The organism is Actinomadura sp. NBRC 104412, assembly GCF_030269515.1.
Taxonomy (GTDB): domain Bacteria; phylum Actinomycetota; class Actinomycetes; order Streptosporangiales; family Streptosporangiaceae; genus Spirillospora.
The window spans coordinates 56,156-113,826 of the sequence record NZ_BSTM01000009.1 but is presented as its reverse complement, the minus strand read 5'-3'; the positions used below and the strand labels follow the sequence as shown (position 1 = coordinate 113,826).

The following is a 57,671-nucleotide window of genomic DNA, read 5'->3' as shown; positions in this document are numbered from 1 at the left end:
ATGCCGGGGTTGCGCTTGTAGGCGGTGGCGTTCATCTCCTGGAGGAAGGAGATGGCCTCCAGGTTCTCCCGCCCGCCGTAGACGTTGGGCGTCCACTCGCCGTCCTCGCGGGAGTAGTCCAGGTAGAGCATCGAGGCCACGGCGTCGACGCGCAGCCCGTCGATGTGGAACTCCTCCAGCCAGTAGAGGGCGTTGGCCACCAGGAAGTTGCGGACCTCCGCGCGGCCGAAGTCGAACACCAGCGTCCCCCAGTCGGGGTGCTCGCCGCGCGCCGGGTCCTCGTGCTCGTACAGCGGGGTGCCGTCGAAACGCGCCAGCGCCCACTCGTCCTTGGGGAAATGCGCGGGCACCCAGTCGACGATGACGCCGATCCCGGCCTGGTGCAGGCTGTCCACGAGGTGCCGGAAGTCGTCAGGGTCGCCGAAGCGGGAGGTGGGCGCGTAGTACGACGTCACCTGATACCCCCACGACGGGCCGTAGGGGTGTTCCGCGACGGGGAGCAGCTCCACGTGGGTGAAGCCCATGTCGCTCACGTACTGGGTGAGTTCCTTGGCCAGGTCCCGGTAGTCCAGGCCCGCGCGCCACGAGCCCAGGTGCACCTCGTACACGCTCATCGGCTCGTTCACCCACGAGCGTTCCTTGCGGCGGGCCATCCACCCGCCGTCGGCCCACTCGTACCGGGACGTGAACACCTTCGAGCCCGTGGCCGGGGGCACCTCGGCGGCCCGCGCCATCGGGTCGGCCTTGAGCCGCCACTGCCCGTCCGCGCCGAGCACCTCGTACTTGTAGACCTCCCCCTCATCGACCCCGGGAATGAACAGCTCCCACACCCCGGTGGAGCCCATCGAGCGCATCGGGTGCGCCCGCCCGTCCCAGTGGTTGAAGTCGCCCACCACGCGCACGCCCCGCGCGTTCGGCGCCCACACCGCGAACCCGGTGCCGGTCACCGCGCCGAACGCGGAGGCATAGGTGCGCACCTGCGCCCCCAGGGCCTTCCACAGCTCCTCGTGACGTCCCTCGCTGATCAGGTGCAGGTCCAGCTCGCCGAGGGTGGGCAGGTGCCGGTACGGGTCGTCCTGGATGAGCTCGTCACCGTCGCCGTAGGTCACCGCGAGGCGGTAGTCGGGCACGGCGAGCGGCGCGGTGTCGGAGGAGTCCCCGGCCAGGGACGCCTCCGGCGGCAGCGTGCCGACGAAGACGCCCTCGTGGTAGTGGCGCAGCTTGTGGCGGCCGCCGTTGGGCAGCACGACCTCGACGCGCTCGGCGAGGGGACGCAACGCGCGGACGGTGACCCCCTCCCGTTCCGGATGGGCGCCGAGGACACCGTGCGGGTCGTGGTGCTCGCCCCCGACCAGCTTCTCGATCTCCTCACGTGTCACCCGTGCCATGAGCCCATGGCCTCCTCGCTCCGGGGGTCGTTGTATGCCCAAGCGTGCGCGTACGCCCCTAGGAATGCCCCGGGATCGGCGACTTTCACCTAGGAAGACCTTCACCCGGGAACGGGCCACGGCGTCCCGACCTCGAAGGCCCGGTCCGCCCCCGTCCACGGACCGGGCCCATCCCCCTGCCGGGGGACGCCCCCCGTCACCCGGGGGGAGCAAGGCCGTCCCCTCTCCTCAGCCGTTCCCGCCGTTCCGCCTGGCCTGGTCGATCAGCAGGTCGCGCAGCCCGGCCGCGTCGTCGGCCGCCACCGTCATCGCGTAGCCCGCCTGGAGCTGCGCGTCGGTGAGGTCGCCGCTGCGGGTGGCGTACCAGCGGCCGGCGTCGCTGCGCCACACCAGCCAGCCGGGGAACTCCGCCTCGATGGCCGCCTTCAGATCCTCGAAGTCGCCCATCCAGGTCGTCCTTTCCCCGAGGAGGTTCTTCTGTATACAAAAGTCTTACTCGGTCTAAGAGGTGTCAAGCTGTCCGTAAGCGGACCGTCCCCCTCGGGTTAGCGGGAGAGCGGGAAGGAGGGAGAGCCGGCCTGGGAGCGGCGGCCCGGGTCCGACGACGCGCCGTGACGGGGGCGCGGCGCGCCGGGTACGAGGGAAGGTGATGCCGGTGCCGGACCGTCCGGCCTACCTGCGTATTGCCGAGCTGCTCCGGGGCCAGATCCGGGACGGCCGCTACCCGCAGGGCGCCCGGCTTCCGACGATGTCGGAACTGTGCGCGGAGCACGGCGTGTCGGAGATCGTGGCGCGGCAGGCGATCGCCCTGCTGCGCGGGGAGGGGCTGGTGGAGACCCGCCGGGGCGGCGGGACGATCGTGAAGGTGACGCCCCCGGTCAGGCGGGTGGCGATGGACCGGTACCGCGCCGTCGTCGCCAAGCCGCTGACCGTGCCCGCCACCACCTTCACCCACGACCAGCGGATCTCCTGGGACGAGTACCGGCTGGACCGCGAGTTCACCCGGACCGGGGCCGGCGCCGAGGTCGCCGCGCTGCTGGAGGTGCCGCCGGGCACCGAGGTGCTGCGCCGCCGCTTCGTGTTCCACGCGCGGGGCGAGCCGCAGCAGATCTCGGTGAACTACCTGCCCTGGGACGTGGTCGGCGGCACCCCGGTCGCCGATCCGGCCAACGAGCCGTGGCCCGGCGGCACCCTGGCCCAGCTCGCGTTCCTCGGCCACCCGCCGACCCGGGTGGAGGAGTCGGTGGGCTCGCGGATGCCGACCCCGGAAGAGGCCGAGACGCTACGGATGACCGGCGGCGTCCCCGTGCTCACCATCACCCGCCGCATGCTGTCGGGGCCGCGCGTCATGGAGGTGTGCCGCGACATCGTGATCCCCGCCGACCGGGTGCTGCTCGACTACGCCATCGACCTGTAGCCGCGGGTTCAGTCCTCCGGCGCGAGATGCGCGAGCGACCTCAGGGGCACGGGCAGCCAGGAGGGGCGGTTCTGCGCTTCGTAGCGGATCTCGTACACCGCCTTGTCCAGCTCCAGCGCGCGGATCAGGACCGTGTTGGCCGCGGGATCGGCGCCGCCCGCCTCCGCGTAGCCGCGGCAGAACGCGTCCCGGTTGCGGTCGGCCCAGGCCCGCGCGCGCAGCTCCAGCGTGTGCGCGGTCTCGGGGGACAGGCTGGCGTCGGCGGCGGGCAGGAAACGCGCCGCGTACTCGAAGGAGCGCAGCATCCCGGCCACGTCCCGCAGCGGATTGGCCATGGCGCGGCGCTCATCGTACGGCCGGGCGGGCTCGCCCTCGAAGTCCAGCAGCACCCAGCCCTTCTCGGTGCGCATGACCTGCCCGAGGTGGTAGTCGCCGTGGACGCGTTGCAGCGGCACCTCCCCGGCGGACTCGGCCAGCTCGTCGAAGGCCCGGCCGATCGGCCCCGCGTACCGTTCGAGCTCGGGCACCGTCCGGCACACCTCCGCGAGCTGCCGGTGCATGGCGGCGGCCATCTCGCGGACGTCCTCGGGAGGCGCCAGCGTGACGCCGAACGCCACCGCCAGGTCGCGGTGCACCGCCGCGGTGGCCGCGCCGAGCCGTTCCGCCTCGGCCGCGAAGTCGCCGCCGGCCGCGCCCGCGTCCAGCTCCGGCTCGGGCTCCTCCGCGGCCTCGGCCTTGGCCGCCTCCTCCTCGAAGCCCGGCCGCCGCGCCCCCGGAGGTCCCGGGACGGGGCCGCGGATGGCGGCCGGTCCCGGGGCGACGCCCGAGTTCGGCCCGCCTCCCGGGTAGCGGCCCTGCCCGTCGGTGTCGGGAGAGGCCAGCCAGTCCCGCACGCTGGTGATCGCGAGCTGCCAGCCGTCGGTGCCGGTGCGCAGGTACTCCGACAGCAGCGCCAGCGTCACCGGCTCGTGACCGGCGCCGTCCTCCACCAGCTCGATCCAGCCGTGCACCGGGGCGACATGCGTGCTGCCCGCCCTGGTCAGCGCCAGGCTGACCTCCAGGTCCGGATTGACCCCCGGTGACAGCCTGCGGAACAGCTTGCAGATATAGGACTCCCCGAAGATCACCGAGGTGTTGGTCTGCTCGACCGACACCGGTATCCCGGTCAGGCCGGAGTCGATCTCGGCGCCGGGCGCCCGGCGGAACCGCAGCGGCCCGATCGTGGCCTCGTCCGCCATGCCCTCCAGCAGCACGCGGGTGAGGCCGGGATCGTGGACCGCCTCGTACAGGTGCGTCGCCTCGGGCGACTCGTAGATCTGGCCCGCCCGGACCCGCTCCGGCAGGTCGCCGGTGCGGATCCCGATCAGTAGCTGGTAGCGGTCGGTGACATCGCCCTGGCGGACGTCCGCCACCACGTGCTCCAGCACCGGCCCGCCCGGCTCGTCGACGGTGGCCAGCTCGGTGGCGGAGGTGACGGTGACCTCGTCGATCGGCCGGTCCTTGCCGGCGAACCAGCGCTGCCGCGGCAGCCAGTCGGCGAGCGGCTCCGTCAGGGGCCGGTCCAGCGTGCCCATGGCGCTATCACCTCAATCACCTCGTCGGCCCCCGGCCTCGTCGCCGGCGGTGTCCGAAGCCCCGTGCGGGCCGGGCGACCCGTCCGATCCGGGCGGCGGCGGAAGCAGGAACCAGTAGAAGCCGTGCCCGGGCAGCGTCAGCAGGTAGGGCAGTTCCCCGATCGGCGGGAACCGCACCCCGCCCATGCACTCGATCGGCGCCGACCCCTGGAACCGGCGCAGATCCAGCTCCACCGGCTGGGGGAAGCGCGACAGGTTGTTCACGCACAGGACGGTGTCCATGCCGCCCCAGTGGTTGGACTCGCCCTCGCCGATCTCCCGGACGAACGCCAGCACGCTGGGATTGGACGCGCTCAACTCCACGTACGAGCCGACGCCGAACACCGGGTGCCGCTGCCGGATCTCGATCATCTTCCGGGTCCAGTGCAGCAGCGAGCCGGGGTTGTTGCGCTGCGCCTCCACGTTGACGGCCTGGTAGCCGTAGATCGGGTCCATGATGACCGGCAGGTAGAGCCGCGCCGGGTCGCACAGCGAGAACCCGGCGTTGCGGTCCGGGGTCCACTGCATCGGGGTGCGCACCGCGTCCCGGTCGCCCAGCCAGATGTTGTCGCCCATGCCGATCTCGTCCCCGTAGTACAGGACGGGCGAGCCCGGCAGCGACAGCAGCAGCGCGGTGAACAGCTCAAGCTGGTTGCGGTCGTTGTCGAGCAGCGGTGCCAGCCGGCGCCTGATCCCGATGTTGGCCTTCATCCGGGGATCCTTGGCGTACTCGGCGTACATGTAGTCGCGTTCCTCGTCGGTGACCATCTCCAGCGTCAGCTCGTCGTGGTTGCGCAGGAAGATGCCCCACTGGCAGTTCTCCGGAATCTTCGGCGTCTGGGCCATGATCTCGGAGATGGGGTAGCGCTGCTCGCGCCGCACCGCCATGAAGATCCGCGGCATCACCGGGAAGTGGAAGGCCATGTGGCACTCGTCGCCGCCCACCCCGGGGTCGCCGAAGTACTGCACCACGTCCGCGGGCCACTGGTTCGCCTCCGCCAGCAGCACCCGGTCGGGGTAGAGACGGTCCACCTCCGCCCGGACCCGCTTCAGGTACGCGTGCGTCTCGGGCAGGTTCTCGCAGTTGGTGCCCTCCCGCTCGTACAGGTACGGGACGGCGTCCAGGCGGAACCCGTCGATGCCCAGGTCCAGCCAGAACCGCAGCACCTCCAGCATCGCGTCCTGAACCGCGGGGTTGTCGTAGTTCAGGTCGGGCTGGTGGGAGAAGAAACGGTGCCAGTAGTACTGGCCGCGCACCGGGTCGTAGGTCCAGTTCGAGGTCTCGGTGTCGACGAAGATGATCCGCGCGCCGGGGTAGCGCTCGTCGTCGTCCGACCACACGTAGAAGTCGCCGAACGGGCCGCCCGGATCGGCGCGGGACGCCTGGAACCAGGGGTGCTGGTCGCTGGTGTGGTTCATCACCAGGTCGGCGATCACCCGGATGCCGCGGGCGTGCGCCTCCTCGATCAGCTCGACGAAGTCGCCGAGCTCCCCGAAGTCCGGCAGGATCCGGGTGTAGTCGGCGATGTCGTAGCCGCCGTCCTTCAGCGGCGACTGGTAGATCGGCAGCAGCCACAGGCAGTCGATGCCCAGCCACTGCAAGTGGTCCAGCTTGGAGATCAGCCCGCGCAGGTCGCCGTAGCCGTCGTTGTTGGAGTCGGCGAAGCCGCGCACCGACACCTCGTAGAACACCGCGGTCTTGAACCAGTGGGGGTCGCGCGGCGTCTCCGGGTCGAACGCGTCCGGCACGGGCTCGAACGGCGTGCCGCCGGCGACGTCCGGCGGTATCTCGGTGATGGGCTCCTCTTCCGGCATGGGCCCCGGGGGCACGGGGTGGTTCGCGTCGTTCAACTCATGCCTCTTCGTGCCTGCGGAGCGTGAGGATGTGGGCCGGCCGCTCGTGCGGGTCGAGGCGCACGTAGTTGGACCGGCCCCAGCGGTAGGTCTCGCCGGACAGCTCGTCCACGACCTCGAAGCCGTGGGCGTCCTCCGGCAGGCCGAGCGCGGGCAGGTCGAGGTGGACGGTCGCCTCGCGCACCTGGTGGGGGTTGAGGTTGACCACGGTCAGCACCACGTCGTCGAGCCCGGTCAGCGGGGCGGGATCGTCGGGGGCGCCGGGCGAGTACGGGCCGTGGGCCTTGGAGAAGGCGATCAGCTCGGGCTGGTCCGGGAAGTGGAACCGCAGGTCGCGCAGCGTCTGGAGGGCGGGGTGCGCGCGGCGCAGCTCGTTCAGCCGGGTGATGAGGGGCGCGATGCTGCGTCCCTCCCGTTCGGCGGTCTCCCAGTCGCGCGGCTTGAACTGGTACTTCTCCGAGTCCCTGTACTCCTCGCTGCCGGGCCGCAGCGGAACGTTCTCGATCAGCTCGTACCCGGAGTACACGCCCCAGGTGGGGGAGAGCGTCGCGGCCAGCACCGCCCGGATCTCGAACGCGGCGCGGCCCCCGTGCACCAGGTACTCGTTGAGGATGTCGGGGGTGTTGACGAAGCAGTTGGGCCGCATGTACTTGGCGGCGTCCCCGGACAGCTCACGGAAGTACTCCTCCAGCTCCTCCCGGGAGTTCCGCCAGGTGAAGTACGTGTAGGACTGGTGGAACCCGATCTTGGCGAGGGTGTGCATCATCGCGGGCCTGGTGAACGCCTCGGCCAGGAACAGCACGTCGGGATCGGTGCCCGCGACCTCCGCCAGCAGCCGCTCCCAGAACCGGACGGGCTTGGTGTGCGGGTTGTCCACCCGGAAGATCCGCACCCCGTGGTCCATCCAGTGCCGGACGATCCGCAGCACCTCCCGGTAGATGCCCTCCGGGTCGTTGTCGAAGTTCAGGGGGTAGATGTCCTGGTACTTCTTCGGCGGGTTCTCGGCGTAGGCGATCGTCCCGTCCGCGCGGGTGGTGAACCACTCGGGATGCGACCGCACCCACGGATGGTCGGGGGAGCACTGGAGGGCGAGGTCGAGCGCGACCTCCAGGCCCAGGTCGGCGGCGTAGGACACGAAGGCGTCGAAGTCGTCCAGCGTTCCCAGCTCGGGATGGACGGCGTCGTGCCCGCCCTCCTCGGAGCCGATCGCCCACGGCGACCCCGGGTCGTACGGGCCGGCGTCCAGCGTGTTGTTGGGACCCTTGCGGAACGTGCGGCCGATGGGGTGGATCGGCGGCAGGTACACCACGTCGAAGCCCATGTCGGCGATCGCGGGGAGCCGTTTCATCGCGGTGCGGAACGTTCCGGACATCGGGCCGCGGCGCCCCATCGGGTCGAACGACGCGCCCTCCGAACGAGGGAAGAACTCGTACCACGACCCGTACAGCGCCCGTTCCCTGTGGACGACCAGCGGCAGCCATTCGGTCGTGGTGAGCAGGTCGCGCAGGGGGTAGCGCCGCTCCAGGTCGAGCACGTCGGGATGGCGGGCGGCCTCCATGCGGTCGGCCACGGCGGCCGTGTCGTCGGCCAGCGTCTCCGCGAGCCGCGCGAACGTGTGCCGGTGGACGGCGGGCAGGCCCTCGGCGGCGCGGGCGAACAGCAGCGACCCCTCGGTCAGCATCAGCTCCACGTCCTGGCCGCGCGGCACCTTGATCTCCGCGTCGTGCCGCCAGTGCGCGATCGGGTCGCCCCACGCCTCGACCCGGAAGTGCCACAGGCCGGGTTCGGTCGCCGCGACCGGCGCGGCCCACCGGTCCAGGCCGGGCGCGACCTCCCGCATCCGCACGGGCCGGCCGACCGACCCGTCCGGGGCGCGCAGCACGACCTCGGCGCCGAACATCTCGTGGCCCTCGCGGAAAACGGTCGCGCTGACGTCGAACGTCTCCCCGACGACCGCTTTGGCGGGCCACTCGCCGCAGCCCACCCGGGGCTCGACATCGAGAATGGGAATGCGGCCGAGCCTCACGTCGTCGTGCGCCGGTCCCGGCGCGGCGGGCGGAGCGCCGGGCGCGCGCCGGTCCCCAGGTCGCTGCCGGTCAGGGGCCTGCCCAGAGCTTCCTTTCGCGGTTCGGCTGGCGGACGTTCCGGACCTGACCTGCATGCGCCATCCCCTACCCGGTTGTCGGTTCCAAAACGTCATGCCCGGGATCGCGCGGCTACCGTCATGGAGGTCGAGAGAACTTTGCGCCACCGGCGAGGTACTTGCCGCTCACCCCTGGTTCCGTGGGTTTCCGGGGGGGTCCGGGGAGCTGCTGACCGGCTCTGGTCAGCGGCCGGCGAACCCCGCGAGGACGCGGTTCGTCGTTCCTGGCGTGCCCGGTTACGTGCCCGTTGAGGCGATATGGGGGCGCGGCCTGTGGGTGCTGAGCGGCCTGGCCGTCGCGCTCGTGGCGTGGCGTCCGCTGGTGCGCCGCGCCGGCTGGGCGCCATGGCCGACGCTCGCGCTCACGGTGTGGGTGACGCTCGTCGTGTCGGTGACGTCGCCGAGGTCCGCCGACCCGGGGGCGGCCGCCCGGCTCGGCGCCTGCGTGAGCGACCCCGTCGCCGACATCGCCTGGTCGATAGGGATCTTCGGCACCCGCGGCCTGGAGGACGTGATGAACGTCGGGCTGTGGGTGCCGTGCGGGCTGTTCGGCGTGCTGGCGACCCGCCGCGCCGTCGCCGCGCCCGCGCTGATCGCCGCCGGGTTCGTGGCGGTCGAGCTGCTGCAGTCGCTCGACGCCGGACGCTGGTGCGACCCGGGCGACTGGGCGTACAACTCTTTCGGCGTGGCCGCGGGGGCGCTGGTCGCGGTGGTGCTGCGGCGGTGGCGCGCATCGGGTGATATCGGCGGAGACGGGGACGGTGCCCCGGCGGTCGGGTGATCCCTACCGTCGCGCCGCTCGCGATCAGCGGCCCGTATTGTCTAGCGTGACGGTACGTGAAGGCCATACGACGATTCACCGTCCGCACCGTTCTGCCGGAGCCGCTCCGCGGGCTCGAGGAACTGATCCACAACCTGCGCTGGTCCTGGCACAACGAGACCCTCGACCTGTTCCGCTCGGTCGACCCCGCGCTGTGGGAGGCCGTCGGTCGCGACCCGGTGCGGCTGCTGGGCGAGATCCCGCCCGAACGGCTCGCGTCGTTGTCCGAGGACCGGCGGTTCCTGCGGCGCCTGCAGAACGCCACCGAGGAGCTGAACGACTACCTGACCGCGCCGCGCTGGTACCAGGGACTGGCGGAGCGGGACGCGGACGTCGCGCCGCCTTCGTCCATCGCCTACTTCTCGCCCGAGTACGGGATCGCCGCCGCGCTGCCGCAGTACTCAGGCGGCCTCGGCATCCTGGCCGGAGACCACCTCAAGACCGCCAGCGACATGGGCGTGCCGATCATCGCCGTGGGGCTGCTGTACCGGCACGGCTACTTCTCCCAGTCGCTGTCGCCGGACGGCTGGCAGCTCGAGCACTACCCGGCGATCGACCCCAACGGGCTGCCGCTGCGGCTGCTGCGCCACGCCGACGGGCATCCCGTCCACATCACCATCGGGATGCCGCCGGACGCGGGACGGGGCGGCGACCTGCGCGCCCAGGTGTGGCTCGCCCAGGTCGGCCGTGTCCCGCAACTGCTGCTCGACTCCGACGTGGAGGAGAACGACCAGGCCACCCGCGACATCACCGACCGGCTGTACGGGGGCGGCGGCGACCACCGGCTGCTCCAGGAGATGCTGCTGGGCATCGGCGGCGTCCGCGCCATCCGCGCGTACTGTGAGATCACCGGCCATCCGGCGCCCGAGGTGTTCCACACCAACGAGGGCCACGCCGGGTTCCTCGGCCTGGAACGCATCCGCGAGCTGGTGTCGGGGAACGGGCTGACCTTCGACGAGGCGCTGGAGGCCGTGCGGGCGGGCACGGTCTTCACCACCCACACGCCCGTCCCCGCCGGCATCGACCGGTTCCCGCGCGAGCTGATCCAGCGGTACTTCGGCGGATCGGACGTGCCGGTCGAACGGATCCTGGAGCTGGGCGCCGAGACCTACCCGGGCGGCGACCGGACCATGTTCAACATGGCCGTCATGGGGATGCGGCTCGCGCAGCGGGTGAACGGCGTCAGCGAGCTGCACGGGCGGGTCAGCCGGGAGATGTTCGGCGGGCTCTGGGGCGGCTTCGACACCTGGGAGGTGCCGATCGGCTCCATCACCAACGGCGTGCACGCGGGCACCTGGGTGGCGCGCGAGATGTTCGACCTGGCCGCCCGCGAGGTGCCGTCCGTCGTCGAGACCGGCCGCGGCTGGGACGCGGTGCGCGCCGTGCCGCCGGGCGACGTGTGGCGGGTCCGCCGCGTGCTGCGGGAACGGCTCGTCCACGACACGCGGCGGCGGCTGCGCGAGTCGTGGCGGGCGCGCGGCGCGAGCGAGGCGGAGATGGCCTGGATCGGCGACGTCCTCGACCCGGACGTGCTGACGATCGGGTTCGCCCGGCGCGTCCCGTCCTACAAGCGGCTCACGCTGATGCTGCGCGACCCCGACCGGCTGCGGGCGCTGCTGCTCGACCCCGAGCGTCCCGTGCAGATCGTGATCGCGGGCAAGGCGCACCCGGCGGACGAGGGCGGCAAGCGGCTCATCCAGGAGATCGTCCGGTTCTCCGACGGCGAGGACGTGCGGCACCGCATCGTGTTCCTGCCCGACTACGACATCGACCTCGCCCGCGTCCTGGTGCAGGGCTGCGACGTCTGGCTGAACAACCCGCTGCGGCCACTGGAGGCGTCCGGCACGTCCGGCATGAAGGCCGCGCTGAACGGCGCGCTCAACCTGTCCATCCGGGACGGCTGGTGGGACGAGTGGTACGACGGGCAGAACGGCTGGGCGATCCCGTCCGCCGACGGCCTGGCCGCCCCGGACCGCAGGGACGCGCTGGAGGCCGCCGCGCTGTACGACCTGATCCAGGACCATGTCGCCGTCACCTTCTACGACCGCGACTCGGCGGGGCTGCCGCGCCGCTGGCTGGAGATGGTCGAGCACACCATCGCCACCCTCGGCCCCAAGGTGCTGGCCACCCGGATGCTGCGCGACTACGTGGAGAAGTACTACCTGCCGGCCGCGGCGTCCGCCCGGGCCATGTCCGCCGACGGGTACGAGGGCGCCCGCGCCCTGGCCGCCTGGAAGCAGAAGGTGGCCAAGGCGTGGCCCGCGGTGGCGGTCGAGCACGTGGAGACCGCCGGCGACGAGAGCCCGCACGTCGGCGCCCGGCTGTCGGTGCGGGTGGTCGTCGAGCTGGGCGACCTCGACCCGTCGGACGTCACGGTGGAGGTGGTGTACGGACGGGTGGACGAGTCCGACTCCCTGATCGAACCGTCCTACGTGGAGCTCACCGGCGGCGAGCCGGTCGACGGGGGCGGGCGCCGCTACGTGGGGGAGGTCCCGCTGAACCGCAGCGGCGCCTTCGGCTACAGCGTCCGCGTCCTGCCCCGCCACCCGATGCTGCCGGGCCGCGCCGAAATGGGCCTGGTGGTCGTGCCCCCGGCCCCGGTGGGCATGACGAACGGCGATTTGCGCTGAGCACTACACCCGGGCCTGCCGCTCCTCGTCCCTGTCCTCGCCCTCGTCGTTGTCCTCGTCGTCGGCGGGCGGCGGGTCGGGCAGCCCCCAGGCGGCGGCCAGCAGCGGCAGCGCCCACACCGTCACCAGGAGCGCGAAGAACAGCAGCGCCACGGCGGCGCTTCCCAGATCCGTGACGTCCTCGCGCGAGCCCTCCGGCAGTGCCAGCGTGACGATGAAGTAGGTGACGGACAGCAGCAGCAGCGTCAGCTTGTGGGCCACGGCGTGGGCGCGCAGCCGCTCCTTGGCCTGCCGTTCGTCCAGCAGGTGCTCCGGCAGGCCGACCGTGCCGCGGGTGCTCAGCGCCAGCGCGTACCAGACCCAGGCCCCGGCCGTGCCCAGGATCGCGAGGATCACGAAACAGGTGACCATCGCGGCGGTGCTGGGCGCCAGGACCCAGGACACCGCCGTGTTCACCCACAGCAGCCCCACCAGCCCGGCGCCCGCGACCACCAGCCGGCGCCGCCCGGCGCGGCCGGCGTAGCGGGCGGGTGGCTCCTGTGCGTACGCCTTCAGCAGCCTTTCCTCGCGCTTGTTGCGAGGTTCCATTCCGTGCTCCTCTCCGTGCTCCGCCGCCATGTCACGCCCGTTCCGCGGGCGCGCCGAGGCGAGGGAAGGGCGTCAGCGAGAAGACGACCTCGACCGGCACCTCGAAGTAGGCGGCGATCCGCAGCGCCAGGTGCAGGCTCGGGCTGTACTCGCCGCGCTCCAGGTAGCCGATCGTCTGGTAGTGGACGCCGAGCGCGGTGGCCAGCTCGCGCCGCGACACACCCCGCTCGGCCCGCAGCACGGCGATCCGGTTGTGGACGAGTTCCTTGTCCGTGGACACCGCCGTCGCCCCTCTCTGGAGTACAACTGCGGTAGACGATAGCAGAAGTACTACATCACATCGCAACACCATGATGAGCGATCGCAGGATCATGACAGGGCGGCGGGCGACCGCGCGCCGATCAGCCCTCGGGATCGGGACGGTGCTCGGCGGCGAGGGCCTCGTAGGCGGGGGCGAGGACGTCCGTGAGCGCCCTGCGGCGCACCTTGATCGGGGGAGGCGCGGCCACGCGCAGGACGAAGCCGGGCGGCACGGGCGGGGCGGGACGCCTGCTCCGCAGGCCCGCCAGGCCGGACGGAGGCGTCCAGAAACCGGCGGCCGTCAGCGGCTCGGGCTCCATCTCCAGCGGGTCGGGCGCCGCGCCGGGCTTGCGCCGCAACGCGGCCAGCAGCCGTTCCTTGGTGCGGCCGTTCCACGCCAGGATCAGGAACGGGTCGTCGTCGAACGCCTCCGCCAACAGGTACAGGACGGCCGCGGCGTGCTTGCACGGGTCGCCCCAGTCGGGGCAACTGCACATCATGTGGAGGTCTTCCGCGGCGCCGGGGAACAGCGTCAGGCCGAGCTCGGCGAACACCCACTCGATCTCCGGGGGCATCTCGCCCGCCAGCAGCCGGGCACGGAACACCGCCCGCGAGGCCAGCTCCTCCTCGGCCCTGCGCCACCCCGACTCGGGGATCGCCTCGATGTTCAGCGTCACCTCGTAGGGCTCCTCGGCCGAGCCCTGCACGCGGGCGGACACCTCGTACCGCTCGACGCGCAGGTCGATCACCTGGCCCTTGCGGGCGTAGGCGCGTCCCCGCGCCATCCGTCCCGCGTCCGCGAACGACTCGACCAGGTCGATGAACCGGCGCGACCACCATGTCGCGCCGATCGAGCCGCGCCGCGTCCGCGCCTTGATGCCGTCCGCCTCGATCGGCGGCCTCCACAGGGAGCCGTCCATCAGCGTGCCTCCCGGCGGGGCGGCCCTCCGGATCCGCCCGGGGTCATCGGCTCACCGCCTCCGGCGACAGCCGCAGCACGTCGCGCAGCTCCGCGACCGACAGCTCGGTGAGCCACTCCTCGCCGGTGCCGACGATCGACTCCGCGAGGGCCTTCTTGCGCTCGATCATCTCGTCCACCCGTTCCTCCATGGTGCCGACGCAGATGAACTTGCGGACCTGGACGTTGCGGGTCTGCCCGATGCGGAACGCGCGGTCGGTCGCCTGGTCCTCGACCGCGGGGTTCCACCAGCGGTCGACGTGCACCACGTGGTTGGCGGCCGTGAGCGTCAGCCCGGTGCCCGCCGCCTTCAGCGACAGCAGGAAGATCGACGGCTCGGCGTCCTCCTGGAAGCGCCGCACCAGCTCGTCCCGTTCGGCCCTTGACGTGCCGCCGTGCAACCACAGCACCGGGCGTTCGAGCCGGGCCTCCAGGTAGGGCCGCAGCATCGTCCCGAACTCCGCGTACTGCGTGAACACCAGGGCCTTCTCGCCCTGTTCCAGGATCTCCGCGCAGATCTCCTCCAGCCGCTCCAGCTTGCCGGAGCGGCCGCGCAGCCGGGACCCGTCCTTCAGCAGGTGGGCGGGGTGGTTGCAGACCTGCTTGAGCTTGGCCATCGTCGCCAGCACCAGCCCGCGCCGCTGCCCCTCGTCGCTCTCGGCTATCCGGGCGAGCATGTCGTCCAGCGTCGCCTGGTAGAGCGACGCCTGCTCGGTGGTGAGGTTGCAGTAGACCTTGATCTCCTGCTTCTCCGGCAGATCCGAGATGATCGACCTGTCGGTCTTGAGGCGGCGCAGGACGAACGGCCCGGTCGCCCGGCGCAGCGCCATCGCCGCCCGCTCGTCGCCCTCCCGCTCGATCGGCACGGCGTACCGCTCACGGAACGCCCGCCGCGGCCCCAGCAGGCCGGGATTGGCGAACTCCATGATCGACCACAGCTCGGTGAGATGGTTCTCCACCGGCGTCCCGGTCAGCGCGATCCGCGTCCGCGCCGGGATGCTCCGCACGGCGCGGGCCTGCCGCGTCCCGCTGTTCTTGAGCGCCTGCGCCTCGTCGCACACCACCCGGCGCCAGTCGACGCGGGCCAGGGACTCGGCGTCGCGCGCCGCCGTCCCGTACGTGGTGAGGACCAGGTCGGCCCGTTCGGCGGCCTCCACCAGCCGGTCGTCGCGGTGCCGGCCCGTGCCGTGGTGGACGTACACGCGCAGCTTGGGCGTGAACCGCGCCGCCTCCCGCTGCCAGTTCCCGACGAGCGACATCGGGACGATCGCCAGCGTCGGGCCGGGCTCGCCGCCGTCCCGCCGCTCATGGACGAGCAGCGAAAGGACCGAGAGCGTCTTGCCCAGCCCCATGTCGTCGGCCAGCAGCGCGCCGAGGCCGAGCCCGTCCATGAACGCCAGCCAGGCCAGGCCGCGCTCCTGGTACGGGCGCAGCCGCGCCTCCACCCCCGCGGGGGTCGGGATCGGGACGAGGCGGCGGTCGGACTCGCCGCTGAGCAGGTCGCCGAAGGTGCCGTCGGCGTCCACCTCGGTGAGGGGCAGGTCCTCGTCGCCCGCGTGGATCACCGCGCGCATCGCCTCGGCGGCGGTCATGGCGCCGTGGCGTGGGCGGCGCAGGAAGTCGAGCGCGGCCTGAAGCTGCCGCTCGTCCAGCTCGACCCACCGGCCGCGCAGGCGCACGAGCGGGGTCTTGAGACGGGCCAGCTCCTCCAGCTCGGCCTCGTCGACGGTGTCGTCGCCGATCGCCAGGTCCCAGCGGAAGTCGACCATGCCCTTCAGGTCGAAGCCCGACGAGGCGGCGGCGCCGGAGCCCTCGCCGTCCTGGGAGCGGGTGGTGAGCCTCATGCCGAGCCTGGCCTTGCCCGCCCACTGGGGGAGCAGGACGCCGAACCCGGCGGCCGACAGCAGCGGCGCCGCCTGCCGCAGGAACCGGAACGCGCCCGCGGTGTCGAGACGCAGCCCGGACGGGGTCGGCGTGTCCAGCGCGGGCCCGAGGTCGGGGAAGAGGCGCAGCGCGCGCCCCAGCCCGGCGAGCAGGGTCTCCTCGGCGTCGGCGACCGAGGCGGCCTCCCCGGCCCACATCATCTCGGCCGGCACGTACAGGCTCGGGTCCTCGGTGCCCTGGAGGGCGAACTCCACCCGCCAGGTCTCGGCGTCCTCCTCCGGCTCCGGCTCGGCCAGCCGGAAGCAGACGCGCAGCGGGCCGCCGGGGCGGCGCGCGGCGGCGGCCCAGGCGTCCAGCTCGGCGATCAGGTCGTCGGGATCGTCGCCCGGCTCGCGCGCCACCGCAGGGGACGGGCCGGTGAGGGCCTCCACCCAGCGCTCGGCGAGCGGCAGCAGGTCGGGGACCCGGCCGCGCCTGGGCGGCAGCAGCGGGTGCGGGACGGTGCCGCGCACGGCCGTGTCGACCAGCCCGCACAGGGCCTCGCGCAGCACGTCGGCGGCGGGCCGTCCCCCATCGGCGGCGCGGCACGCGGACGGCATGGCCCGCACCAGTTCCCGCAGCCGGGCCGCGTCGTCGAGGACGGGGCGCCAGCGGGCGACCAGATCGCCGTCCTCGCGCAGCAGGGCGGGCAGCACCCGCCCGCGCTCCGCGAGGTGGACGGCCTCGTCCGCCAGCAGGCACAGGAACCGCAGGTCCGCCCCGGGCACCACGTCGCCCGCGTCCTCGGCCGCCTGGAGCAGCGCCATCGCCGGGAACGCCTCCAGGACCAGCGCGGGCACGCGCCACTCGCGCAGCTCCGGCTCGCCCATGCCGGGCCGTGACCCGAGCTCGGCGGACGGGCACGGCCGCCCGCCCGCGGTCGGGAGCGTCATCGCCAGCTCGACCCGTGCCGCGCCTCTCACCAGGGGCTCGTACGACGTGCCGGAGAAGTCCCGCGTCGCGAACGGATGAGCCGGGAGCGGCCCGGATCCGTCACCGGGATGGTAGGGGCCGGTGCGTTCGGCCCACACGCACAACGCCCCGTAATGCCAGGTGGCGTGCGCGACGAGCATGAAAGGAGTCTTCCGGACGGACTGTTGGGACGGCCGCTCCAGAAGCTACCAGTGGGGTCTGACAGCCTCCGGCGGAACGGGGGAGGCTAGGCTCTGGTGGTCGCCTGTAGCGGTGGTCGCCTGCAGGGGTACGGAGCGGACTTGTGGAGGGCGCCGTGGAGTTCGTACGGGTCGAGGTGGCGGACGGGATCGGGACGATCCGGCTTGACCGGCCGAAGATGAACGCCCTCAACGCGCAGATGCAGCGCGAGCTGATCGAGGCGTCCCGCGAGGTCACCCAGGACGACCAGGTCAGCGCGGTCATCCTCTACGGCGGCGAGAAGGTGTTCGCGGCGGGCGCGGACATCAAGGAGATGGCCGAGATGTCGTACGCGGAGATGGCCGGCATGCACTCCCGCCTGCTGCAGGACTTCGCCAAGGCGCTGGCCGGGATCCCCAAGCCGGTGATCGCCGCGGTCAACGGGTACGCGCTGGGCGGCGGCCTGGAGGTCGCGCTGTGCGCCGACTTCCGGGTGGCGGGCGAGGGCGCCAAGGTGGGCCAGCCGGAGATCCAGCTCGGCATCATCCCGGGCGCGGGCGGCACCCAGCGGCTGTCCCGCCTGATCGGCCCGGCCCGCGCGAAGGACCTGGTCTTCTCGGGACGGCATGTGCCCGCGTCCGAGGCCCTGGAGATCGGTCTGGTCGACAAGGTGGTGCCGGACGCCGAGGTCTACGCCGCCGCGAGGGAGTGGGCGGCCCGCTTCGTCGGCGGCCCCGCGATCGCGCTGCGCGCCGCCAAGCAGGCCATCGACGCGGGCTGGGAGGTCGACCTGGGCACCGCCCTGGAGATCGAGCGCACCCAGTTCGCCGCCCTGTTCTCCACCGAGGACCAGAAGAACGGCATGCGCAGCTTCATCGAGCACGGCCCGGGCAAGGCCGAGTTCACCGGCCGCTGACCCCTGTCCTCAGGACGCCTCGGCCTGTTCCCGCGCCTCCCGAGCCTCCTGCGCCCGCAGGACGTCGTCGGCGTACAGTTCGGCCCAGCGGCCGAGCGCGAAGATCGGCTCCAGGAGGCCGCGTCCGGGAGCGGTCAGCTCGTACTCCACGCGGGGCGGCGCCTCGGCATAGCGGCGCCGGACGACCAGGCCGTTGTGCTCCAGACGGCGCAGCGTGTCGGTGAGCACCTTGTGGCTGATCCCACCGATGCGCTCGCGCAGCTCCCCTGGGCGCAGCGGCCTCTCGCGCAGCGCGTACAGGACGACGCTCGTCCAGGTGCCGCCCAGCAGGTCGAAGCCGAGCCGCGCCTGGCAGTCGGCGATGTACGAAGGCTCGACGCTCATCATCCCGTCCATCCTGGCCCGCCCGTTACGCACCGGGAGGTGCGTAACGGAACGCCTAGCGTCCCCTCGAAACGTAACCGACGGGAACGGCGGGCCGAAGATGCGGATCGGAGTTCTGGGAGCCGGGAACATGGCGGACGCCCTCGCGACCCAGTGGGCGCGCAAGGGTCATGAGGTGACGATCGGGGCGCGTACGCCGGAGAAGGCGGCCGTCCTCGCGGGGCGGATCGGGCACGGCGCGCGGTCGGGCGGGCTGCGGGAGGCCGCCGAGTCCGGCGAGGTGGTCCTGCTGGCCGTCTGGTACGAGGGCATCGAGGAGGCGCTGGGCCGGGCGGGCGCGGCGGACGGCGCCCTCGAAGGCCGTGTGCTCATCGACTGCGTCAACGCGACCTCGCCCCCGGCGTTCACGCTCAAGACGGGCGGCGGTCCGTCGGTGGCCCAGCGGGTCGCCGCGCTGGCGCCGGGGGCGCGGGTGGTGAAGGCGTTCAACCTCTGCCACGAGAGCGTGTGGCGGCTGACGCCTCCGGCGTTCGGCGGGCGGCCTCTGGGCGTCCCCCTATGCGCGGACGACGCCGACGCTCTGGCGACGGTCGAGCGCCTGGTGACGGAGATGGGGTGCGAGCCCTTGCACGGGGGCGGGCTGGAACGGGCCGGTCTGCTCGAGGCGACGGCGGCCTTCGCGCTCGGCGTCTACTTCGGCGGTGCGCGGCCTGGCGACCCCAGGGCGATGTTCCCGCCGTTCGAGATCGCCACCGGCGGGATTGGACCGGTCGCAACCGAATCAGTGTGATTCGTGTGGCGTTACCCCTGTGAGTGGTTGAAATCGCTAACATCTCGCGCCATGCGACAGGCGTACCGCACCGCGCTGGTCACCGGCGCCTCCAGCGGCATCGGGGAGAGCTTCGCGCGGGCGCTGGCCGGCCGCGGCGCCGACCTGGTGATCGTGGCCCGGCGGGCCGAGCGGCTGGACGAGCTGGCCAGGGAGCTGGTGGAGCGGTACGGAGTCGCGGTGGAGGTGGTCGCGGCCGACCTCACCGACCCCGTCGAACGCGGCGAGGTGGAGCGGCGGCTTCGCGAGGACCCGGTGGAGCTGCTGGTCAACAACGCCGGGTACGGGGCGTTCGGCGCGTTCGCCGACGCGGCGCTGGACGACCAGCTCCGCCAGGTCGAGCTGAACGTGGTCGCGCTGGTGCGGCTCACCCACGCCGCGCTGCCCTCGATGATCGAGCGGGGACGCGGTGGCGTGCTGAACGTGGCGTCGATGGCCGCGTTCGCCCCCTCGCCCGGCAGCGCCACCTACGGCGCGACCAAGGCGTACGTGGCGGCGTTCTCCGAGAGCGTGCACGCCGAAGTGGCGGGCAAGGGCGTGCATGTGACGGCGCTGTGCCCCGGCTTCACCCGTACCGACGAGGAGTCGGAGGCGGGTCTGATGTGGCTGCGCCGCGCCGACGTCGCGCGGGCGGGTCTGGACGCGGTGTCCGCCGGGCGCGCGCTGTGCGTGCCGGGCGCCCAGTACAAGGCGGCGTTCCCGGCGTTGCGGATGCTGCCCAGGCCGCTGCTGAGGGCGGCGGCGAGCCGGATGTGGCACCAGGCCGCCGGCTCCCGGTGATCGGCATCACCGGGATCTGACCAGAACGTATGCCTTCTTGGCGGCGTCAAAGGTGGTATGGGGACCCATCGGCGCCTGGGCGGGTATCGGCTGCTGGACGAGATCGGCCGCGGCACCACCTCCGTCGTCCACCTGGGGATGGACCCCACCGGACGTGAGGTCGCCGTCAAGGAGCTGCTTCCGCAGTTCGAGGCCGACCCGGACGGGCGGCGCAGGCTGGCCCGGGAGATGGCGGTGCAGTCCCGGGTGCGCAGCCCCTACGTCGCGCGCCTCATCGACGGCGAGGTGAACGCCGCCCGCCCGTACGTGGTGATGGAGTACGTGGTGGGCCAGCCGCTCAGCGGGCTGGTGGAGCAGTACGGCCCGTACACGGGCGACCGGCTGTCCAGGCTGGCGCGGCGGCTGGTGCTCGGGCTGGCGGCGGTGCACGACGCGGGTGTCCTACACCGCGACGTGGCGCCCAAGAACGTGATCGTGCTCGGCGACCGGCCGACGCTGATCGACTTCGGGATCGCGCACGAGGCCGGGGCCGAGCAGGTCACCCGGCCGGGCATCGTGGCGGGCACCCCTGCCTACCTGGCCCCCGAGCTGATCGAGGGGGAGCAGGCCACCGCCGCCTCCGACGTGTTCTCATGGGCGGCCACCGTCGCCTACGCCGCGACCGGGCGCTCCCCGTTCGGGACGGGCTCCCTGCACGGCGTCTGCTTCCGTATTCTGCGTGGGGATGCCGACCTGGCCGGGATCGGCGAGCCGCTGGCCTCGCTGCTTCCGCTGGGGTTGCGGCGCGAACCGTCCCGGCGTCCCACGGCCCGCTGGTTCGCGGGCGCGCTGGCGGACGGCGATCCGGGCGGGCGTCCGAGCGGAGGGTCCGAGGGCGAGGCGACGTCATCCGGGGGAGTGATGGCGGCGTGACCAGTACCGGCGAAGATAGGGTTTCGTAAACGATGAAGGGAGCCGTCACGTCCGAGGACCGTATAGGCCACTACCGCGTCCTGGAGACCCTAGGGGAGGGCGGGATGGGCGTCGTGTACCTCGGCGCCGACCCCGAGGACCGCAAGGTGGCCATCAAGGTGCTGCGGCCCGCCGTCGCGGGCGACGCCACGGCGCGCCGCCGGCTCGCCCGCGAGGTCGACTCGATGCGCCGGGTGCACAGCCCGCACGTCGCCGAGATCCTCGACGCCGACGTCACCGCCGACCAGCCCTACATCGTGACGCAGTACGTGCCGGGCCGCACCCTGGAGGAGGTCGTCGAGGAGGGCGGCCCGATGTACGGGTCCGCGCTGCAGCGGCTGGCGGTGGGGCTGGCCTCGGCGCTGTCGGCGATCCACGGCGCCGGGATCGTGCACCGCGACCTCAAGCCCGGCAACGTGATGCTGGTGGACACCGAGCCGGTCGTCATCGACTTCGGCATCGCGCAGGGCGTGGACGCGACCCGGCTGACCGCGACCGGGATGGTGATCGGCACCCCCGGCTATCTGGCCCCGGAGATCATCGACGGGGAGGACGCGGGCGCGCCGTCGGACGTGCACGCCTGGGCGGGGACGGTCGCCTACGCCGCCACCGGCAGGCCGCCGTTCGGGTCGGGGACCTTCGAGTCCATCTTCTACAAGATCATGTCGGGCACGCCGGACCTGGACGGGGTGCCCGAGGCGCTGCTGCCGGTGCTGCGCTCGGCGATGGCCCGCAACCCGGCCGAGCGGCCCACCGCGGTCAACCTGGTGCAGCTCACCAGGAGGATCCACGTCGAGGCGACGATCACCGACTCGACCCGGGTGGACGACCACTTCACGCTGCCTGACCGCACGTCCCCGCAGCTTCCGCCCCAGCCGGAGCCGCAGCCGCAGGGCCGGGCGCGGACGTTGTCGCTGCCGCCGTCGTCCTCGCAGGACGTGCCGACGCGCGACGACGATCCCTCCGGCACCAGGCTCGACCCGGCGGCCGCGGCGGCCGAGGCACCCGTCCCGCCGCCGCCCGCGCCCGTTCCCGCCCCCGCGCCGTCCCAGCCCAAGGACTTCAAGGGCCTGCTGCCCCCGGCGGCGCCGCCTCCCGTCCCGCCGCCGGCCCCTGGCCCGTACCAGAGCGGGACGGGCTGGTACGACCAGCAGCAAGGCGCCTATGCCCCGTACCAGCAGCCGCAGCAGGCGCCCCCTGCGCCACCGGCACCCGCGCCCGCACCGGCGCCCGCGCCGTACGACCCGTACGGGCGCGGGACGCAGCCGCGTCCCGCCGACCAGTACCGCCCGGCCGAGCGTCCGGGTGAGCGTCCCGGTGACGCGGCGGGCTCCAAGCCCTACGGCTGGTTCCGCGTGCTCGGGTTCATCGTCCTGGTGGCGCTGCTGGGCTTCGCGAACATCGCGCCGCTGCTGGCCGTGGCCGTCACCGTGATCGGCACGCTGGTGCTGCGGATGGGCGACAAGGCCGCGAAGGGCATGGAGAGCAAGCGCACCCGGCGCGGCCCGCGTTCGGGTGACGCGATGGCGGCGGCGTTCAAGGCGCCGCTGCACCTGCCCGGCGCGCTCTTCATGACGCTGCTGCTGGCGTCGCTGGCGAGCCTGGCCGGGCTGGTCCTGCTCGGGGTGCTGATGGCCGCCGACCCCGGCATGTCGGCCTCGCGGGCGATCGCGTACTCGGCGATGGCGGTGATCGTGCTGCTGTGCCTGGCGCCCGGCAGCGGCGCGCCGCGCCGCCAGCTCGCCAGGGTGTGGGGCGCGGTCCTGCCGAACGGAGGCGCGGCGGCGGGCGCCGCCCTGGTCCTCGGGATCTTCGCGGCGGTGCTGGTCGCGCTGTCGCAGCAGCAGCCGCCCGACACCACCCCCTTGGACGGCGCGGGCCAGGACCTGGAGGAGCTGCGGTCCGACATCCGCGACCTGGTCGGCGGGGACCTCATCCCGTACGTGAGCTTCTGAACCGCGCCCGGCCGGTCCGCTCCGTGCCCCGGGCGCGGTTTGGACGGTTGGCTACCGCCGGGTAACATTTGGCCCCACGGCCGAAACAGGGACCCGGTCACGGCGGCGGGAGCGGGTGTTTGGCAGGCTGTGGAGGCCAAGGTGCATTTGAGTACCGCGTCTCAGTACCGCGTCGGCCCGCCCGGGGCGGCGCCCCTCCGCCGCTCCCCCAAGCGGCCCGAAGAGTGCAGGGAGGTCGGCCACCGGCCATGAACATCGTCGTCCTGGTGAAGCAGGTTCCCGACACCGAGAGCCCGCGCAGGCTCAAGTCCGACGACAGCACGCTCGACCGTGCCGCCGCGGACGGTGTCATCAACGAGCTCGACGAGTACGCCATCGAGGAGGCGCTGCGCGTCAAGGAGGCCCACGGCGGCGAGGTCACCGTCGTCACGATGGGCCCCGACAAGGCGACCGACTCGATCCGCAAGGCACTGGCGATGGGCGCCGACAAGGCCGTCCACCTCGTCGACGACGCCCTGAGCGGCTCCGACGCGCTGCAGACCTCGTACGCCATCCAGCAGGTGCTCGGCCGCACCGGGTTCGACCTGGTGATCCTGGGCTCGGAGTCCACCGACGCGCGCACCGGCGTGCTGGCCGCGATGCTGGCCGAGCGGCTGGGCGTCCCGCAGCTCTCGCTGGCCAACAAGGTCGAGATCGACGGCACCGCCATCAGGATCCAGCGGCAGACCGACTACGGCTTCGACCGCGTCGAGGCGAGCCTGCCCGCGGTGGTCAGCGTCGTGGAGAAGATCAACGAGCCGCGCTACCCGTCCTTCAAGGGGATCATGGCGGCCAAGAAGAAGCCGGTCGAGACGCTGTCGGTCGCCGACGCCGGGATCGACGCGGGTCGGGTCGGCCTGGCGGCGGCCGCGACCACGGTGGTCGACTTCGCCGAGGCGCCGCCGCGCGAGCAGGGGCAGATCGTCACCGACGAGGGCGACGGCGGCGTGAAGATCGCCGAGTTCCTCGCGTCGAAGAAGTTCGTCTGAGCGGGGAAGGGAAGCACGGACAATGGCTGAGATCCTCGTGCTCGTCGACCAGGTCGACGGTGAGGTCAAGAAGGTCACCCTCGAGCTGCTGACGCTGGCCGGCCGGCTCGGCGAGCCGGCGGCGGTGTGGGTCGGTCCCGGCTACGAGGGCGCCAAGGACAGGCTGGCCGAGCACGGCGCCGCCAAGGTGTACGTGGCCGCCGACGAGGAGCTGAACTCCTACGTCGTCGCGCCCAAGGCGGCGCTGCTGGCGCAGTTGGTGAACGAGAAGTCCCCCGCCGCGGTGCTCGTGCCGGCCACCCCGGAGGGCAAGGAGGTCGCCGGGCGGCTCGCGGTCAGGACCGGCTCGGGCGTGCTCACCGACGTCGTGGACGTCGCCGAGGGCTTCGTCGCCGAGCACTCCATCTTCGGCGGCGGCGTCATCGCGCACGCCAAGGTGACGACCGGCACGCCGATCATCGCGGTGCGGCCGAACTCGGTGGCGCCCGAGGCCAACCCGGTGACGCCCGCGGAGGAGCAGGTCTCGGTCGCGCTGTCCGACGCCGACCGGGCCGCGAAGATCGTGGAGCGGGTCGTGCAGGAGAAGGGCGAGCGCCCGGACCTGACCGAGGCCGCGATCGTGGTCTCCGGCGGCCGCGGGGTCGGGGGCGCGGAGAACTTCTCCATCATCGAGGCCCTGGCCGACTCGCTCGGCGGCGCGGTCGGCGCGTCCCGCGCCGCGACCGACGCCGGCTGGTACCCGCACCAGTTCCAGGTGGGCCAGACGGGCAAGACCGTGTCGCCGCAGCTCTACATCGCGGTCGGGATCTCCGGCGCGATCCAGCACCGGGCCGGCATGCAGACCTCCAAGACGATCGTCGCCATCAACAAGGACCCCGAGGCGCCGATCTTCGAGCTGGTCGACTTCGGTGTGGTCGGCGACCTTTTCCAGGTCGCGCCGCAGCTCACCGAGGAGATCACCAAGCGGAAGTGACCGACTCCGGGTGAAGCCGGGCGAAACGGCCGGGATGCATGACCATCCCGGCCGTTAGTCTTTCCTGCGATCCGGGGGTTTTTAGGTGGTTTTTCGTTCCCGCTGGGAAGACTGCGATCGGCGGTGCCGGTCGGCCGTCGGAATGGCATGTTCCACGCCATATCCGGCACCGCGGTTGGAACAGTGCGGCGCCTCACCGGCGTTGTGAGTGCGAGCGGTGGACCGCCGGACCCCAAGGGAGCCATGGAAGCCATTCCCGAGCACAACGGACACTCTCGTACCGCGCCGCACGGGCGGCTGTCGCCGGCGCCGAGGCCGAGGCCGATCACCCCGCGCGAGCGGGTCCCGCTGACGGTGGACGAGGTCGCCGCTCTGGGCGACAGACTGCGCGCCGGAATCCTCGGCGCGGTACGGATGCCCGCCGAGGTCTTAGAGATCGTCCTGGCCACCGTGCTGGCCGGGGGCCATCTGCTGGTGGAGGATTACCCGGGCGTCGGCAAGACGCAGCTCGCCCGCAGCCTGGCGCGTACCCTCGACGGCCGGTTCACCCGCGTGCAGGCCACCGTCGACCTGCTGCCCGCCGACATCGTCGGCGCGAACGTGTGGCGCGCCGACCTCGGCGAGTTCGAGTTCCGTCCCGGCCCGGTGTTCGCCAACGTCGTGCTGGTGGACGAGATCAACCGGGCCACCCCCAAGACCCAGTCGGGGCTGCTGGAGGCGATGGAGGAGCGGCAGGTCACCGTGGACGGCGAGAGCCGACCGCTGCCGTCCCCCATGGTGTTGATCGCCACGCAGAACCCGGCCGCCGGGTACGACGGCACCTATCCGCTGCCGCCCGCGCAGCTCGACCGCTTCCTGTCACTGATCTCCCTGGGCTACCCGTCCGCCGAGCAGGAGATGGAGTTGCTGCGCGCGGGCCCCGAGCCGGCCGCCGAGGCGGTGACCGACCCCGAGCGGCTGCTGGCCGCGCAGGAGTGCGTCGCCGCCGTGCACGCCGCCGACCCGCTGCTGCGTTACATCGTCGACCTGCTGACCGCGACCCGCGAGCATCCGCTCGCCGAGGTCGGCGCCAGTCCCCGCGCCGGGCTGCTCCTGCTGGCGGCGGCGCGGGCGCGCGCCGCGCTCAACGGCCGCTCCTTCGTGCTGCCCGACGACGTCCAGGCCCTCGCGGTGCCCGTCCTCGCGCACCGGCTGCAACGCACCGCCGCCGCCCCGGCCACCGCGGCACTGGAGATCGTCGAGGACGCCGTCCGGCGGGTCCGCGCCCGATGACGGTCGCGCGGGAGGGGGCCCGCCGGTGGTTACCGCGGTGGCGGTCCGCGCGTGTGTCGGGGCACTGGGCGCTGTGGCTGGTGGCGGCGGGGACCCTGGCCACGCTCGCGGGCGCGCTGCCCTCGCTGACGCTGTTCACCCTGGCCGCCGGGCTCGTCCTGACCGTGGTGGGCGCCTGCGCCATCACCGTCGCGGCGGCGCTGCGGCTGTCGATCTCGCGTTCGGTCCCGGCGCGGGAGGCGAACGAGGGCGAGCCGGTCAGGCTGCACTTCACCGTCCGGCTGCCGCGCTGGGTACCCGCCCGGGTGGAGGTGCTGACCGCGCCCGGCGGCTGGGTTCCGCTGGCCGAGGACGGCGGCACCGTCGAGCTGTTCGTCGAGCGGCGCGGCGCGCATCTGCTCGAGCCGTCCAAGGTCCGGGTGGGCGACCCGTTCGGCGTCGTGCGCTGGCGGCTGTCGGCGGGCGTTCCCGAGCCGGTGCTGATCCTGCCCGAGATCGGGGTGGACCTGCCGATCACCCCGCCGCTCGGCGCCCGCGCCGACGACCTGGAACCGGACGGGCTGCGCCCCTACGTCCCCGGCAGCCCGACCAGCCGGATCCACTGGGCGTCTCTGGCGCGCGGCGGTGAGCTCCAGGAACGGCGGATGATCACACCGCCGACCGGGCTGCCGCTGGTGATCGTCGACACCTCGGGCGGCGCCGACCCGCGCGCCGTCGACTGGGTGGCGCGCGCCGCCGCCGGGTGCGTGCTGTCGCTGGCCCGCGGCGGCGGCTGCGAGGTGCTGCTGCCCGGCGTGCCGCACCCGATGGCCGCGGTGGACGAGCCGTCCTGGCGCGCCGTGCACCGCCGGCTGGCGCTCCTGGACGCCGACCGGTCCGGGCCCGTGCCCGTCCCGCCCGCCGGCCGGGTGTCCTCGGTCATCCGGGTGCCGGCCGGGCTGGACCTGGGCCCGCCGCTTCCCGCTCCGCCTCCCGGCGTCGTCCCGATGCCGCCGTCCGCCGCCGAGGAGCTGGTCGAGGCCCTGAGCGGGCGGCCGAGCAGAAGGGAGCATCTGGTCGCATGAGAGCGTTGGCGCTGCTCCTGGCGGCGGGGGTGACGCTGGCGGCGTGGATGCCGCTGCTCGGCTCGCGCGTGCTGTGGGCCGCGCCGCTCGTCGCGCTCGTGGCCGCCTGCCTCGCGGTACGGCGCTTCCCCGGCCGGCTCGGCCTCGGCGCCCTCGCGGTGTGGGTGCCGGCGGCCCCGCTCGCGGGCGGCGCCCCGGCGGGCTGGCTGTGGCCCCGCTCATGGGACACTTTGGTGTTCGCGCTGTCGGACGGCGTGCGCGAGCTGGGCCTGCTCGTCCCGGGCGAACGGGCCGGCGACACCGGCACCCGTTCGGTGTGGCTGCTCGGCGCGGGCGCCATCTACCTGGGCGTCGCCGCGCTCGCCGCTCCCCGCGAGGCGGGACGGCTGCGGTCCGGCACGGCGTTCGCGATGCTGGCCGTCCCCTGGGTGGTGGCCGCCGCGATCCGGCAGACCGACGAGTCCACCTGGCCCGGCGCGGTGCTGCTGGTGGCGGGCATGTTGTGGTTCGCGCCGCGCCGCGCGGTCATCCCCGTGCTGTCCCTGGGCACGTCCGCGGCGGTGGTCGCCTCGTTCGTCGCGCAGTCGTTCGGCCCGCGCTCGCAGTGGCTGGACTTCGACGACATGGTCGGGCGCGAGGAGCAGTTCTCCACCCTCAACACCCGCCAGTCCTACGGCCCGATCACCGACCGCCGCACCGGCGCCACCATGCTGGAGATCACCTCGCCGCGTCCCGCGCTGTGGCGGATGCAGGTGCTGGAGCGGTACGGATTCCGCGGCTGGGAGGCGGGCGGCGGCGTCATCCGTCCCAGACTGCCCGAGCCCGCCGCCGAGCCGGTCGACATCGAGGTGCGGGTGCGCGGGCTGCGCGACTCCCAGGTGGTATCCCCTGGACGCGTCCGCAAGGTGGAGGCGCGGGGCCGGGTCGACTCGATGGCCGGGGAGTCGCTGCGGATCATCCCGCAGCCCAGGCAGGACGACGTGTACCGGGTGCAGGCGGACATGGTCCGCGCCGACCCGGCGGAGCTGCGGGCCGCGCCGCCGCCCACCGATCCGCGGCTGGAGGCGTACACCAACCTGTGGTACCGGTGGGGCGGCGAGCGGCTCGCCGGGCGCCTGGGCCAGTACGGCATGGCGCCCGACACCTCGCCGGGCGTGGACCGGTTCCTGCGGCGCGTCCCGGAGATGCAGCAGGTGATCGACATCGCCCGGCAGCTGTCCGCGGGCGCGACCTCGCAGTACGAGGTGGTGCGGCGCGTCGAGGACTACCTGACCAAGGGCGGGCGCTTCACGTACTCCACCGACGTGGAGCACACCATCGGGTTCCCGCTCGTGGAATTCCTGCTGGAGTCGCGCACCGGCTACTGCCAGCACTTCGCCGGCGCCGCCGCGCTGCTGCTGCGGCTGGCGGGCGTCCCGACGCGGGTGGTCGCGGGCTTCGCCACCGGCAAGCCGGAGGACGGGCTCTACAAGGTCCGCGACACCGACGCGCACGCCTGGATCGAGGTGTACTTCCAGGACATCGGGTGGGTGCCGTTCGACCCCACCCCGGCCGCGGACGCCCAGGTGGCGCCCGAGGTGGACCCGCTGTCGCCGCCCCCGGCCAAGGGGCCGGGCCGCATGGCGCTGGCCGGTCCCTCCGTCGCCCTCTCGCTGGTCCTGGCGGCCGCGATCGGCATCGTGTTGCGGCGGCGCTCACGGCGTTCCCGCGGGCACGGCGACGAACTGCTGGAACGCCTCGTCCTGCGAACGGGCGGCACGGTCACGCCCGCCACCACGCTGGGCGAGCTGAGCGTCCAGCTCCGCCGGATCGGTCCGCACGTCGCGCAGATCGCGGCCGACGCCGAACGGTCCCGGTACGCGCAGGACGCGCCGCCGGGGCATACCCGGAGGCGCGTCGTCGGCGCGTTGATCGCCGATGTCGGGACGCCGCGGGCCTTGACGCTTCTGGCCACGTCCGCCATGCCCAGGGCCGGCACGGGTCCGGCGGGGCTAGGCCGCGGCGGGCTCGGGCTCCTCGGCGGCGGGCTCGGCCACCGGGACGGTGACGTCCCGCGCCGGTCCGAGCGGGACGTACCGGGAGCCCAGCGCGATGAGCAGCGCCAGCACGACGGTCACGCCGACGCCCACGCGCAGTGACGTGGCGTCCGCCAGGAAGCCGATCACGACGGGGCCGAGCAGCAGCCCGCCGTACCCCATGGCGCCCACCTGGGCGATCGCGGCCGAGGAGCGTCCCGGCGCGGCGGTCCCGGCGAGCGAGATCATGGTCGGGACGACGGTGCAGACGACCAGCCCGGTCACGAAGAACCCGGCGAGGGCCGGCGGCGCCGCCGGTGCCAGCACCACCGCGGCCATGCTCACCGCGGTGCCGATCCCGGCGGCGGTGAGCAGGCGGCGGGTGCCGATCCTGGCCCGTACGTGGTCGCCCCCCAGCCGGCCGATCAGCATCGCCAGCTCGAACATCGGGTAGCCGAGCGCGGCCAGCGCGTGGGAGGCGCCCAGCTCCTCATGCAGCAGCAGGCCGCTCCAGTCCGCGATCGAGCCCTCCAGCATGAACGCGATGAGCGCGAGCACGCCGACCAGGTACACCGCGGCCGGGAGGCGGGCGGCGCGGCGGCCGTTCCCCGGCGGCGTGGCGGCGGCGGGCTCGGGCAGGAAGGTCGGGCCGAGCGCCACCCCGGCGGGCAGCGTCAGCAGCCCCACGGACAGCACCGTCGCGGTGAAGCCGAGCCCCGCGGCGGCGGTGGCGACGCCGAGCAGGCCGCCGGCCATCGCGCCGACGCACCACCCCGCGTGCATCCCGTTCAGGACGGGCCGCCGGTACGCCTGCTCGACCACGCTGCCCTGCGCGTTCATCGCGATGTCGGTGATCCCGAAGGCCATGCCGAACAGCGCGACGGCCACCAGCAGCGACCAGTAGGACGGGGCCACCGCGACCAGCGCGAAGGAGAGGGAGGTGAGCGGCAGCGCGGCCGTCAGGGAGGCGCGGCTGCCGGCCCGCGCCATCACCGAGCGCAGCCCCCGCATGGCGACGATCGCGCCGAGGCCCCAGACGAGGACGACGATGCCGATCTCGCTCTCGCCCGCGTCGAACTTGGCGGCCAGCGCCGGCATGCGGGCCACCCACACCCCGGTGAGCAACCCCGCCAGGGCGAAGGTCAGGAACGTTCCGAGACGGGCGCGGAACAGCAACGGTTCACCTCTTTCTCGCTCTTCGGTGGTGCCGGGCACGTCGGCCCGAGGGGCTGTGAACCCGCGGGGGGACGCGGGGGACGCGGGGACGCCGCCAGGGGCCGTCAGCGCCGGGACAGTGCCAGCAGCCGTTGTTTCAGGGCGTCGAGCTGCGCGGCGTCGTACAGCTCGGGCGCGTGGCTCACCACTTCCCAGAGCCCTTCCGCCGCCAGCCGGACGACCATCGCGGTCACCGGGTCGGGTTCGTCCCCGGGCGGGCTCGCGTGCCAGCGCCTCATCGCCTCGTTCAGCGGCGCCGCGACCTCGGGATCGGTCGCCGCGGCCGTGATGGCGGACCATCGCCGGTAGGCGCGCGCCTCCCCGGTGAGGATCTCGAAGGTCGCCTCCACATAGGCCCGCGCGTACGAGCCGGGCGTGCCGTCGTCGTAACCGGCGACCAGCGCGTCGAATTCCTCGATCACCCGCGCGACCAGACCCTTGATCAGGGCCTCCTTGGTCGGGAAGTGGTAGAGCAGCCCTCCCTTGCTGACGCCGGCGCGGTCCGCGACCGCGGTGAGCGTCAGCGCCTGCGTGCCCTGCTCCGACAGCAGGGCCTCCGCGGCGTCGAGGAGGGCGTCCTTCTTCACCCGCTTACTGTACCGGCCGGACGGTACAGTAAGCAAACCTCGGCGCCCGCGCGACCTCCCGCGCCCGAAGCCCCGGGCGGCGCGATATACCGTTGAGCGCGTGGTGACTTACCTCGATCACGCGGCGACCACCCCGATGCTGCCGGAGGCCATCGAGGCGATGACGGCGGAGCTGGGGGTGCTCGGGAACCCCTCCTCGCTGCACGCCATGGGCCGGCGGGCCCGCAGGGTGGTGGAGGAGTCCCGTGAGATCATCGCCGACGCGTTCGGCGCCAGGCCCAGCGAGGTGGTGTTCACCTCCGGCGGCACGGAGGCGGACAACCTGGCGATCAAGGGCGTGTACTGGGCGCGGCGCGCCGCCGACCCGTCCAGGACCCGGATCCTGGCCGGCGCGGCCGAGCACCACGCCGTCCTGGACACGGTGGCGTGGCTGGCCGAGCACGAGGGCGCCCGAGTCGACTGGATCCCGGTGGACGGGCTGGGCCGGGTCGAGCCGGACGCGCTGCGCGAGCTGATCGGGCCGGACGTGGCGTTGGTCACGGTGATGTGGGCCAACAACGAGGTCGGGACCGTGCAGCCGATCGCCGACCTGGCCGCGATCGCCCGCGAGCACGGCGTCCCGTTCCACACCGACGCCGTGCAGGCGGCGGGCCACCTGCCGGTCGGGCTGCACTCCAGCGGCGCGGACGCGGTCACCCTGAGCGGGCACAAGCTCGGCGGGCCGCTCGGCGTGGGGGCGCTGCTGCTGGGCAAGGGCGTCGACCCCGTCCCGGTCCTGCACGGCGGCGGGCAGGAGCGGGACGTGCGCTCCGGCACGCTGGACACGCCCGCCATCGCGGGGTTCGCCGCCGCCGTCCAGGCCGCCGTCGCGCGCCAGGAGCCGGAGGCGGAGCGGCTGGCGGGGCTGCGCGACCGGCTGATCGAGGCCGTGCTGGCGAGCGTGCCGGACGCGATCCTGAACGGCGACCCGTCCCGTCGGCTGCCGGGCAACGCCCACTTCTCGTTCCCCGGCTGCGAGGGCGACGCGCTGCTGATGCTGCTGGACGCGCGCGGCATCGCCTGCTCCACCGGCTCGGCCTGCTCCGCGGGGGTGTCCCAGCCGAGCCACGTCCTGCTCGCGATGGGCGCCGATCCGGCGCGTGCCCGGGGCTCGCTCCGCTTCAGCCTCGGCCACACCTCCACCGACGACGATGTGAAGGCCCTGGCCCAGGCCATCGGCCCCGTGGTCGAACGGGGCCGCCGCGCGGGCCTGTCCTAGCGCGTCACGGCCGGTAGTACCGCGTCACGGCCGGTAGTACTTCAGGGCTGGTCTGGTAGTACCTCAGGGCTGGTAGGGGGCGAGCGCGCGCCAGCCCGGGTCGCTGGTGGAGGCGACCTTGGCCTTGCCCTCGCCCCAGCTCGCGGCGAGCTGGTCCAGCTCGGCGATCACCCCGGAGTCCGGGTCGGCGTACAGGTGGAACACCCGCAGCCCGTCGCCGGTCTCGCGTACCGCGAGCACCGCGCGGTCGCCCAGCGCGGCCAGCTTCTTCTCGAACGTGCGCAGCGCGGACGACGAGGGGTCGACCGGCAGCCGGTCGGGGTTGCTGTGCCGGTACGGGACGGAGATCGCCACGTGCAGGTCGCACAGCGGGTAGTCCTGGCGGTGCAGCGGGAACCGCGCGCCCAGCCGCGCCGGGTGCCCGCGCGGGGTGCGTCCCTCGCCGGTCAGCCAGGTCGGCTCCTCGAACGGCTCGGCGATCTGCTCCACCACCGCGCGCAGCATCGCGGGCGGCAGCGCGTCCACCGGCGCCTCCGTCGCGATCGTGACCTCGCCGATCCAGCGCGCCACGTCGTCCTCGCCCATGGACCAGTCCAGCACGTGCCGCGCGACCTGGAGCTGCTGCTCCTCCGACACGAACAGGAAGTCCGGGTGGTAGGCGGAGATGTGCACGCGGGCCCGCGCGGTGTCGGCGCGCATGCCGAGCTTGACGTAGTCGAGGTCGAACTCGTGGTCGCCCAGGACCAGCTTGTGCTCCAGCATCTCCGGGTCGGGCTGCCGCGCCGGGTGGAACCGCCACCCGTGCGCCGCGTCGCCGCTCGGCGCCGCCCGCACCCAGCGCTCGGTCAGCCCGCGCAGCTCGGGGTCGCCGCCACCGGTGAGCGTCAGGACGGCGCCGTCGCCGTCCCCGCCACCGATCTCCCACTGCAACGCCGGGTGGATCCTGTGGACCCGGTGCGTCAGCTCCTCCACGATCGGGGCGGGCAGCCCGTCGGCGTGGTGCTCGCCCTCCGCGGCGGGACCGGCGCCCGCCTCCGGGGCGTTGATCGACGCTTCGATGTCGGGGCGCCTTCGCTCCCACCACTCCCAGAAGTCGCTGATCGACGCGGGCGTGGCGGCGGACGCCTCTCGGGGACGGCGGAAGATTCCCATAGCGGGCTCATCGTACGCGGAGACCGGCCGGAAACAGCGCAGCGACCGGTCACTTCCAACGCCTACAGTTGAGAACGTTATGTCTTTGCGCGTTCTGGCCGCCATGTCGGGCGGCGTCGACTCCGCCGTGGCCGCCGCCCGCGCCGCCGAGGCCGGTCACGAGGTGACCGGCGTGCACATGGCGCTGTCCAGCAACCCCCAGTCGTACCGGACGGGCGCCCGCGGCTGCTGCACCCTTGAGGACTCCAGGGACGCCCGCCGCGCCGCCGACGTGATCGGGATCCCCTTCTACGTGTGGGACCTGGCCGAACGGTTCGACCGCGACGTGGTGCAGGACTTCGTGGCCGAGTACGCGGCGGGCCGCACCCCCAACCCGTGCCTGCGCTGCAACGAGAAGATCAAGTTCGCGGCGCTGCTGGACCGGGCGCTGGCGCTGGGCTTCGACGCGGTCTGCACCGGCCACTACGCGCGGCTCGACCCGTCCACCGGGGTCCTGCGCCGCGGCGTGGACGAGGCCAAGGACCAGTCCTACGTGCTGGCCGTGTGCACCCCCGAGCAGCTCTCGCACGCGCTGTTCCCGCTCGGCGACACCACCAAGGCCGACATCCGGGCCGAGGCGGAGCGGCGCGGGCTCCAGGTGGCCGACAAGCCCGACAGCCACGACATCTGCTTCATCTCCGACGGCGACACCCGCGCGTTCCTGGCCGACCGCCTCGGCACCGTGCCCGGCCCGATCGTCGACCTGGACGGCAACCAGGTGGGGGAGCACGAGGGCGCCTACGCCTACACGGTGGGCCAGCGCAAGGGCCTGCGCATCGGCCGTCCCGCGCCCGATGGCCGTCCCCGGTACGTCCTGGACATCTCCCCGGTGACCAACACCGTGACCGTCGGGCCGCGCGAGGCACTGGACGTCCACGAGATCGTGGGTGAGCGTCCCGTGTGGCTCTCACCCGAGCCCGAGGGACCGTTCGGCTGCCGCGTGCAGCTACGCGCGCACGGCGAGGTGTACGACTGCACGGTGGATCCTGGGCGCGAGCGGATCCGCATCCGCCTGTCCACGCCCGCCCGTGGCGTGGCACCCGGGCAGGCCGCCGTCCTGTACGAGGGCGACCGCGTCCTGGGGTCCGCCACCATCGCCGAGGCGGCCCGCGTTCCCGCGTAGCGCCTCCCCGCGTACGCCGTAACGTGAAAGATCGTTTCGGGGGCACAGGCAGAGGTTCGGTGTTCGACGTGAGGAGAAGTCTGTGAAGTTCGGCGTTTCGACATTCGTGACCGACGACGGCATCGGCCCTGCCCAGCTCGGCCGGGCCCTGGAGGAGCGCGGTTTCGGATCCCTCTACGTGGCCGAGCACACCCATATCCCGGTCAAGCGGGAGTCGCCCTGGCCGGGCGGCGGCGAGCTGCCCCGCCGCTACTACCGGACGCTGGACCCGTTCGTGCTCCTCACCGCCGCGGCGGCGGTGACCGAACGCCTGGAGGTGGGCACCGGGATCGCGCTGATCACGCAGCGGGACCCGATCGTGCTGGCCAAGGAGGTCGCCTCGCTCGACCTGGTCTCCGGCGGGCGCGCGGTGCTGGGCGTCGGCGCGGGCTGGAACCGCGAGGAGATGCGCAACCACGGCACCGACCCCAGGACCCGGATGCGGCTGCTCGTCGAGCGGGTCGAGGCGGTCAAGGCCCTCTGGACGCAGGAGGAGGCCGAGTACCACGGCGAGTTCGTCGACTTCGACCCCGTGTACTCCTACCCCAAGCCGGTGCGGAGCCCGCATCCGCCGGTGATGATCGGCGGGAGCGGGCCGACCACGTTCGACCGGGTGGTGCGGGTCGGCGACGGCTGGCTGCCGATCTACGGCCGGGGGACCGACGACCTGCCCGCGCAGATCGCCGAGCTGCGCGAGCGGGCGGGACGGCGCGTCGCGGTGACGGTGTTCGGCGTACCTGGTAAGCCCGAGACCGTGGAATGGCTACGAGAGGCGGGCGCCGACCAGATCCTCTTCAACCTCGAGACGCTGCCCGAGGCCGACACCCTGCGCACGCTCGACCGGCTGGCCGGCCTGCTGTGAGCGAACCCGACCTTCCCTGGGGTCCCGGGACCGCCACGGGCGTCGGCTCGTACCCGGGCGTGGACCCGGAGGAGACGCTGCGGATCGTCCTGGGCGAGCTGTCCGAGCTTCCGCACCTGCCGGAGCTGCCGGACCGCGGTCCGGGCGCCGACATGATCGGGCGCACCGCGGGGCTGCTGGTGGACCTGGCGGTACGGGTGGAGCCGTCCGGGTGGCGGTTCTCCGACCGTCCGGGACGCGACACCCGGCGCGCGCTCGACCATCTGGCGCGCGACCTGGACGTCCTGGAGGAACTGGCGGGCGGGCACGACGGCCCCTTCAAGATCCAGGTGACCGGGCCGTGGACACTGGCGTCCGGGATCGAGCTGCGGCACGGCGACCGCACCCTCAAGGACCCCGGCGCGGTCCGCGACCTGATCGCGTCGCTGGCCGAGGGCGTGGCCGGGCATGTGGCGGACGTGCGGCGGCGCCTGCCGAGGGCGCGGATCCTGCTGCAGCTCGACGAGCCGGCGCTTCCCGCGGTGCTGGCGGGCGGCGTCCCGACCGCCAGCGGCTTCTCCCGGCTGCCGGCCGTGGAGGAGCCCATCGCCGAGGACGGGCTGCGCCAGGTGATCGACGCCGTCGGGGACGCGGCGTTCCCGATCGTGCACTGCTGCGCGCGGCGCGTCCCGTACGGGCTGCTGCGCTCGGCCGGCGCCGCCGCCATTTCGGTCGACCTGAAAATGGTGCCGGAGCGAGATGACGACGCGCTGGGCGAGGCCATCGACGCGGGCGTGGGACTCCTCCTGGGCGTGGTGCCGGGGACGGACACGGCGCTGCCGTCCCTGGAGGCCACCGCGGCCCCCGTACGGGAGCTGTGGCGGCGGCTCGGGTTCCCCGCGCCGCGGCTGGCCAGGCAGGTCGTGGTCACACCCGCGTGCGGCCTGGCCGGTGCCACGCCCCGATACGTACGGGCGGCGCTCGCGCGCTGCCGCGACACCGCCCTGATGCTGTACGAGGCCGCCGAATAGTGTCCTGACGTGGGAATGTCGGTGGCGCGCGCCACAATGGGGTCATGACCGCGAGCAACGGTGTACCGGCCGAGGCGGCTCGGCGCCATTTCGAGCTGAGCCAGGAGATCGACGAGGCCAACTACCGCTACTACGTGCTCGACAGCCCGACGCTGAGCGACGCCGAATACGACAGGCTGATGCGCGAGCTCAGGGCGCTGGAGGACGAGTATCCGGAACTGGTCACGCCCGACTCGCCGACGCAGCGGGTCGGGGCGGCGCTGATCACCGAGTTCGCCACCGTCCCGCACCTGGAGCGCATGCAGAGCCTCGACAACGCGATGAACGTCGAGGACCTGCTGGCCTGGGACGAGCGGGTGGTCAAGGAGGTCGGCAAGGTCGCCGCCTACCTCTGCGAGCCCAAGATCGACGGACTGGCGATCGCGCTGGTGTACGAGGACGGCCGGCTGGTGCGCGGTGTGACCAGGGGCGACGGCCGCACCGGCGAGGACGTGACGCTCAACGTCCGCACCATCGACTCCGTCCCGACCAGGCTCAAGGGCGAGGGCTGGCCCGAGGTGCTGGAGGTGCGCGGCGAGGTCTTCCTGACCGTCGAGGGGTTCCGGCAGGTCAACGAGGCCCAGGCGGAGGCGGGCAAGCCGCCGTTCGCCAACCCGCGCAACGCCGCGGCCGGGTCGCTGCGCCAGAAGGACCCGCGGGTCACCGCGCGGCGCCCCCTCGACATGCTGGTCCACGGGTTCGGCGCCTGGCGCGGCGGCAAGCGGCCCGACAGCCAGTCCGGGTCGTACGAGCTGATGCGCGGGTGGGGGCTGCCCGTCAGCGACCGCTACCGGGTCGTCGAGACGATGGACGAGGTCCGCGCGTACATCGAGCACTACGGCGAGCACCGGCACGACACCGCCTACGAGATCGACGGCGTGGTGGTGAAGGTCGACCAGTTCCCCTTGCAGCGGCGGCTCGGGTCCACCTCGCGCGCGCCGCGCTGGGCGATCGCCTGGAAGTACCCGCCCGAAGAGGTCAACACCAAGCTGCTCGACATCAAGGTCGGCGTCGGGCGCACCGGGCGGATCACCCCCTACGGGGTGATGCAGCCGGTCGAGGTGGCCGGGTCCGTGGTGGCCTACGCGACCCTGCACAACGAGCGCGAGGTCAAGCGCAAGGGCGTGCTCATCGGCGACACCGTGGTGCTGCGCAAGGCCGGCGACGTGATCCCCGAGATCGTGGCGCCGGTGCCGGGGATGCGCGACGGGTCCGAACGCGAGTTCTCCATGCCCACGCACTGCCCCGAGTGCGGCACCAAGCTGGAGCGCGAGAAGGAGAGCGACGTCGACATCCGCTGCCCCAACGCGCGGCGGTGCCCGGCGCAGCTACGCGAGCGGCTGTTCTTCGTCGCGGGCCGCAGCGCCTTCGACATCGACGCCCTGGGCTATGTCGGCGCGACCGCGCTCACCCAGCCGCTGGAGCCCAGCGAGCCGCCGGTCGAGAACGAGGGCGACCTGTTCGACCTCACAGTGGAGCGGCTGCTGCCGATCAAGACGGTGGTGCGCGACCAGCGCACCGGCCTGCCGAGGATCGACGACAAGACCGGCGAGCCCAAGGTCGTGACGTTCTTCGCCAACAAGGAGGGCAAGCCCAAGAAGATCGTCGACAAGCTGCTCCAGGAACTGGAGGAGGCCAAGGAGCAGCCGCTGTGGCGGGTGCTCGTGGCGCTGTCCATCCGGCACGTCGGCCCGTCCGTCGCGCAGGACCTCGCCCGCGAGATGCGCTCGATGGACGCCATCCGCAACGCCTCGGAGGAGGAACTGGCCGCGGTCGAAGGGGTGGGGCCGACCATCGCCAGGTCCATCAAGGACTGGTTCGCGGTCGACTGGCACCGCGAGATCGTGGACAAATGGGCCGCCGCCGGTGTGCGGATGGAGGACGAGACGACCGCGGGCCCGCGTCCCCTGGAGGGCGTCAGCGTGGTCATCACCGGCTCGCTGGAGGAGTTCAGCCGCGACTCGGCCACCGAGGCGGTGCAGGAGCGCGGCGGCAGGGTCAGCGGATCGGTGTCCAAGAAGACCGATTTCGTGGTGGTGGGGGAGAGCCCCGGGTCCAAGTACGACAAGGCCGTCAAGCTCGGCGTCCCCGTGCTGGACGAGGCCGGGTTCCGGGTCCTGCTGAACGAAGGGCCGGAAGCGGCCAAAAATGTAACCCAGAGCGGGGACGCATGACCGGCCCGTGGCGGTCGCGCCGATAACCAGGCGGGCGTTACCCAAAGGCATGGTCCGGCTACACTGAGCCGGTGCGCTGGTGCACAATGGGCATAACGGAACGTACCCAATCGGTTTCGCGAGGTGGGTAAAGGTCGTACCCTCCCTGACATCACGACCCACCTGCGGGCGACCGCGCCCCGCCGGGGGACGCCCCCCGCAATCCCCCCGAGGAAGTGATGAAGGACCCGAACAACACGCGGAACACGGTGCCGCGCCGGGGGTCACCGCTCTGGACCTACTTCCTGGTGACCACCCTGGCGGGCATCGCCGCGTGCGTCGCCGCGCTCACCACGCTGACCGGCGCGGACGTCGACGCCCTCGTGGGCAACCCCCTGTTCTGGATCCTGGGCTGCTTCATCATCTTCGGCGAGCTGCGCCCGATCATCACGCCCGGCTCCACCGAGAACAACGGCGCCACCACCTCCACCACGTTCTCGTTCGCGGCCCTCCTGTACGCGGGCCTGCCCATCGCCGCGCTCCTCCAAGCCGTCGCCGCCACCACCTGCGGCGTCCTGCGTGGCCGCAGCCCCCACCGCATCGCCTTCAACGCCGCCCAGTACACCCTCAGCCTGGGCGCCGCCCACCTGGTGCTGGTCCTCTACGGAGTGCAGGCCGGCCCCACGTCCCTGTGGGTACCCCAAGGATCCGACCTGCCCGCCATCGCGCTGGCCGGCGCGGTCTACTTCGCCGGCAACGTCACCCTCGTCGGCACCGCCGTCGCGCTGCACGAACGCGTCCCACTGATCAAGGCGCTCCGCTGGGACCTCGGCTACCAGGTGCTCGTGCACCTCGCACTGCTCGGCCTGGCCCCCCTCATGGTCGTGGCCATGCACCGCTCCGCCGCGTTCGTCCCGCTGATCGTGCTGCCGTTCATCGCGGTCTACCTCAACGCCTCGGTCTCGGTACGGCGCGAACACCAGGCCCTGCACGACGGCCTCACCGGGCTGCCCAACCGCAAACTGCTGATCGTCCGCACCGAACAGGCCCTGGCCGACGTGCGCGCCGCCGGCGGCCCCGGCCCCTCCCTGCTGACCGGCCGCCGCAGGCAGGGCACCGAGCAGGACCGCCGCGCCGGGCTCTTCCTGCTCGACCTCGACCGCTTCAAAGAGGTCAACGACACCCTCGGGCACGCCACGGGCGACCGGCTGCTCCAGCTCGTCGCGCACCGCCTCACCCACAGCGTCCGCCCCGGCGACCTGGTCGCCAGGCTCGGCGGCGACGAGTTCGCCGTGCTGCTCCCCACCGTCCGCGACGCCGCCGCCGCCCGCGAGGTCGCCGCCCGGCTCCGCGCCGCCCTCAGCGAACCCGTGCGCATGGACGGCATGTCCTTCGACCTGGAGGCCAGCGTCGGCATCGCGCTGTTCCCCGACCACGCCCCCGACTTCGAGCTGCTCCTCCAGCGCGCCGACGTGGCCATGTACAACGCCAAAGGCAGCCGCAGCGGCGTCGAGGTCTACTCACCCGCCAACGACCGCAACTCCCCGGCCCGCCTCACCATGCTCGGCGACCTCCGCCGCGCCGTCGACCGGGGCGAACTCGAGCTGTACTACCAGCCCAAGGTGTCCCTGCACGACGGCCAGCTCGTCGGGATGGAAGCCCTCGTCCGCTGGCGCCACCCCGACCAGGGCGTGCTGGAACCCGACCACTTCCTGCCGGTCGCCGAACAGACCTACCTCATGCGCTCGATCACCCGCCACGTCGTCGAGGCGGCCCTCGCCCAAGCCGCCGACTGGTGGCGGGAAGACCTCACCGTCCAGGTCGCCGTGAACGCCTCCGGACGCGACCTGCTCGACACCGGCCTCACCGAGACCATCGAGAACGGCCTGCTACGCCGCGGCCTCCCCGCCGCCGCCCTCCAACTGGAGATCACCGAGCGCATCCTCATGAACGAGGCCGCCTACGCCTCCGACACCGTCACCGCGCTCGCCGCCCTCGGCATCCCCCTCAGCCTCGACGACTTCGGCACCGGCTACTCCTCCCTCGTCCGCCTGAAACGAATGCCCGTCGAAGAAATCAAGATCGACGCCTCGTTCGTCACCCGCATCACCACCTCCGCCGACGACGCCGTGATCGTCCGCTCCATCGTCGACCTCGTCCGCACCCTCGGCCTACGCTCCGTCGCCGAAGGCGTCGAAGACCCCCAAACCGCCGTCGCCCTCCGCGAAATGGGCTGCGACGCCGCCCAAGGCTGGCACTTCGGCCGCCCCATGGACGCCGCCACCGCCACCGACTGGCTCCGCCGCCGAATGCAACGCGCCCCAGAACCCGCCGCGTAGTGTTTATTGGCGGTGCCTGCGGCGTCGGGCGCTGGGCGCCCTCCTTCTCCGGCACCGCGTGCGATCGCTGCATCGCTCCGACTCGCCCAGGGGCTCGCTTCGCGATCAGGTTCCTCGCAAGCTCGGAACCTGCCTTCGGACGCGATCGCAGCGCTTGAGCGACCGTTCGGGGCTGGGGTTGGGGGTTGGGGTGGGTGCGAGAGGTGTTTATTGCAGGTGCGAGCTGCACTTCTCGCCTGGCGGCTTGTCGCTGGTCGCGGCTGCGTGCGATCGCTGGCGTTGTTTCGACTCGCCTAGAGGCTGGCTGTGCGATCGGGTTTCTCGCAGGTTCGGAACCTGCCTTCGGTCGCGATCGCGACGGGTGCCGTTCGGGGCCGGGGTGAGGGGGTTGAGGTTGTTGCGGTCTGTTGCAGGCGCGGGCTGCGCTTCTCGCCTGGTGGCATGTCGTTGGTCGTGCTTGCGGCGATCGCTAGCGGATGTTCGGGTTGGGTTGCGGGCTGAGGTGGTTGGTTAACGGGTTGGGTGTGCTGGTTCGTGACGACGAGCGTCGGCGGGAGAGGGTTCCTGTCTCCGCTGTGGTGGTCGAGCGGTGCGGGGGTCCCAGGGCGATGTGTCCGGGGTGATGGTTGTGCGGGTTTCTTTGTGGGGGCGATAATTGGGTTTTTGGTGTTGCTTTTATGTTGTTATTTCCGGGGGTTGGGGGTTTGTCCTTAGTGGGGGTGGCGGCGGTCTGGGGGGACGTCCTGGTAGGTGTCGTCGTAGTAGCGTCCGTCGCCTCCCGGGGGTGGGCGGCGGCGGGCGCTGGCCATGCGGATGATGCCGATGATCAGCCCGGCCAGTCCGCCGATCATCAGGATGATGCCGACCACGCGGATGTCCAGGCCGCTGATCTCGACCTCGACGGCGTAGGTCAGGATCGCGCCGATGATGATCAGCGTGAGCCCGGCTCCGATGGTCACGGTCTCTCCTCTCGTCCCTGATGGGCGTTCCCCGCATATCCGTACGAAACCGTGATATTGGTGCCGGTCCGCTAGAGTATGCGCGTGAACGAACTGCGCGCCGTGATCTTTGTACTTGCGCTGATCGGTCTGGGCATCTTCTTTCTCGCCGCAACCTCAGAGGTCGACAGCCAGGACCAGGACAGCACCAAGGCCCTCCTGATGGCGGGATTCGGCATGATCTCCTGCGCGATCATCGCCGCGGGTGCGCTCGCAGGGCTGGGCAGGCCGTCCGCGCCGCGGGCGAACAGGGTGTCCTTCGGAGGGCGGGGCGAGGTACTGCCGCCTCCGCCGTACGGGCAGCCCTACGCGCCCGTGCCTCCGCAGCCGGGGCAGGCTCCTCCCCAATAGGCGGCCGTAACGGACCTCCCACCGGCGGGTAAATGGTGTCGGGCGGGCGGGGTGCGGCCCCTAGGATGGGCGGCGAACCCCATCGATCGCAGGAACGGTTGTCACATGTCCGCCATCACCCGTGACGAGGTGGCTCACCTCGCCCGGCTGTCCCGGCTGGCGCTGGCCGACGATGAGCTCGACCATCTCGCCGCCCAGCTCGACCAGATCATCTCCGCGGTCGCGCGGGTCCAGGAGGTCGCGGCGGAGGACATCCCGCCGACCTCGCACCCGCTGCCGCTGACCAACGTCTACCGGCCGGACGAGAACGTGCCCTGCCTGACGCCCGAGCAGGCGCTGGCCGAGGCTCCCGCGGCCGAGGAGCAGCGTTTCCGCGTCCCGCGGATCCTGGACGAGGAGGCGTGACGGTGAGCGACGATCTGGTCAGGCGGACCGCGGCCGAGCTGGGCGAGCTGATCGCGTCCGGTCAGACGTCGGCGGCGGAGGTGGCCCGCGCCCACCTGGACCGCGTGCAGGCGGTGGACGGCCGGGTACGCGCGTTCCTCCACGTGGACGAGGAGACGGTGCTGGCCCAGGCCCGCCGGGTCGACGAACGGCTCGCCGCGGGCGAGGAGCTGGGCCCGCTGGCGGGAGTGCCGATCGCGCACAAGGACGTGTTCACCACCACCGACATGCCCACCACCGCCGGGTCCAGGATCCTGGAGGGCTGGCGGCCGCCGTACGACGCCACCGTGACCGCGCGGCTGCGCGAGGCGGGGCTGATCATCCTCGGCAAGACCAACATGGACGAGTTCGCGATGGGCTCGTCCACCGAGAACAGCGCCTACGGCAACACGCACAACCCCTGGGACCTGACCCGGATCCCCGGCGGCTCGTCCGGCGGCTCGTCGGCGGCGGTCGCCGCGTACGAGGCGCCGCTGGCCACCGGCACCGACACCGGCGGCTCGATCCGGCAGCCCGCGGCGGTCACCGGGATCGTGGGCACCAAGCCCACCTACGGCGGCTCGTCCCGGTACGGGGTGATCGCGTTCGCCTCGTCCCTGGACACGCCGGGTCCCTTCGCCCGCAACGTCCTGGACGCGGCGCTCCTTCACCAGGCGTTCTCCGGTCACGACAGGATGGACTCCACCTCGATCGACCAGCCCGTGCCGCCGGTCGTTGAGGCCGCGCGCCGCGCCGACGTGACCGGCATGACCGTCGGCGTGGTCAGGGAACTGGCCGGCGACGGCTCCCAGCCGGGCGTGCGCGCCCGCTTCCAGGAGGCCGTCGACCTCCTGGAGTCGCTGGGCGCCAAGGTCGTCGAGGTGTCCTGCCCCAACTTCACCTACGCGCTGCCCGCCTACTACCTGATCGCCCCCTCGGAATGCTCGTCCAACCTGGCGCGTTTCGACGCGATGAGGTACGGGCTGCGGGTCGGGGACGACGGGACGCGCAGCGCCGAGGAGGTCATGGCGCTCACCCGCGCCAAGGGCTTCGGCGCGGAGGTCAAGCGGCGGATCATGCTGGGCACCTACGCGCTGTCCTCGGGCTACTACGACGCCTACTACGGCAAGGCGCAGCAGGTCCGCACGCTGATCAAGCGTGACTTCGACGCCGCGTTCGGCCAGGTGGACGTGCTGCTGTCGCCCACCACCCCGACCACGGCCTTCCCGCTCGGCGAGCGCGCGGACGACCCGATGGCGATGTACCTGGCCGACCTCTACACCATCCCGTCCAACCTGGCGGGGAACGCCGCCATCTCGGTCCCCTGCGGCCTCGCCGATGAGGACGGCCTCCCGGTCGGTCTCCAAATCATGGCGCCGGCCCTGGCCGACCACCGCGTCTACCAGGCCGCCGCCGCGGTGGAGCGCGCCTTGCAGGACACCTGGAACGGCCCGCTCCTGGCCAAGGCCCCGGAGCTCTGAGGGCGGCGGGCGCCGCCGAGACGACTACGTCGAATCCCTCGGACAGGTTCCCGCGTACGCGGGCACGGTCCGAGGGGCGCTGAAGGGATGGGGAGAGAAGTGACCGCTCCGACGCTGCTGCCGTATGAGCAGGCGCTGGCCAAGTATGAGCCGGTCCTGGGAATCGAGACGCATATCGAGCTTGGCACGCGGTCGAAGATGTTCTGCGGCTGCCCGACCACGTTCGGGGCCGAGCCCAACACCCAGGTCTGCCCGGTCTGCCTCGGGCTGCCCGGAAGCCTTCCCGTGACCAACCAGGCCGCGATCGAGGGCATTATCAAGATCGGCCTGGCGCTCGGCTGCGAGATCGTCGAATGGTGCAGGTTCGCCCGGAAGAACTACTTCTACCCGGACATGCCGAAGAACTTTCAGATCTCCCAGTACGACGAGCCTCTGTGCGTGAACGGCCACCTCGACGTCGAGGTGGAGGGCGAGACGTACCGGATCGGGATCGAGCGCGTCCACATGGAGGAGGACACCGGCAAGTCGCTGCACCGGGGCGGCGCCACCGGGCGCATCCACGGCGCGGACCACTCGCTGGTCGACTACAACCGGGCCGGGATCCCGCTGGTGGAGATCGTGACCAAGCCGATCACCGCGACCGGCGACAAGGCGCCCCTCGTGGCCCGCGCCTACGCGACCGAGCTGCGGGAACTCGTCCGTGCCCTGGGGGTCTCGGACGTCCGCATGGAGCAGGGCTCGATGCGCTGCGACGTCAACGTCTCCCTCATGCCGCGCGGCGCCTCCGAGTGGGGAACCCGCACCGAGACCAAGAACGTCAACTCGCTGCGTTCCGTGGAACGCGCGGTCCGTTCCGAGATCGAGCGGCAGGCGGGCGTCCTGGACGCGGGCGGCCGCGTGATCCAGGAGACCCGGCACTTCAACGAGGAGACCGGCACCACCAGCAGCGGCCGGAGCAAGGAGGAGGCGCAGGACTACCGCTACTTCCCCGAGCCCGACCTGGTGCCGATGGCACCGTCCCGGGACTGGGTGGAGGAGCTGCGCGCGTCCCTGCCGGAGCTGCCCGCCGCCCGCCGGGCCCGCGTCCAGAGGGAATGGAACCTCTCCGACCTGGAGCTGCGGGACGTGGTCAACGCCGGCGCCCTCGACCTGATCGAGGAGACGGTCAAGGCGGGCACCGACCCCGCGGCGGCCCGCAAGTGGTGGATGAACGAGCTGTCCCGCCGCGCCACCGAGCAGGGCCTGGAGCTCGCGGACCTGCCCATCACGCCCGCCCAGGTGGCCCGCGTCCAGGAGATGGTCACGGCCGGCGAGCTGAACGACAAGCTGGCCCGCCAGGTCTTCACCGGCGTCCTCGCGGGCGAGGGCACCCCGGACGAGGTGGTCGCCGCCCGCGGCCTCAAGATCGTCCGCGATGAGGGCGAGCTGGCCGCCATCATCGACCAGGTGATCGCGGACAACCCGGAGGTCGCCGACAAGGTCCGCGGCGGCAAGGTCAACGCGGTCGGCGCCCTGATCGGTCCCATCATGAAGGCCACCAAGGGCCAGGCGGACGCGGGCCGCGCCCGCCGGCTCATCCTGGAGAAGCTGGGCGTCTCCTGACGGACGTCACCGGAGGGGGATGACGAGGATCCTGTCGTCCCCCTCCCGGGGATCCCCACGGCCGTCATGGTTGCTGGTCGTGACCCACAGCGACCGCCCGTCGGGCGCCGCGACGACGGCACGCAGCCGCCCGTACCGCCCGTCGAAGTGCGCGACCGGACGGCCCACGCCCCCCTTACCGTCCAAAGGCACCTGCCAGAGCCGCTCGCCCCGCAGCGCCGCCGCCCACAGCGACCCGCCCGCGATCGCCAGCCCCGAAGGCGACGCCTCGGCCGTGCTCCACGTCAGCAGCGGATCGGTGAAGGGACGCCGGTTCCCCACGCCCTCCACCTCGGGCCACCCGTAGTTGCGCCCCCGCTCGATCCTGTTGATCTCGTCGAAGGTGTTCTGGCCGAACTCGGTGGCGAACAGCCGCCGCTCCTGATCCCAGGCGAGCCCCTGCACGTTGCGGTGCCCGTACGACCACACCCGCGTCCCGAAGGGGTTGCCGGGCGCCGGGCGCCCGTCCCCGGTCACCCGCAGGATCTTCCCGCCGAGCGACTCCCGGTTCTGCGCAAGCTCCACCTGCCCCGCCTCCCCGGTGGAGACGTACAGGTACCCATCGGGCCCGAACGCGAGCCGGCCCCCGTCATGGTTCCCGGCCTTGGGAATCCCCGTCACGATCGGACGGAACTGCCCGAGCTCCCCGTCGTACCGCGCCCGCACCACCCGGTTGTCCTCGGCCGCCGTGTAGTACAGGTAGATCGTCCGATCCTGCTCGTACCGCGGCGAGACGGCCACACCCAGCAACCCGGCCTCGCCCCCGGGCTGAACCCCGGGAACCCTCCCGACCCGGCTGACCTGCCCCTGCGGCGTCACACGCACCAGGTCCCCGCTGTCGCGTTCAGTGACCAGCGCGTCCCCGCCGGGCAGGAAGGCCACCGCCCACGGCACTTCGAGCCCGGTGGCCAACGTCCGAGGCTGCCCGAGCCGCGCCGTCCCGGTCGCACCAGAACTGGGAACCGGCGCGGGCGTCCGAGCACCCCCCGTCCCCGACGGCCCCGCCTGCCCGGACCCGCCGTCCGAACACCCCGCCAGCAGAACAGCGGCGGCCCCCGCCGCCAGAATCACACGCTTCCCCAGAAAAGTCATCGGCCGCCTCTCGGTCACGTCACTCTTACTACGGATCCGAAGGCCATCCCGTTCCGAAACACCGAAACCCGCAACCCGCCCCCTCCGGGAGCGCCCCCACAACACCCCGAGCCCCCGTGATCTTGACCACCAGCCCACGTCATTCACCAACGCCGCCCAGGGACCAAGGGGCCGAAGCCCCCAAAAAGGGGCAAGGGGCAAAGCCCCAACGGGGGTGTCGGGGGCGGAGCCCCTGACCGGGGCGCGGGGCGGAGCCCCGCCCGGGGTCAGTGGCCGCCGCCGCGAGCCGTCAAGGCGAGTGGCGGTGGTCGCTGACCCCGTATCGGGGGGTGTGGGGGGTCGCCCCCCACAGTGAACAGAGATACTCCCTCAATCCTGTTGTGACCTACGGAACGTACATTGGGCGACACGGTGATCCCGCATGCAGCAACGTCGCTGACCTACCGTCGGCGGAGCGGATACGCTCGCCGAGGTCCCGGCGCTCACCCCCGCGCGGGGGCACGATTGGCGGCGCGCCGGGCGTTGCACTGGATGATCGGCGCGGTTCGATGACGACACTCCCCGGGCGCGTGGTGGCGCGGTTTTCGCGTCGCCGGGCGCCCTGACGGCAGGAGGGGGCACGGCGCGATGAGCGGCGACAGGACCTGGTGGTCGCCGCGGCGGGTTCCGCCGCGGGCGCTGCCGGTCGGCATGGTCGCGGTCGCGGGTGTGCTGTACGTCGTGGGTTCCCTGCTGGGCTGGGGCGGCGCGGCGTTCGTCTCGTGGGGGGAGGCGGCGGCCTCGGCGGTGGCGGCGGTGGTGTTGATCCGCGCGTACCGGGTGGCGCCGCAGGACGGTTCGGGATGGCGGTGGTTCGGGGTCGCGGCGGCTTCGTGGTTCGTGGCCGCGGTGGGTTCGGCGTTGTGGTCGGGCGCGGCGACGCGCAGTGCCCTGTCGTTGTCGATCAGCGACTTGTTCTATCTGATCGCGGTGGGGTCGTTGGCGGCGGGGCTGGTGGCGCCGGCGCGGCTGCCCCGGGACGGTTACGCATGGGTCCGGTACGCGGCGGACGTGTACTTGTTCGTGGCGGCGCTTTTCGTGCTGGGCTGGGTGACGCAGTTCGGGGATCTGTATCACCGGTCGGGGGAGACTCCGTCGGAGTTCCTGCTGGAGCTGCTGTATCCGCTGATCGATGTCGTGGTGTTGTGCGCCGCGCTGCCGTTCGCCGTGGGCGCGTCGCGTGCGTACCGGGTGCGGGCGTGGGCGGGGTACGGGGCGCTGGCGGCGTTCGCCGCGGCCGACGTGGTGACGATGATCGCACGGCTGCGCGGCGGCGGGGTCGAGGGTGACCCGGCGGATGTGCTGCGGGTGGCGGGGCTGGTGCTGCTGGTGCTGATGCCGCTGGTCGTGCCGGTGCCCGCGGTCGAGGCCGATCAGGACGGGACGTGGCGCCTGGGCCGGGTCGGGGTCGTTCCGGCGGTGGTGGCGGCCGTGGCGGCGCTGGTGGTGACGTTGCACGCGCTGGTGTCGGGCGGGGTGGATCCGGTGGTGCCGCTGGTGGCGGGGACGGCGGCGCTGGTGGTGCTGGCGCGCCTGGCGGGGTTGCTGCGGGAGAACGAGCGGCTGCGGCGCGCGGTCGACTCGGGCGAGGATCATTTCCGCGCGCTGTCGGAGAGCATCAACGACGCGGTGCTGATCTGCGACCTGAAGGCGGTCGTCCAGTACGCGAGCGCGGGCGCCCTGCGGATGTACCGGTACGCGCCGCAGGAGCTGCTGGACAGGCCCCTGCACGAGATCATCCACCCCGAGGACCTGCCCCGGGTGCGGGCGGTGTTCGCGGAGCTCCTGGCCGGTGAGGAGGAGTGGGAGGCCGAGGAGGCGGTGGACGACCCGGACGTCGACGACCTGCCGGAGGGCGTCGTGCCGGACGGGTCCGGGTCGGCGGTGGCCGCCGAGGGGGCGGAGGCCGCGGGGAACGGCGCGTTCCGGCTGGCGTTCCGGATCCGGGCGTCGGACGGGACGTGGCTGCCCACCGAGTCGACGGTGTCGCGGTACAGCGGCACGGGCGAGGCGCGGGGCCGGTTGCTGATCACGACCCGGGATCTCAGCGAGGAGGCGGCGCTGCGCCGCCAGGTGACCCATCTGACCTTCCACGACGGTCTGACGGGCCTGCCGAACCGGGCGTTCTTCGAGGAGCGCACGCGGGAGCTGCTGTCGCGGCAGCCCCGGGAGGGGGAGGACGGGTGCAGGGTCGCCGTCCTGTTCGTCGATCTGGACGGTTTCACGGCGGTGAACGACTCGGCCGGGCACGCGGCGGGCGACCAGGTGCTGGCGCAGGCGGCGCGGCGGCTGCGCGGCACCGTCCAGGCCGATGACACGGTGTGCCGGTGGGGCGGGGACGAGTACGCCGTCCTGGTGCAGCTTCCCGCGGACGCCTCGCGCGGCACGGCGGGCGGTGGCCCCAGCCGCGCGGAGACGCGGGCGGCGGTCGATCTCGCGGAGCGGATGCTGCGCGTGCTGACGCTGGAGCCGTACCGGGTGGGGGGCCGGGGGATCGCGCTGACGGCCAGCATCGGCATCGCGTTCGCGGGCGACGAGGAGGGCGCGGCGGACGCGCCGAAGGGGAAGGCCACGGCCGCTCCGCAGCCGAGGGACGCGGGACGCAGGCTGCGGCGCAGCGCCGCCGACCTGATCCGCAACGGCGACCTGGCGATGGCCAGGGCCAAGGAGCTGGGCGGCGGCCGGGTGGAGGTGTTCGCCCCGCACATGCACGCGGACGTGGTGCGGAGGCTGGAGCTGGGCACGGATCTGCGGAAGGCGCTGGCCGAGGAGCAGTTCGCCCTGGAGTTCCAGCCGGTGGTGGAGCTGGCCACGTCCCGGGTGACGGGGGTGGAGGCGCTGCTGCGCTGGTGGCGTGGCAACGAGTCGGTGCCGCCCGAGGAGTTCATCGGCCCGGCCGAGGAGTCGGGCCTGATGGTGCCGCTGGGGGAGTGGGCGCTGCGGGAGGCGTGCCGTGAGGTGGCGCGCTGGCGCGGCGGTTCGTGGGACATCGGCCTGTCGGTGAACTTCACGGCACGGCAGATCCAGGCGCCGCGGTTCGTGGAGTCGGTCGCGGCGGCGCTGGAGGACACGGGGCTGTCGCCGGAGGCGCTGACCGTGGAGGTCCGCGAGGAGGTGCTGGTCGAGGACGCGGGGCAGAGCGTGGCGCGGCTGTCGGAGCTGCGCCGGCTCGGGGTGCGGCTGGCGATCGACGACTTCGGCACCGGGTACGCGTCGCTGGCCTACCTGGGGCAGCTCCCGGTGGACGTGCTGAAGATCGACCCGTCGTTCGTGGCGGCGCTGGGCACGGACGAGACCGGCACACTGCTGACCCGCGCGATCGTCGGGCTGGGCGCCGAGCTGGGGCTGACGGTGGTGGCCGAGGGCATCGAGCGTCCCGAGCAGCTGGAGCTGCTGCGGGCGATGCGGTGCCCGGCCGGTCAGGGGTTCCTGGTGGCGAGGCCGATGGCGGCGCGCAGGGTGGAGTCGCTGGTCCGCACGAACCTGGAGGCGCAGGCCCTACCAGGCGAAATACCGCTGCCGCTGGACGACGAGCCGCCGCTGTCCCACCCGGTGGGATGAGCCACTCGTCTCACTGGGTGAGATAATCCGTCCAAGGATTTGACGGTGGCCGGGAAGTCGGCGAAAGTAAGGCCCGTGCAGAGTGGTTCCCTGATCCTCGTAGTACTTGGTCGGCGCGCAGGCTGACCAAGCACCTCGTCCTGCGCGCGCCCTCGACCGCCAGCCGGCGGCGGGGGTTTTTTGTTGGCCTCACACCGCCCGCCGGGTGGGGCCCGCGGACACCGAGCCACGGCGATCACCCGGCACTCCACCAGAACCTCACAAGGAACGCAGACCATGACGACCGAACAGATGACCGGAGCCCAGGCGCTGGTCCGCGCCCTGGAGAACGTCGGCGTCGACACCGTGTTCGGCATTCCGGGGGGTGCGATCCTCCCGGCCTACGACCCCCTCTTCGACTCCAGGAAGGTGCGCCACATCCTGGTCCGGCACGAGCAGGGGGCGGGGCACGCCGCCCAGGGGTACGCGATGGTGACCGGCAAGGTGGGCGTGTGCATGGCCACCAGCGGGCCGGGCGCCACCAACCTGGTCACCGCCATCTCCGACGCGTACATGGACTCGGTGCCGCTGGTGGCGATCACCGGGCAGGTGCCCAGCAAGCAGATCGGCACCGACGCCTTCCAGGAGGCGGACATCGCTGGCATCACCATGCCGATCACCAAGCACAACTTCCTGGTGACCAAGGCCGAGGACATCGCCCGCACCATCGCCGAGGCGTTCCACATCGCCTCGACCGGGCGTCCCGGCCCCGTCCTCGTGGACATCGCCAAGGACGCGATGCAGGCCACCTGCACGTTCGAGTGGCCCGTCACCATGCAGCTCCCCGGCTACCGCCCGGTCACCCGGCCGCACTCCAAGCAGGTGCGTGAGGCGGCACGGCTGATCGTGGAGGCCGAGCGCCCGGTGCTGTACGTCGGCGGCGGCGTCCTGAAGGCCGGCGCGTCCGCGGAGCTGAAGGTGCTGGCGGAACTGGCCGGGGCGCCGGTCGTCACCACCCTGATGGCCAAGGGCGCGCTGCCCGACAGCCACCCGCTGCACATGGGGATGCCGGGCATGCACGGCAGCGTCGGCGCGGTCGGCGCGCTGCAGAAGGCCGACCTGCTCGTCGCCCTCGGCGCCCGCTTCGACGACCGGGTCACCGGCAAGCTGGACGGGTTCGCCCCGTACGCCAAGGTCGTGCACGCCGACATCGACCCCGCGGAGATCTCCAAGAACCGGCACGCCGACGTCCCGATCGTGGGCGACGCCCGGGAGGTCATCGCGGACCTGATCGTCGCGTTGCAGGCCGAGCACGAGGCCGGCCGCAAGGGCGACTACACGGCCTGGTGGCGGCAGCTCGACGCGTGGCGCACCACCTACCCGCTCGGCTACGACCAGCCCGAGGACGGCTCCCTGGCGCCGCAGTACGTGATCGAGCGGATCGGCGCGCTGGCCGGGCCCGACGCGTACTACGTCGCGGGCGTCGGCCAGCACCAGATGTGGGCGGCGCAGTTCATCAAGTACGAGCGGCCCGGCGCCTTCCTCAACTCCGGCGGCGCGGGCACCATGGGGTACGCCGTCCCGGCCGCGATGGGCGCCAAGGTCGGCGCGCCGGACGCCCAGGTGTGGGCGATCGACGGCGACGGCTGCTTCCAGATGACCAACCAGGAGCTGGCGACCTGCGCGATCGAGGGCATCCCCGTCAAGATCGCCGTGATCAACAACGGCAACCTGGGGATGGTGCGGCAGTGGCAGACGCTGTTCTACAACGAGCGCTACTCCAACACCGACCTGCGGCGCCCCGCCGGCGAGCGGCCCCGGTTCATCCCCGACTTCGTCAAGCTGGCCGAGGCGCACGGGTGCGTCGGGCTGCGCTGCGACAAGACCGAGGACGTCGACGACGTGATCGCCAAGGCGATGGAGATCAACGACAGCCCGGTGGTCATCGACTTCGTCGTCCACCAGGACGCGATGGTGTGGCCGATGGTCGCCGCGGGCACCGCCAACGACGACATCAAGATCGCCCGCGATCTGGCGCCCGACTGGGAGAACGGAGACTGACCCCGATGAGCCTGCACACCCTCTCCGTCCTCGTGGAGAACAAGCCCGGCATCCTCGCCAGGGTCGCCGCGCTGTTCTCCCGGCGCGGGTTCAACATCGAATCGCTCGCCGTCGGCGTCACCGAGCACCCCGAGATCTCCCGGATGACGATCGTGGTGAACGTGGCCGACCTGCCGCTGGAACAGGTCACCAAGCAGCTCAACAAGCTGGTCAACGTGCTCAAGATCGTCGAGCTGGATCCGTCCGCCTCCGTCCAGCGCGAACTCGTGCTGGTCAAGGTCCGGGCGGACGCCGAGACCCGGTCCCAGGTGCTGGAGACCGTCCAGTTGTTCCGGGCCAAGGTCGTCGACGTGGCGCCGGACGCCGTCACCATCGAAGCCACCGGCAACCGCGACAAACTGGACGCGCTGATCCGGGTGCTGGAGCCGTTCGGCATCAAGGAACTCGTCCAATCCGGCATGGTGGCCATCGGCCGCGGCGCGCGCTCCATCACCGACCGCTCGCTGCGCGCCATCGAACGCAGCGCCTAGACCCGCAACCAACAGAAACGAAAGGCAGCAGCACAGTGGCTGAGATGTTCTACGACAACGACGCCGACCTGAGCGTCATCCAGGGCCGGCACGTGGCCATCATCGGGTACGGCAGCCAGGGCCACGCGCACGCGCTCTCACTGCGCGACTCGGGCGTGGACGTCCGCGTCGGTCTCAGGGAAGGCTCGCCCAGCCGCGAGAAGGCCGAAGCGGAAGGGCTGCGCGTGGTCACGCCCGCCGAAGCGGCCGAGGAAGCCGACCTGATCATGCTGCTGGCCCCCGACCACCACCACCGCGAGATCTTCGAGAAGGACATCAAGCCGGCACTGGTCGAAGGGGACGCGCTGTTCTTCGGCCACGGCTTCAGCATCCGCTACGGCCTCGTACAGCCGCCCGAAGGCGTCGACGTCTGCATGGTCGCCCCCAAGGGCCCCGGCCACCTGGTGCGCCGCCAGTTCACCGCCGGACGCGGCGTACCCGTCATCGTCGCCGTGGAGAAGGACTTCTCCGGCAACGGCTGGCCCCTCGCCCTCTCCTACGCCAAGGCGATCGGCGGCCTCCGCGCCGGCGGCATCAAGACCACCTTCACCGAAGAGACCGAAACCGACCTGTTCGGCGAGCAGGTCGTCCTGTGCGGCGGGCTCTCCGAGCTGATCAAGAACGGGTTCGAGGTGCTGACCGAAGCCGGCTACCAGCCCGAAGTCGCCTACTTCGAGACCCTCCACGAGGTCAAGCTCATCGTCGACCTCATCTACGAGGGCGGCATCTCCAAGATGTACTGGTCGGTCTCCGACAACGCCGAGTACGGCGGCTACAGCCGCGGCCCCCGGATCATCACCTCCGACACCAAGGCGGAGATGAAGAAGATCCTCGCCGAGGTCCAGTCCGGCGAGTACGCCAAGGAACTCGTCGCCGAGTTCGAAGGCGGCCAGGCCCAGTTCGGCAAGTACCGGGAAGAACTCGCCGAACACCCGATCGAGAAGACCGGCGCCAAACTCCGCCCCATGATGAGCTGGCTCAACGACTGAGTTTATTGGCAAGCACGAGCTGCGCTGTGTTTATTGCAAGCACGAGCTGCGCTGTGTTTATTGCAAGCGCGAGCTGCGCTCCTCGCCTGGGGGCTCGTCGCTTGTCGTGCTTGCGGCGATCGCTGCATCGCTTCGACTCGCCCAGGGGCTCGCTCCGCGATCAGGGTCTCGCTGGCGCTCGCCCCTGCCTTCGGTCGCGATCGCAGCGCTTGGGCGACCGTTCGGGGCTGGGGTGACGGGCTGAGGTCGTTGCGAGAGGGGTTTCTTGCAGGCGCGAGCTGCGCTCCTCGCCTGGCGGCTCGTCGCTTGTCGTGCTTGCGGCGATCGCTGCATCGCTTCGACTCGCCTGGGGGCTCGCTTCGCGATCAGGTCCTCGCAGGCTCGGACCTGCCTTCGGTCGCGATCGCAGCGCGTGTTTATTGGCGGTGCCTGCGGCGTCGGGCGCTGAACGCCCTCCTTCTCCGGCACCGCGCGCGATCGCTGCATCGCTTCGACTCGCCTGGGGGCTCGCTTCGCGATCAGGTCCTCGCAGGCTCGGACCTGCCTTCGGACGCGATCGCAGCGCTTGAGCGACCGTTCGGGGCTGGGGTTGCGGGCTGGGGTAGGTGCGAGAGGTGGTTATTGCGGGCGCGAGCGGCCCTTCTCGCCTGGGGGCTCGCGGCGCTTGGGTGACCGTTTGGGTCGGTTGATGGAATGGGTGTGGCGTCGGGCATCGTGATCAGGGGTTGGGGGGCGTGGTGGCCTCCGTTGGTTGGAGGGGGCTTCTGGGGCCATTGGTCTTGGAAGTCCCCTCCGCTTTTGGCGGCTGCGGTGTCTGGTTGGGGGTGTGGGGGCGGCTTCGGAGGCGGGGGAGCAGGCGGCGTCGTAGACGGGTCAGGGGGTGGATGGGCGGCTCGTCCTGTTCGACCAGGACTGCTAGGCGGTCGCCGGTCGTGAAGTGGATGGTGGCCTCGGTGTCGGGGGCGATGGCGCGGCGTTGCGGGTCGGTCTTCACTCGGGGGCCGCGGACCGGGCCCAGCGGGGCCTCGCGGCTGACGCCCAGTGTGGACGCGATCACATGGACCTCCCAGATGCCGGGTTCCTGGACGGGCTGCTCGGCGTCGAAGGAGCCGTCCGGTGTCACGCCCGCCACCACGCGGTGTTCGGTCAGCGTCGCCGCGTTCCGCAGGACGATCTCGACGCGGGTCTCGCGGGTCTCGATCTGTTCGAGCACCGCGCGGCCCCGCACCCGCAGTCGCGGTCCGTGCCAGCCCGCCGCGTCAAGCCGGTGCGCCACCCCCACTTCGGATGTGATGTCGACGTCATCGCGTGGGACGCCGCGCAGGTACGGGTACATCGCGTACACCCGTCCGCCCACCACCACCGCTCCGGGCGGACGGCCCTCGGCCTCGTCGCGGATCAGACGCTCCAGCTCATCGCGCAGTCCGTACCGGAGGCAGAACAGCCGCAGCCGGTAGGACGAGGGCAGCGCGGCGCGGGCGGCGTCGCCGAACTCCTCCTCGCCGAGGGCCCGCCGCGTCCCCTCGATCAGCCGTTCGCGGCGCCGCTCGTCCAGTTCAAGGAAACGGTGGTCGTACACGCGCAGGAGATCCTGCAGCACACTGATCGCGCACTCGGTCGTCTCGGCGGTCAACGATGTTCTCCTGTCCCCCCGGGTAATCACCGCCACAGTAAGCCTTCATAAGATCACCAAGAGTGAACCTCGCCCGCGTGTCGGCTTCCCGGAACACCTGGGCACCGGGGCGCTGGTAGCGTCTTGGCACGTGGCGGAGGCAGTACGGGAGGGGCGGGACCCCGCCGTCGCACGGCACCCGGCGGAGCCCGCGGGCCGCCGGGACGTCCGGATCCTCGCCGCGCTCGTCGGCGCGTCGGCCCTGGTGTACGCGGTGTCGTCGCTGCTGCGGCTGCGCGACTTCCGGGCCGGCACCTACGATCTGGTGATCTTCGATCAGGCGTTGCGCTCCTACAGCCGGTTCGGCGCGCCCGTCGCGATGGTCAAGGGCGTCCACAACGGCTTCGGGCCCGACTTCTCGGTGCTCGGCGACCATTTCTCGCCGATCCTGGCGGTGCTGGCGCCGCTGTATCTGGTCCATGATGGGCCGCGGACCCTGCTGGTCGCGCAGGCGGTGCTGTTCGCGCTGGCCATCGTGCCGATCTGGCGGTACGCGGCGCGGCGCCTCGGACGGCCGTCGGCCTACCTTTTCGCCGGCGCGTACGCCCTGTCATGGCCGATCGCCGAGGCGGTGGCCTTCGACTTCCACGAGGTGGCGTTCGTCCCGCTGCTGTCGGCGCTGCTGGTCGAACGGTACGACGCCGGTCGGCGCGGGCAGGCCGCCCTCGCCGCGTTCGCGCTCCTCCTGGTGAAGGAGGACATGGGCCTGCTGTTGGCGGGGTTCGGGCTCGTCCTGCTGACCCGCGCGGGTGAGCGGCGGGCCGGCCTGGCCTACCTGGCCTGCGGGACGGCCGCGACCTGGGCGGCCTCGCGCGTGCTGATCACGCTGTTCGGCGGCGACAACGACTACTACTGGGCGTACGGCTCGCTGGGGGAGGACATGCCGGACGCCGTCCTGTACGTCCTGACCCATCCGTGGGCCGTGCCGGACGCCCTGTCCTCGCCACCGGTGAAGTTGCTCACAATGGCGCTGCTCGTCCTGCCGCTGGCGCTGCTTCCCCTCCGGTCGCCGCTCGTCCTTGCCGCCGTGCCACCGCTCGCGGAACGGATGATGGCCGACCGGTTCGGCAACTGGTGGGAGCCCCGCTACCACTACAGCGCCTTCCTCATCGCCATCCTGGTCATGGCGGCCGCGGACGGCGCGTACCGGCTGCCCGGGATTCCGCGGTTGCGCCTTCCACGGCGGCATCTGCCCGCGGCCGCGGCCCTGGCGGCGACCGTGGCGGCGCTGCCCTTCTTCGCCTTCGCCGACCTCGCCGACCCCGGCCTCTACCGGCGGGACGCGCGGGACCGTGCCGCCGCCACGGCCGTCGCCAGGGTCCCTGACGGCGCCCTCGTGGAGACCTCCAACAATCTCGGCCCCGCCCTCTCCGCCCGCGCCCGCGTCCTGCTGTGGGACCGCGAGCCCCGTCACGCGCCCTGGGTCGTGGCCGACACCGGGAGGCGCACCTTCCCCTTCCGTTCCGTCGAGGAACAGCGGCAGCGGGTCGGCGCTTTGATCGACGCGGGTTATCGGACGGTGTTCGACGCCGCCGGATACGTCGTCCTGACCCGCGAAACTCCCGGCCGGGGGTGACCCATAGCGGGGAACGCTGTCAAAAACCCCGTGAAGTGAGCCGATCGGCCGTGGGAGCTATCAATTCCGTCTGCTTTGCCGGATACTTGTGCTAGGTCGCCGCGGGATCCGGCAACCACTCGTACACCTGCGCGAACACGGTTGGTCCCCGGGCGCTCGCGGCGGCGGGCGCGAGCGAGGGTGGTGCGGCGATGCCTTTACCGGATCGCGGAAATCCACCGTCGTTTACCGAAAAGTCGAGAGGGCTGCATTTCCGTCCGGCGGTCCGGTGCGGCCGGAACGGGAATCGGTGTCGAGGAGTCGTGACGTGGTGGCGGCGGAACGGTCCGTCCAGCGCTGGGAGACCTGCGGGGAGGCGTGGATCGCGATGCTGCGCCACGTCTGGTCGGCCGGCGAGGCGGGCCTGGAGGACCAGGGACCGATCATCGAGGGACCCCCGGTGCTGTTCGAGATCGCCTCGCTCAGCTGGGAGGACCCGCTGCTGCGCGAGCACGGCGACCGCGGCCTGCTGGTGCGGGAGGCGCACGAGC

The 57,671-nt window shown here is 72.3% G+C and carries 44 protein-coding genes and 1 pseudogene (2 of these 45 running past the window's edge); 29 read left to right on the top strand and 16 right to left on the bottom strand.

Features of this window, described 5'->3' with window-relative positions; genetic code table 11:
- On the bottom strand, positions 1 to 1,388 hold the 5' portion of the coding sequence (glgB, locus tag QSK21_RS13955) for a 1,4-alpha-glucan branching protein GlgB (RefSeq protein ID WP_285696100.1). Its footprint begins 862 nt before the window's first position; the window shows 1,388 of its 2,250 coding nt (coding positions 1-1,388); its start codon is at positions 1,386 to 1,388; its stop codon lies off the left edge, out of view.
- Positions 1,389 to 1,616: 228 nt separating this feature from the next.
- Positions 1,617 to 1,835: a hypothetical protein gene (locus QSK21_RS13950; RefSeq protein WP_285696099.1), complete on the bottom strand. Its 219-nt coding sequence runs from the start codon at positions 1,833 to 1,835 to the stop codon at positions 1,617 to 1,619.
- A 202-nt stretch (positions 1,836 to 2,037) separates the two neighbouring features.
- On the opposite strand from QSK21_RS13950, the gene QSK21_RS13945 reads away from it, so the two are divergent.
- Positions 2,038 to 2,805 (top strand): GntR family transcriptional regulator, encoded by a 768-nt coding sequence (locus QSK21_RS13945; RefSeq protein WP_285696098.1) that lies wholly within the window; start codon positions 2,038 to 2,040, stop codon positions 2,803 to 2,805.
- An 8-nt stretch (positions 2,806 to 2,813) separates the two neighbouring features.
- Here QSK21_RS13945 and QSK21_RS13940 read toward each other — a convergent pair whose 3' ends face one another.
- From QSK21_RS13940 to QSK21_RS13930, 3 genes are read right to left on the bottom strand one after another with little or no spacing between them, the layout of a single operon-like run.
- A complete protein-coding gene (locus QSK21_RS13940) occupies positions 2,814 to 4,379 on the bottom strand; it encodes a maltokinase N-terminal cap-like domain-containing protein (RefSeq protein WP_285696097.1) in 1,566 nt (521 codons plus the stop codon).
- Between the two features lie 12 nt (positions 4,380 to 4,391).
- Positions 4,392 to 6,233, bottom strand: coding sequence for a maltose alpha-D-glucosyltransferase (treS, locus tag QSK21_RS13935; RefSeq protein ID WP_285696263.1), 1,842 nt, complete (start codon positions 6,231 to 6,233; stop codon positions 4,392 to 4,394).
- A gap of 37 nt (positions 6,234 to 6,270) precedes the next feature.
- Positions 6,271 to 8,298 (bottom strand): alpha-1,4-glucan--maltose-1-phosphate maltosyltransferase, encoded by a 2,028-nt coding sequence (locus QSK21_RS13930; protein ID WP_285696095.1) that lies wholly within the window; start codon positions 8,296 to 8,298, stop codon positions 6,271 to 6,273.
- Between the two features lie 346 nt (positions 8,299 to 8,644).
- Between QSK21_RS13930 and QSK21_RS13925 the strand changes: the two genes are divergently transcribed.
- Both QSK21_RS13925 and glgP read left to right on the top strand, forming a co-directional pair.
- Positions 8,645 to 9,196 (top strand): VanZ family protein, encoded by a 552-nt coding sequence (locus QSK21_RS13925; protein WP_285696094.1) that lies wholly within the window; start codon positions 8,645 to 8,647, stop codon positions 9,194 to 9,196.
- Positions 9,197 to 9,252: 56 nt separating this feature from the next.
- On the top strand, positions 9,253 to 11,865 hold the full coding sequence (gene glgP, locus QSK21_RS13920) for an alpha-glucan family phosphorylase (protein WP_285696093.1): 2,613 nt from the start codon (positions 9,253 to 9,255) through the stop codon (positions 11,863 to 11,865).
- A gap of 3 nt (positions 11,866 to 11,868) precedes the next feature.
- Here glgP and QSK21_RS13915 read toward each other — a convergent pair whose 3' ends face one another.
- From QSK21_RS13915 to QSK21_RS13900, 4 genes are all read right to left on the bottom strand, one after another.
- Positions 11,869 to 12,453 (bottom strand): hypothetical protein, encoded by a 585-nt coding sequence (locus QSK21_RS13915; RefSeq protein WP_285696092.1) that lies wholly within the window; start codon positions 12,451 to 12,453, stop codon positions 11,869 to 11,871.
- A 31-nt stretch (positions 12,454 to 12,484) separates the two neighbouring features.
- Entirely contained in the window at positions 12,485 to 12,733 is a 249-nt protein-coding gene (locus QSK21_RS13910; protein WP_285696091.1) for a helix-turn-helix transcriptional regulator, read from the bottom strand.
- 121 nt (positions 12,734 to 12,854) lie between these two features.
- Complete coding sequence (locus tag QSK21_RS13905; protein ID WP_285696090.1) at positions 12,855 to 13,673, bottom strand: SWIM zinc finger family protein; 819 nt, start codon at positions 13,671 to 13,673, stop codon at positions 12,855 to 12,857.
- Positions 13,674 to 13,716: 43 nt separating this feature from the next.
- The gene (locus tag QSK21_RS13900) at positions 13,717 to 16,707 is read right to left on the bottom strand and encodes a DEAD/DEAH box helicase (protein WP_285696089.1); all 2,991 of its coding nucleotides are present in this window, start codon (positions 16,705 to 16,707) and stop codon (positions 13,717 to 13,719) included.
- A gap of 155 nt (positions 16,708 to 16,862) precedes the next feature.
- Between QSK21_RS13900 and QSK21_RS13895 the strand changes: the two genes are divergently transcribed.
- The gene (locus QSK21_RS13895; RefSeq protein WP_285696088.1) at positions 16,863 to 17,642 is read left to right on the top strand and encodes an enoyl-CoA hydratase/isomerase family protein; all 780 of its coding nucleotides are present in this window, start codon (positions 16,863 to 16,865) and stop codon (positions 17,640 to 17,642) included.
- 9 nt (positions 17,643 to 17,651) lie between these two features.
- On the opposite strand, the gene QSK21_RS13890 is transcribed toward QSK21_RS13895, so the two are convergent.
- Positions 17,652 to 18,059: a winged helix-turn-helix transcriptional regulator gene (locus tag QSK21_RS13890; protein WP_285696086.1), complete on the bottom strand. Its 408-nt coding sequence runs from the start codon at positions 18,057 to 18,059 to the stop codon at positions 17,652 to 17,654.
- 67 nt (positions 18,060 to 18,126) lie between these two features.
- Here QSK21_RS13890 and QSK21_RS13885 point away from each other — a divergent pair, with 67 nt between their 5' ends.
- The 9 genes and pseudogenes from QSK21_RS13885 to QSK21_RS13845 form a co-directional block, all read left to right on the top strand.
- Entirely contained in the window at positions 18,127 to 18,816 is a 690-nt protein-coding gene (locus tag QSK21_RS13885; protein WP_285696085.1) for an NADPH-dependent F420 reductase, read from the top strand.
- Positions 18,817 to 18,867: 51 nt separating this feature from the next.
- Positions 18,868 to 19,635 (top strand): SDR family NAD(P)-dependent oxidoreductase, encoded by a 768-nt coding sequence (locus QSK21_RS13880; RefSeq protein WP_285696083.1) that lies wholly within the window; start codon positions 18,868 to 18,870, stop codon positions 19,633 to 19,635.
- Positions 19,636 to 19,692: 57 nt separating this feature from the next.
- A complete protein-coding gene (locus QSK21_RS13875) occupies positions 19,693 to 20,547 on the top strand; it encodes a serine/threonine-protein kinase (RefSeq protein ID WP_285696082.1) in 855 nt (284 codons plus the stop codon).
- Between the two features lie 32 nt (positions 20,548 to 20,579).
- Positions 20,580 to 22,541 carry a serine/threonine-protein kinase gene (locus tag QSK21_RS13870; protein ID WP_285696081.1) on the top strand — a complete coding sequence of 654 codons (1,962 nt, stop codon included), beginning with the start codon at positions 20,580 to 20,582 and terminating at the stop codon, positions 22,539 to 22,541.
- A gap of 248 nt (positions 22,542 to 22,789) precedes the next feature.
- Complete coding sequence (locus QSK21_RS13865; protein ID WP_285696080.1) at positions 22,790 to 23,569, top strand: electron transfer flavoprotein subunit beta/FixA family protein; 780 nt, start codon at positions 22,790 to 22,792, stop codon at positions 23,567 to 23,569.
- A 22-nt stretch (positions 23,570 to 23,591) separates the two neighbouring features.
- The gene (locus QSK21_RS13860; RefSeq protein WP_285696079.1) at positions 23,592 to 24,542 is read left to right on the top strand and encodes an electron transfer flavoprotein subunit alpha/FixB family protein; all 951 of its coding nucleotides are present in this window, start codon (positions 23,592 to 23,594) and stop codon (positions 24,540 to 24,542) included.
- 243 nt (positions 24,543 to 24,785) lie between these two features.
- The gene (locus QSK21_RS13855; protein WP_285696078.1) at positions 24,786 to 25,814 is read left to right on the top strand and encodes an AAA family ATPase; all 1,029 of its coding nucleotides are present in this window, start codon (positions 24,786 to 24,788) and stop codon (positions 25,812 to 25,814) included.
- A 53-nt stretch (positions 25,815 to 25,867) separates the two neighbouring features.
- Complete coding sequence (locus QSK21_RS13850) at positions 25,868 to 26,878, top strand: DUF58 domain-containing protein (RefSeq protein WP_285696076.1); 1,011 nt, start codon at positions 25,868 to 25,870, stop codon at positions 26,876 to 26,878.
- Positions 26,875 to 28,410 (top strand): annotated as a pseudogene (locus QSK21_RS13845) (transglutaminase TgpA family protein); the annotation flags it as partial. The gene QSK21_RS13850 and the pseudogene QSK21_RS13845, both read left to right, overlap by 4 nt.
- 459 nt (positions 28,411 to 28,869) lie before the next feature.
- On the opposite strand, the gene QSK21_RS13840 reads toward QSK21_RS13845, so the two are convergent.
- Positions 28,870 to 30,069: an MFS transporter gene (locus tag QSK21_RS13840; protein ID WP_285696075.1), complete on the bottom strand. Its 1,200-nt coding sequence runs from the start codon at positions 30,067 to 30,069 to the stop codon at positions 28,870 to 28,872.
- 104 nt (positions 30,070 to 30,173) lie between these two features.
- Entirely contained in the window at positions 30,174 to 30,695 is a 522-nt protein-coding gene (locus tag QSK21_RS13835; protein WP_285696074.1) for a TetR/AcrR family transcriptional regulator, read from the bottom strand.
- 103 nt (positions 30,696 to 30,798) lie between these two features.
- Between QSK21_RS13835 and QSK21_RS13830 the strand changes: the two genes are divergently transcribed.
- Positions 30,799 to 31,953, top strand: a complete 1,155-nt coding sequence (locus QSK21_RS13830) for a cysteine desulfurase family protein (protein WP_285696262.1) — start codon at positions 30,799 to 30,801, stop codon at positions 31,951 to 31,953.
- 63 nt (positions 31,954 to 32,016) lie between these two features.
- Here the strand turns inward: QSK21_RS13830 and QSK21_RS13825 are convergent, their stop codons facing one another.
- Positions 32,017 to 33,105 carry a DUF695 domain-containing protein gene (locus QSK21_RS13825; protein WP_285696073.1) on the bottom strand — a complete coding sequence of 363 codons (1,089 nt, stop codon included), beginning with the start codon at positions 33,103 to 33,105 and terminating at the stop codon, positions 32,017 to 32,019.
- 79 nt (positions 33,106 to 33,184) lie between these two features.
- On the opposite strand from QSK21_RS13825, the gene mnmA reads away from it, so the two are divergent.
- From mnmA to QSK21_RS13800, 5 genes are all read left to right on the top strand, one after another.
- Positions 33,185 to 34,267: a tRNA 2-thiouridine(34) synthase MnmA gene (mnmA, locus tag QSK21_RS13820; RefSeq protein WP_285696072.1), complete on the top strand. Its 1,083-nt coding sequence runs from the start codon at positions 33,185 to 33,187 to the stop codon at positions 34,265 to 34,267.
- 82 nt (positions 34,268 to 34,349) lie between these two features.
- Positions 34,350 to 35,168: an LLM class F420-dependent oxidoreductase gene (locus tag QSK21_RS13815; protein ID WP_285696071.1), complete on the top strand. Its 819-nt coding sequence runs from the start codon at positions 34,350 to 34,352 to the stop codon at positions 35,166 to 35,168.
- The gene (locus QSK21_RS13810; RefSeq protein WP_285696070.1) at positions 35,165 to 36,178 is read left to right on the top strand and encodes a methionine synthase; all 1,014 of its coding nucleotides are present in this window, start codon (positions 35,165 to 35,167) and stop codon (positions 36,176 to 36,178) included. The genes QSK21_RS13815 and QSK21_RS13810 overlap by 4 nt, the downstream gene beginning before the upstream one ends.
- Positions 36,179 to 36,222: 44 nt before the next feature.
- On the top strand, positions 36,223 to 38,391 hold the full coding sequence (gene ligA, locus QSK21_RS13805) for an NAD-dependent DNA ligase LigA (protein WP_285696069.1): 2,169 nt from the start codon (positions 36,223 to 36,225) through the stop codon (positions 38,389 to 38,391).
- Positions 38,392 to 38,609: 218 nt separating this feature from the next.
- A complete protein-coding gene (locus tag QSK21_RS13800) occupies positions 38,610 to 40,709 on the top strand; it encodes a putative bifunctional diguanylate cyclase/phosphodiesterase (RefSeq protein WP_285696068.1) in 2,100 nt (699 codons plus the stop codon).
- A 710-nt stretch (positions 40,710 to 41,419) separates the two neighbouring features.
- Here QSK21_RS13800 and QSK21_RS13795 read toward each other — a convergent pair.
- On the bottom strand, positions 41,420 to 41,668 hold the full coding sequence (locus QSK21_RS13795) for a DUF6458 family protein (RefSeq protein WP_285696067.1): 249 nt from the start codon (positions 41,666 to 41,668) through the stop codon (positions 41,420 to 41,422).
- Positions 41,669 to 41,752: 84 nt separating this feature from the next.
- Here QSK21_RS13795 and QSK21_RS13790 point away from each other — a divergent pair, with 84 nt between their 5' ends.
- The 4 genes from QSK21_RS13790 (at position 41,753) to gatB (ending at position 45,564) form a co-directional block, all read left to right on the top strand.
- Positions 41,753 to 42,058 (top strand): hypothetical protein, encoded by a 306-nt coding sequence (locus QSK21_RS13790; RefSeq protein ID WP_285696066.1) that lies wholly within the window; start codon positions 41,753 to 41,755, stop codon positions 42,056 to 42,058.
- A 105-nt stretch (positions 42,059 to 42,163) separates the two neighbouring features.
- A complete protein-coding gene (gene gatC / locus QSK21_RS13785) occupies positions 42,164 to 42,463 on the top strand; it encodes an Asp-tRNA(Asn)/Glu-tRNA(Gln) amidotransferase subunit GatC (RefSeq protein WP_285696065.1) in 300 nt (99 codons plus the stop codon).
- A gap of 2 nt (positions 42,464 to 42,465) precedes the next feature.
- Complete coding sequence (gene gatA / locus QSK21_RS13780) at positions 42,466 to 43,962, top strand: Asp-tRNA(Asn)/Glu-tRNA(Gln) amidotransferase subunit GatA (RefSeq protein WP_285696064.1); 1,497 nt, start codon at positions 42,466 to 42,468, stop codon at positions 43,960 to 43,962.
- Between the two features lie 99 nt (positions 43,963 to 44,061).
- A complete protein-coding gene (gene gatB / locus QSK21_RS13775; protein WP_502871558.1) occupies positions 44,062 to 45,564 on the top strand; it encodes an Asp-tRNA(Asn)/Glu-tRNA(Gln) amidotransferase subunit GatB in 1,503 nt (500 codons plus the stop codon).
- Positions 45,565 to 45,570: 6 nt separating this feature from the next.
- On the opposite strand, the gene QSK21_RS13770 is transcribed toward gatB, so the two are convergent.
- A complete protein-coding gene (locus QSK21_RS13770) occupies positions 45,571 to 46,695 on the bottom strand; it encodes a PQQ-dependent sugar dehydrogenase (RefSeq protein WP_285696261.1) in 1,125 nt (374 codons plus the stop codon).
- Between the two features lie 627 nt (positions 46,696 to 47,322).
- Between QSK21_RS13770 and QSK21_RS13765 the strand changes: the two genes are divergently transcribed.
- The 4 genes from QSK21_RS13765 (at position 47,323) to ilvC (ending at position 53,893) form a co-directional block, all read left to right on the top strand.
- A complete protein-coding gene (locus QSK21_RS13765; RefSeq protein WP_285696062.1) occupies positions 47,323 to 50,295 on the top strand; it encodes a putative bifunctional diguanylate cyclase/phosphodiesterase in 2,973 nt (990 codons plus the stop codon).
- A gap of 234 nt (positions 50,296 to 50,529) precedes the next feature.
- Positions 50,530 to 52,335: an acetolactate synthase large subunit gene (locus QSK21_RS13760; protein ID WP_285696260.1), complete on the top strand. Its 1,806-nt coding sequence runs from the start codon at positions 50,530 to 50,532 to the stop codon at positions 52,333 to 52,335.
- Positions 52,336 to 52,340: 5 nt separating this feature from the next.
- Entirely contained in the window at positions 52,341 to 52,865 is a 525-nt protein-coding gene (ilvN, locus tag QSK21_RS13755; RefSeq protein WP_285696061.1) for an acetolactate synthase small subunit, read from the top strand.
- A 44-nt stretch (positions 52,866 to 52,909) separates the two neighbouring features.
- Positions 52,910 to 53,893: a ketol-acid reductoisomerase gene (ilvC, locus tag QSK21_RS13750; protein ID WP_285696060.1), complete on the top strand. Its 984-nt coding sequence runs from the start codon at positions 52,910 to 52,912 to the stop codon at positions 53,891 to 53,893.
- 718 nt (positions 53,894 to 54,611) lie between these two features.
- On the opposite strand, the gene QSK21_RS13745 is transcribed toward ilvC, so the two are convergent.
- Positions 54,612 to 55,526 (bottom strand): hypothetical protein, encoded by a 915-nt coding sequence (locus QSK21_RS13745; RefSeq protein WP_285696059.1) that lies wholly within the window; start codon positions 55,524 to 55,526, stop codon positions 54,612 to 54,614.
- A gap of 130 nt (positions 55,527 to 55,656) precedes the next feature.
- Between QSK21_RS13745 and QSK21_RS13740 the strand changes: the two genes are divergently transcribed.
- Entirely contained in the window at positions 55,657 to 57,141 is a 1,485-nt protein-coding gene (locus QSK21_RS13740) for a DUF2079 domain-containing protein (RefSeq protein WP_285696058.1), read from the top strand.
- Between the two features lie 307 nt (positions 57,142 to 57,448).
- Positions 57,449 to 57,671, top strand: partial view of a thymidylate synthase family protein gene (locus QSK21_RS13735; protein WP_285696057.1) — the 5' portion only. 446 nt of this gene lie beyond the right edge of the window; only the first 223 of its 669 coding nucleotides appear in the window; it begins with the start codon at positions 57,449 to 57,451; the stop codon falls past the right edge of the window.

Coding starts and splice junctions, on each gene's coding strand:
- QSK21_RS13950 (WP_285696099.1), bottom strand. CDS start 1,835: ATGGGCGACTTCGAGGATCTGAAGGCGGCCATCGAGGCGGAGTTCCCC.
- QSK21_RS13945 (WP_285696098.1), top strand. CDS start 2,038: ATGCCGGTGCCGGACCGTCCGGCCTACCTGCGTATTGCCGAGCTGCTC.
- QSK21_RS13940 (WP_285696097.1), bottom strand. CDS start 4,379: ATGGGCACGCTGGACCGGCCCCTGACGGAGCCGCTCGCCGACTGGCTG.
- treS (WP_285696263.1), bottom strand. CDS start 6,233: ATGCCGGAAGAGGAGCCCATCACCGAGATACCGCCGGACGTCGCCGGC.
- QSK21_RS13915 (WP_285696092.1), bottom strand. CDS start 12,453: ATGGAACCTCGCAACAAGCGCGAGGAAAGGCTGCTGAAGGCGTACGCA.
- QSK21_RS13905 (WP_285696090.1), bottom strand. CDS start 13,673: ATGGACGGCTCCCTGTGGAGGCCGCCGATCGAGGCGGACGGCATCAAG.
- QSK21_RS13900 (WP_285696089.1), bottom strand. CDS start 16,707: ATGCTCGTCGCGCACGCCACCTGGCATTACGGGGCGTTGTGCGTGTGG.
- QSK21_RS13885 (WP_285696085.1), top strand. CDS start 18,127: ATGCGGATCGGAGTTCTGGGAGCCGGGAACATGGCGGACGCCCTCGCG.
- QSK21_RS13880 (WP_285696083.1), top strand. CDS start 18,868: ATGCGACAGGCGTACCGCACCGCGCTGGTCACCGGCGCCTCCAGCGGC.
- QSK21_RS13875 (WP_285696082.1), top strand. CDS start 19,693: ATGGGGACCCATCGGCGCCTGGGCGGGTATCGGCTGCTGGACGAGATC.
- QSK21_RS13870 (WP_285696081.1), top strand. CDS start 20,580: ATGAAGGGAGCCGTCACGTCCGAGGACCGTATAGGCCACTACCGCGTC.
- QSK21_RS13865 (WP_285696080.1), top strand. CDS start 22,790: ATGAACATCGTCGTCCTGGTGAAGCAGGTTCCCGACACCGAGAGCCCG.
- QSK21_RS13860 (WP_285696079.1), top strand. CDS start 23,592: ATGGCTGAGATCCTCGTGCTCGTCGACCAGGTCGACGGTGAGGTCAAG.
- QSK21_RS13855 (WP_285696078.1), top strand. CDS start 24,786: ATGGAAGCCATTCCCGAGCACAACGGACACTCTCGTACCGCGCCGCAC.
- QSK21_RS13825 (WP_285696073.1), bottom strand. CDS start 33,105: ATGGGAATCTTCCGCCGTCCCCGAGAGGCGTCCGCCGCCACGCCCGCG.
- mnmA (WP_285696072.1), top strand. CDS start 33,185: ATGTCTTTGCGCGTTCTGGCCGCCATGTCGGGCGGCGTCGACTCCGCC.
- ligA (WP_285696069.1), top strand. CDS start 36,223: ATGACCGCGAGCAACGGTGTACCGGCCGAGGCGGCTCGGCGCCATTTC.
- QSK21_RS13800 (WP_285696068.1), top strand. CDS start 38,610: ATGAAGGACCCGAACAACACGCGGAACACGGTGCCGCGCCGGGGGTCA.
- gatC (WP_285696065.1), top strand. CDS start 42,164: ATGTCCGCCATCACCCGTGACGAGGTGGCTCACCTCGCCCGGCTGTCC.
- QSK21_RS13770 (WP_285696261.1), bottom strand. CDS start 46,695: ATGACTTTTCTGGGGAAGCGTGTGATTCTGGCGGCGGGGGCCGCCGCT.
- QSK21_RS13765 (WP_285696062.1), top strand. CDS start 47,323: ATGAGCGGCGACAGGACCTGGTGGTCGCCGCGGCGGGTTCCGCCGCGG.
- ilvN (WP_285696061.1), top strand. CDS start 52,341: ATGAGCCTGCACACCCTCTCCGTCCTCGTGGAGAACAAGCCCGGCATC.
- ilvC (WP_285696060.1), top strand. CDS start 52,910: ATGTTCTACGACAACGACGCCGACCTGAGCGTCATCCAGGGCCGGCAC.